The organism is Pandoraea horticolens, from assembly GCF_902459555.1.
GTDB classification, from domain to species: Bacteria; Pseudomonadota; Gammaproteobacteria; order Burkholderiales; family Burkholderiaceae; genus Pandoraea; species Pandoraea horticolens.
In genome coordinates this window covers 1-56,508 of the sequence record NZ_CABPSM010000023.1, presented here as the reverse complement: position 1 = coordinate 56,508, position 56,508 = coordinate 1, and the positions used below count along the sequence as shown (strand labels likewise).

The 56,508-nt window shown below is 60.0% G+C and carries 53 protein-coding genes, 5 pseudogenes and 1 other annotated feature (1 of these 59 only partly in view); of the genes and pseudogenes, 29 read left to right on the top strand and 29 right to left on the bottom strand.

The window, feature by feature from the left end; genetic code table 11:
• The 3 genes from PHO31112_RS24630 to PHO31112_RS24620 all read right to left on the bottom strand — a co-directional run.
• Positions 1 to 87: the 5' end (the start) of an alpha/beta fold hydrolase gene (locus PHO31112_RS24630; RefSeq protein ID WP_150624010.1), read on the bottom strand. The gene continues 696 nt to the left of window position 1, outside the view; 87 of the gene's 783 nt are visible here — the first part of the coding sequence; its start codon is at positions 85 to 87; its stop codon lies off the left edge, out of view.
• Positions 88 to 262: 175 nt separating this feature from the next.
• Entirely contained in the window at positions 263 to 1,630 is a 1,368-nt protein-coding gene (locus tag PHO31112_RS24625) for an MFS transporter (protein ID WP_150624008.1), read from the bottom strand.
• A 99-nt stretch (positions 1,631 to 1,729) separates the two neighbouring features.
• Positions 1,730 to 2,611, bottom strand: coding sequence for an isocitrate lyase/PEP mutase family protein (locus PHO31112_RS24620; protein WP_150624006.1), 882 nt, complete (start codon positions 2,609 to 2,611; stop codon positions 1,730 to 1,732).
• A 238-nt stretch (positions 2,612 to 2,849) separates the two neighbouring features.
• Here PHO31112_RS24620 and prpR point away from each other — a divergent pair, with 238 nt between their 5' ends.
• From prpR to PHO31112_RS24600, 4 genes are all read left to right on the top strand, one after another.
• Entirely contained in the window at positions 2,850 to 4,850 is a 2,001-nt protein-coding gene (gene prpR / locus PHO31112_RS24615) for a propionate catabolism operon regulatory protein PrpR (RefSeq protein ID WP_150624004.1), read from the top strand.
• Positions 4,851 to 5,128: 278 nt separating this feature from the next.
• On the top strand, positions 5,129 to 5,602 hold the full coding sequence (locus PHO31112_RS24610; RefSeq protein WP_174995874.1) for a type III secretion system chaperone: 474 nt from the start codon (positions 5,129 to 5,131) through the stop codon (positions 5,600 to 5,602).
• A 193-nt stretch (positions 5,603 to 5,795) separates the two neighbouring features.
• Positions 5,796 to 7,112: a hypothetical protein gene (locus tag PHO31112_RS24605; protein ID WP_150624000.1), complete on the top strand. Its 1,317-nt coding sequence runs from the start codon at positions 5,796 to 5,798 to the stop codon at positions 7,110 to 7,112.
• 351 nt (positions 7,113 to 7,463) lie between these two features.
• Positions 7,464 to 9,584, top strand: a complete 2,121-nt coding sequence (locus tag PHO31112_RS24600) for a pentapeptide repeat-containing protein (protein WP_174995873.1) — start codon at positions 7,464 to 7,466, stop codon at positions 9,582 to 9,584.
• Between the two features lie 38 nt (positions 9,585 to 9,622).
• On the opposite strand, the gene PHO31112_RS24595 is transcribed toward PHO31112_RS24600, so the two are convergent.
• A complete protein-coding gene (locus PHO31112_RS24595) occupies positions 9,623 to 10,423 on the bottom strand; it encodes a class I SAM-dependent methyltransferase (protein WP_150623996.1) in 801 nt (266 codons plus the stop codon).
• 345 nt (positions 10,424 to 10,768) lie between these two features.
• Positions 10,769 to 12,112 (bottom strand): NADP-specific glutamate dehydrogenase, encoded by a 1,344-nt coding sequence (gene gdhA / locus PHO31112_RS24590; RefSeq protein ID WP_150623994.1) that lies wholly within the window; start codon positions 12,110 to 12,112, stop codon positions 10,769 to 10,771.
• A 381-nt stretch (positions 12,113 to 12,493) separates the two neighbouring features.
• On the opposite strand from gdhA, the gene PHO31112_RS24585 reads away from it, so the two are divergent.
• The 4 genes from PHO31112_RS24585 to PHO31112_RS24570 all read left to right on the top strand — a co-directional run bounded on the left by PHO31112_RS24585 (position 12,494) and on the right by PHO31112_RS24570 (position 16,404).
• Positions 12,494 to 13,789 (top strand): MFS transporter, encoded by a 1,296-nt coding sequence (locus PHO31112_RS24585; protein ID WP_150623992.1) that lies wholly within the window; start codon positions 12,494 to 12,496, stop codon positions 13,787 to 13,789.
• 200 nt (positions 13,790 to 13,989) lie between these two features.
• Positions 13,990 to 14,598, top strand: a complete 609-nt coding sequence (locus tag PHO31112_RS24580; protein WP_174995872.1) for a helix-turn-helix domain-containing protein — start codon at positions 13,990 to 13,992, stop codon at positions 14,596 to 14,598.
• 60 nt (positions 14,599 to 14,658) lie between these two features.
• Positions 14,659 to 15,930, top strand: a complete 1,272-nt coding sequence (locus PHO31112_RS24575) for an NAD(P)/FAD-dependent oxidoreductase (protein ID WP_150623988.1) — start codon at positions 14,659 to 14,661, stop codon at positions 15,928 to 15,930.
• 102 nt (positions 15,931 to 16,032) lie between these two features.
• The gene (locus tag PHO31112_RS24570; protein WP_150623986.1) at positions 16,033 to 16,404 is read left to right on the top strand and encodes a cupin domain-containing protein; all 372 of its coding nucleotides are present in this window, start codon (positions 16,033 to 16,035) and stop codon (positions 16,402 to 16,404) included.
• Between the two features lie 15 nt (positions 16,405 to 16,419).
• On the opposite strand, the gene PHO31112_RS24565 is transcribed toward PHO31112_RS24570, so the two are convergent.
• Positions 16,420 to 17,976 (bottom strand): amino acid permease, encoded by a 1,557-nt coding sequence (locus PHO31112_RS24565; RefSeq protein WP_281355118.1) that lies wholly within the window; start codon positions 17,974 to 17,976, stop codon positions 16,420 to 16,422.
• A gap of 260 nt (positions 17,977 to 18,236) precedes the next feature.
• On the opposite strand from PHO31112_RS24565, the gene PHO31112_RS24560 reads away from it, so the two are divergent.
• Positions 18,237 to 19,034, top strand: a complete 798-nt coding sequence (locus tag PHO31112_RS24560) for a response regulator transcription factor (protein ID WP_343042798.1) — start codon at positions 18,237 to 18,239, stop codon at positions 19,032 to 19,034.
• A 77-nt stretch (positions 19,035 to 19,111) separates the two neighbouring features.
• Here PHO31112_RS24560 and PHO31112_RS24555 read toward each other — a convergent pair whose 3' ends face one another.
• The 6 genes from PHO31112_RS24555 to PHO31112_RS24530 all read right to left on the bottom strand — a co-directional run bounded on the left by PHO31112_RS24555 (position 19,112) and on the right by PHO31112_RS24530 (position 25,441).
• A complete protein-coding gene (locus tag PHO31112_RS24555) occupies positions 19,112 to 20,530 on the bottom strand; it encodes a purine-cytosine permease family protein (RefSeq protein WP_174995871.1) in 1,419 nt (472 codons plus the stop codon).
• Positions 20,531 to 20,607: 77 nt separating this feature from the next.
• Positions 20,608 to 21,681, bottom strand: coding sequence for a porin (locus PHO31112_RS24550; RefSeq protein ID WP_246178541.1), 1,074 nt, complete (start codon positions 21,679 to 21,681; stop codon positions 20,608 to 20,610).
• 231 nt (positions 21,682 to 21,912) lie between these two features.
• The gene (locus PHO31112_RS24545; protein ID WP_174995870.1) at positions 21,913 to 22,413 is read right to left on the bottom strand and encodes a nuclear transport factor 2 family protein; all 501 of its coding nucleotides are present in this window, start codon (positions 22,411 to 22,413) and stop codon (positions 21,913 to 21,915) included.
• Between the two features lie 70 nt (positions 22,414 to 22,483).
• Positions 22,484 to 22,825: a hypothetical protein gene (locus PHO31112_RS24540; protein ID WP_150623982.1), complete on the bottom strand. Its 342-nt coding sequence runs from the start codon at positions 22,823 to 22,825 to the stop codon at positions 22,484 to 22,486.
• A gap of 14 nt (positions 22,826 to 22,839) precedes the next feature.
• Positions 22,840 to 24,042: an aromatic ring-hydroxylating oxygenase subunit alpha gene (locus tag PHO31112_RS24535; protein WP_150623980.1), complete on the bottom strand. Its 1,203-nt coding sequence runs from the start codon at positions 24,040 to 24,042 to the stop codon at positions 22,840 to 22,842.
• A 58-nt stretch (positions 24,043 to 24,100) separates the two neighbouring features.
• Positions 24,101 to 25,441, bottom strand: coding sequence for an acetamidase/formamidase family protein (locus tag PHO31112_RS24530; protein WP_150623978.1), 1,341 nt, complete (start codon positions 25,439 to 25,441; stop codon positions 24,101 to 24,103).
• Between the two features lie 218 nt (positions 25,442 to 25,659).
• Here PHO31112_RS24530 and PHO31112_RS24525 point away from each other — a divergent pair, with 218 nt between their 5' ends.
• From PHO31112_RS24525 to PHO31112_RS24500, 6 genes are all read left to right on the top strand, one after another.
• Positions 25,660 to 27,216, top strand: coding sequence for a PAS domain S-box protein (locus tag PHO31112_RS24525; protein ID WP_150623975.1), 1,557 nt, complete (start codon positions 25,660 to 25,662; stop codon positions 27,214 to 27,216).
• Positions 27,217 to 27,383: 167 nt separating this feature from the next.
• Positions 27,384 to 27,713 (top strand): non-heme iron oxygenase ferredoxin subunit, encoded by a 330-nt coding sequence (locus PHO31112_RS24520; protein WP_150623973.1) that lies wholly within the window; start codon positions 27,384 to 27,386, stop codon positions 27,711 to 27,713.
• Between the two features lie 13 nt (positions 27,714 to 27,726).
• Positions 27,727 to 28,743, top strand: coding sequence for a 2Fe-2S iron-sulfur cluster-binding protein (locus tag PHO31112_RS24515; protein ID WP_246178540.1), 1,017 nt, complete (start codon positions 27,727 to 27,729; stop codon positions 28,741 to 28,743).
• 32 nt (positions 28,744 to 28,775) lie between these two features.
• Positions 28,776 to 29,039 carry a SemiSWEET transporter gene (locus PHO31112_RS24510; protein ID WP_150623969.1) on the top strand — a complete coding sequence of 88 codons (264 nt, stop codon included), beginning with the start codon at positions 28,776 to 28,778 and terminating at the stop codon, positions 29,037 to 29,039.
• Between the two features lie 74 nt (positions 29,040 to 29,113).
• Positions 29,114 to 29,455: a 2Fe-2S iron-sulfur cluster binding domain-containing protein gene (locus tag PHO31112_RS24505; protein ID WP_150623967.1), complete on the top strand. Its 342-nt coding sequence runs from the start codon at positions 29,114 to 29,116 to the stop codon at positions 29,453 to 29,455.
• A 20-nt stretch (positions 29,456 to 29,475) separates the two neighbouring features.
• Positions 29,476 to 30,408 carry a catechol 2,3-dioxygenase gene (locus PHO31112_RS24500; RefSeq protein WP_150624035.1) on the top strand — a complete coding sequence of 311 codons (933 nt, stop codon included), beginning with the start codon at positions 29,476 to 29,478 and terminating at the stop codon, positions 30,406 to 30,408.
• Between the two features lie 100 nt (positions 30,409 to 30,508).
• Here PHO31112_RS24500 and PHO31112_RS24495 read toward each other — a convergent pair whose 3' ends face one another.
• The 4 genes from PHO31112_RS24495 to PHO31112_RS24480 form a co-directional block, all read right to left on the bottom strand.
• Entirely contained in the window at positions 30,509 to 31,327 is an 819-nt protein-coding gene (locus tag PHO31112_RS24495; RefSeq protein ID WP_150623964.1) for an SDR family oxidoreductase, read from the bottom strand.
• Positions 31,324 to 31,872: a flavin reductase family protein gene (locus tag PHO31112_RS24490; protein ID WP_150623962.1), complete on the bottom strand. Its 549-nt coding sequence runs from the start codon at positions 31,870 to 31,872 to the stop codon at positions 31,324 to 31,326. Before PHO31112_RS24490 ends, PHO31112_RS24495 begins: the two co-directional genes overlap by 4 nt.
• Entirely contained in the window at positions 31,862 to 33,127 is a 1,266-nt protein-coding gene (locus PHO31112_RS24485) for a styrene monooxygenase/indole monooxygenase family protein (RefSeq protein WP_150623958.1), read from the bottom strand. The genes PHO31112_RS24490 and PHO31112_RS24485 overlap by 11 nt, the downstream gene beginning before the upstream one ends.
• A gap of 137 nt (positions 33,128 to 33,264) precedes the next feature.
• On the bottom strand, positions 33,265 to 33,981 hold the full coding sequence (locus tag PHO31112_RS24480; RefSeq protein WP_150624033.1) for an SDR family oxidoreductase: 717 nt from the start codon (positions 33,979 to 33,981) through the stop codon (positions 33,265 to 33,267).
• 124 nt (positions 33,982 to 34,105) lie between these two features.
• On the opposite strand from PHO31112_RS24480, the gene PHO31112_RS24475 reads away from it, so the two are divergent.
• Positions 34,106 to 35,044, top strand: coding sequence for a LysR family transcriptional regulator (locus tag PHO31112_RS24475; RefSeq protein ID WP_150623956.1), 939 nt, complete (start codon positions 34,106 to 34,108; stop codon positions 35,042 to 35,044).
• A gap of 66 nt (positions 35,045 to 35,110) precedes the next feature.
• Here PHO31112_RS24475 and PHO31112_RS24470 read toward each other — a convergent pair whose 3' ends face one another.
• Entirely contained in the window at positions 35,111 to 35,992 is an 882-nt protein-coding gene (locus PHO31112_RS24470) for an aldo/keto reductase family oxidoreductase (protein ID WP_150623954.1), read from the bottom strand.
• Between the two features lie 108 nt (positions 35,993 to 36,100).
• On the opposite strand from PHO31112_RS24470, the gene PHO31112_RS24465 reads away from it, so the two are divergent.
• Positions 36,101 to 37,009, top strand: a complete 909-nt coding sequence (locus tag PHO31112_RS24465) for a LysR family transcriptional regulator (protein ID WP_150623952.1) — start codon at positions 36,101 to 36,103, stop codon at positions 37,007 to 37,009.
• A 318-nt stretch (positions 37,010 to 37,327) separates the two neighbouring features.
• Positions 37,328 to 37,822 carry a TetR/AcrR family transcriptional regulator gene (locus tag PHO31112_RS24460; RefSeq protein WP_150623950.1) on the top strand — a complete coding sequence of 165 codons (495 nt, stop codon included), beginning with the start codon at positions 37,328 to 37,330 and terminating at the stop codon, positions 37,820 to 37,822.
• A 127-nt stretch (positions 37,823 to 37,949) separates the two neighbouring features.
• Here PHO31112_RS24460 and PHO31112_RS24455 read toward each other — a convergent pair whose 3' ends face one another.
• The 5 genes from PHO31112_RS24455 to PHO31112_RS24435 all read right to left on the bottom strand — a co-directional run bounded on the left by PHO31112_RS24455 (position 37,950) and on the right by PHO31112_RS24435 (position 41,635).
• Positions 37,950 to 38,282 (bottom strand): ribbon-helix-helix domain-containing protein, encoded by a 333-nt coding sequence (locus PHO31112_RS24455; protein WP_010806829.1) that lies wholly within the window; start codon positions 38,280 to 38,282, stop codon positions 37,950 to 37,952.
• 104 nt (positions 38,283 to 38,386) lie between these two features.
• Entirely contained in the window at positions 38,387 to 39,973 is a 1,587-nt protein-coding gene (locus tag PHO31112_RS24450; protein WP_425495231.1) for a GMC family oxidoreductase, read from the bottom strand.
• A gap of 14 nt (positions 39,974 to 39,987) precedes the next feature.
• Entirely contained in the window at positions 39,988 to 40,599 is a 612-nt protein-coding gene (locus tag PHO31112_RS24445) for a tat (twin-arginine translocation) pathway signal sequence (protein ID WP_150623945.1), read from the bottom strand.
• A gap of 46 nt (positions 40,600 to 40,645) precedes the next feature.
• Complete coding sequence (locus PHO31112_RS24440; RefSeq protein WP_150623943.1) at positions 40,646 to 41,044, bottom strand: VOC family protein; 399 nt, start codon at positions 41,042 to 41,044, stop codon at positions 40,646 to 40,648.
• Between the two features lie 12 nt (positions 41,045 to 41,056).
• On the bottom strand, positions 41,057 to 41,635 hold the full coding sequence (locus PHO31112_RS24435; protein ID WP_150623941.1) for a DJ-1/PfpI family protein: 579 nt from the start codon (positions 41,633 to 41,635) through the stop codon (positions 41,057 to 41,059).
• A 297-nt stretch (positions 41,636 to 41,932) separates the two neighbouring features.
• Here PHO31112_RS24435 and PHO31112_RS24430 point away from each other — a divergent pair, with 297 nt between their 5' ends.
• Both PHO31112_RS24430 and PHO31112_RS24425 read left to right on the top strand, forming a co-directional pair.
• Entirely contained in the window at positions 41,933 to 42,067 is a 135-nt protein-coding gene (locus PHO31112_RS24430; RefSeq protein ID WP_150623939.1) for a transposase, read from the top strand.
• Between the two features lie 58 nt (positions 42,068 to 42,125).
• Complete coding sequence (locus tag PHO31112_RS24425) at positions 42,126 to 42,668, top strand: IS3 family transposase (RefSeq protein WP_150623937.1); 543 nt, start codon at positions 42,126 to 42,128, stop codon at positions 42,666 to 42,668.
• Between the two features lie 391 nt (positions 42,669 to 43,059).
• Here PHO31112_RS24425 and PHO31112_RS24420 read toward each other — a convergent pair whose 3' ends face one another.
• A complete protein-coding gene (locus tag PHO31112_RS24420; protein ID WP_150623935.1) occupies positions 43,060 to 43,395 on the bottom strand; it encodes a hypothetical protein in 336 nt (111 codons plus the stop codon).
• A gap of 600 nt (positions 43,396 to 43,995) precedes the next feature.
• On the opposite strand from PHO31112_RS24420, the gene PHO31112_RS27450 reads away from it, so the two are divergent.
• Positions 43,996 to 44,163 (top strand): hypothetical protein, encoded by a 168-nt coding sequence (locus tag PHO31112_RS27450; RefSeq protein WP_217427074.1) that lies wholly within the window; start codon positions 43,996 to 43,998, stop codon positions 44,161 to 44,163.
• Positions 44,164 to 44,271: 108 nt separating this feature from the next.
• Here PHO31112_RS27450 and PHO31112_RS24415 read toward each other — a convergent pair whose 3' ends face one another.
• The 3 genes and pseudogenes from PHO31112_RS24415 to PHO31112_RS24410 form a co-directional block, all read right to left on the bottom strand.
• Positions 44,272 to 45,390 carry a hypothetical protein gene (locus PHO31112_RS24415; protein ID WP_150623933.1) on the bottom strand — a complete coding sequence of 373 codons (1,119 nt, stop codon included), beginning with the start codon at positions 45,388 to 45,390 and terminating at the stop codon, positions 44,272 to 44,274.
• Positions 45,391 to 45,633: 243 nt separating this feature from the next.
• Positions 45,634 to 45,737, bottom strand: a pseudogene (locus PHO31112_RS28290) (DUF1153 domain-containing protein); the annotation flags it as partial.
• 42 nt (positions 45,738 to 45,779) lie between these two features.
• A pseudogene (locus PHO31112_RS24410) lies at positions 45,780 to 45,890 on the bottom strand (transposase); the annotation flags it as partial.
• Between the two features lie 294 nt (positions 45,891 to 46,184).
• Here PHO31112_RS24410 and PHO31112_RS27445 point away from each other — a divergent pair.
• The 3 genes and pseudogenes from PHO31112_RS27445 to PHO31112_RS24395 all read left to right on the top strand — a co-directional run bounded on the left by PHO31112_RS27445 (position 46,185) and on the right by PHO31112_RS24395 (position 50,142).
• Positions 46,185 to 47,267, top strand: coding sequence for a hypothetical protein (locus PHO31112_RS27445; protein ID WP_217427072.1), 1,083 nt, complete (start codon positions 46,185 to 46,187; stop codon positions 47,265 to 47,267).
• 191 nt (positions 47,268 to 47,458) lie between these two features.
• Positions 47,459 to 47,560: pseudogene (locus PHO31112_RS24400) on the top strand (transposase); the annotation flags it as partial.
• Between the two features lie 1,058 nt (positions 47,561 to 48,618).
• On the top strand, positions 48,619 to 50,142 hold the full coding sequence (locus PHO31112_RS24395) for a hypothetical protein (RefSeq protein WP_150623931.1): 1,524 nt from the start codon (positions 48,619 to 48,621) through the stop codon (positions 50,140 to 50,142).
• Positions 50,143 to 51,123: 981 nt separating this feature from the next.
• Here PHO31112_RS24395 and PHO31112_RS24390 read toward each other — a convergent pair.
• A complete protein-coding gene (locus PHO31112_RS24390) occupies positions 51,124 to 51,765 on the bottom strand; it encodes an alanyl-tRNA editing protein (protein ID WP_150623929.1) in 642 nt (213 codons plus the stop codon).
• 215 nt (positions 51,766 to 51,980) lie between these two features.
• Positions 51,981 to 52,403 (bottom strand): annotated as a pseudogene (locus PHO31112_RS24385) (IS3 family transposase); the annotation flags it as partial.
• Positions 52,011 to 52,127 (bottom strand) — a sequence feature (AL1L pseudoknot). It overlaps the preceding pseudogene by 117 nt.
• 421 nt (positions 52,404 to 52,824) lie before the next feature.
• On the opposite strand from PHO31112_RS24385, the gene PHO31112_RS24380 reads away from it, so the two are divergent.
• The 4 genes from PHO31112_RS24380 (at position 52,825) to tnpB (ending at position 55,140) form a co-directional block, all read left to right on the top strand.
• On the top strand, positions 52,825 to 54,099 hold the full coding sequence (locus PHO31112_RS24380) for an argininosuccinate synthase-related protein (protein ID WP_150623927.1): 1,275 nt from the start codon (positions 52,825 to 52,827) through the stop codon (positions 54,097 to 54,099).
• The gene (locus tag PHO31112_RS27975) at positions 54,096 to 54,542 is read left to right on the top strand and encodes a 2OG-Fe dioxygenase family protein (RefSeq protein WP_150623925.1); all 447 of its coding nucleotides are present in this window, start codon (positions 54,096 to 54,098) and stop codon (positions 54,540 to 54,542) included. The genes PHO31112_RS24380 and PHO31112_RS27975 overlap by 4 nt, the downstream gene beginning before the upstream one ends.
• 7 nt (positions 54,543 to 54,549) lie before the next feature.
• Positions 54,550 to 54,723: a 2OG-Fe dioxygenase family protein gene (locus PHO31112_RS27970; RefSeq protein ID WP_174995869.1), complete on the top strand. Its 174-nt coding sequence runs from the start codon at positions 54,550 to 54,552 to the stop codon at positions 54,721 to 54,723.
• Positions 54,724 to 54,969: 246 nt separating this feature from the next.
• Positions 54,970 to 55,140 (top strand): IS66 family insertion sequence element accessory protein TnpB, encoded by a 171-nt coding sequence (gene tnpB / locus PHO31112_RS24365; protein WP_343042796.1) that lies wholly within the window; start codon positions 54,970 to 54,972, stop codon positions 55,138 to 55,140.
• A gap of 168 nt (positions 55,141 to 55,308) precedes the next feature.
• Here the strand turns inward: tnpB and PHO31112_RS24355 are convergent.
• Positions 55,309 to 55,434, bottom strand: a pseudogene (locus tag PHO31112_RS24355) (recombinase family protein); the annotation flags it as partial.
• Positions 55,435 to 55,819: 385 nt separating this feature from the next.
• Between PHO31112_RS24355 and PHO31112_RS24350 the strand changes: the two are divergent.
• Positions 55,820 to 56,374 carry a carbonic anhydrase gene (locus tag PHO31112_RS24350; protein WP_246178539.1) on the top strand — a complete coding sequence of 185 codons (555 nt, stop codon included), beginning with the start codon at positions 55,820 to 55,822 and terminating at the stop codon, positions 56,372 to 56,374.
• Positions 56,375 to 56,508 lie beyond the last annotated feature (134 nt).

The following is a 56,508-nucleotide window of genomic DNA, read 5'->3' as shown; positions in this document are numbered from 1 at the left end:
GAGCCAGTCGTGCAACACGAGGACCGGTTCAGGCCCGGTGCCGAATACCGAGAAGCCGAGTGTCGCGGGAATGGATGAAGCCGTCATTTTGATTCGTTCCTTTCTGGTGAATGAGATCCGGATCACGATGTCCGGAAACCAAAAAGAAACGCCCCCCCGGCGGATCGGGGGGGCGTTCGAATTAGGACTTGATCGTATCGTCCCGTCCACGCTAAGTCAACGCAATTTGCGGCGGGTTTTTTAGGCGTGTTTCAGTCGACACTCAGTCGAAGCGTCGGCCGCGCGTCTCCGGCATCTTCAGATAAACGACGAGCGAGATGGCCGCGCAGATCGTCACATACCAGTAGAAGTACGATTCATGACCGCTCGCCTTGAAGCGCAACGCGACGAACTCCGTCGTGCCGCCGAGGATGGCAGTGGTCAGCGCATACGGGCAACCGACTGCCAACGCACGGATGCGTGGCGGGAACAGCTCTGTCTTCGCCAGCATGTGCACCGACGTGAATCCCGAGAGCATCACCAGTCCGGCGAACGACAGGGCAAACGCCACCACGGGATCTTTCGTGTGACTGAGCGCCGTGAAGAGCGGCACGGAGAACAGCGTCGTACTCACACCGAAAATTATCAACACCTTGCGACGGCCGATCACATCCGAGAGCAGACCGAACAGCGGTTGCAGCGGCATGTAGAGCAACAGCGCCAGTGTGGAGACGAACGTCGACGACTCTTTCGACAGTCCGACAGAATTCACCAGGAACTTCTGCATGTAGACGGTGAACGTGTAAAACGCCACCGTGCCGCCGATGGTGATGCCGATGGCCAGCAGAATCTGACGCCAATGCCCCAGCACTTCGCGGGTAATCGATGTCTCGCGCTTTTTCGCGCTATCGACAAACGCCTCGCTCTCCGTCACGTTGCGACGCATATACAACGCGAAGAGCGCCAGCACACCACCCAGCACGAACGGGATGCGCCACCCCCACTGCTCGATCTGCTCCGAGGTGAGCAATACGCGCTGCATCAGCAGCATCAGGCCGAGCGCCACGAGTTGCCCGGCAACCACGCTCACTTGCAGGAAGCCGAGGTAAAAGCCTTTGCGATGCTCCGGCGCGATTTCGCTCAGATAGGTCGCGCTCGTGCCGTACTCGCCGCCCATCGACAGACCTTGCAGCAGACGCGCCGCAATCAGCACCATCGGCGCGAAGATGCCAATGCTTGCGTAGCCGGGCGTGAGCGCAATCATCATCGAGCCGACACTCATCGCGAGCACCGATCCCGTGAGGGCTGCCTTGCGGCCGCGCCGGTCGGCATACAGCCCGATGAGCCAACTGCCCAGCGGACGCGCCACATAACCGACCGCCGCAATCGCGGCCGTATTCATCAGTTGGACGGTCGGGTTATCGCCGGGAAAGAACGCCTTGGCGAAATAGATCGAGAAGATGCTGTACGCGAGAAAGTCGTACCACTCGATCAGGTTGCCCGCGAGGCCTCCGACAATGGAGCCGATCTTGACCGGTGCACGCGTGCCAGGGGTCGCATGTGAAGTGTGTGAAGTGTTCGAAGGGCGGGCGGCAAGGGAATCCGAGGGGGGCGTCACAGTCTGTCTCCAATACTTGTTGTCTACTGCCATCGTGCAGCGATGCCCTGCTGCTGGAAAAGCGAGCGACGCCAAGAACGGCCGGCGTCGCTGTCATGCGTATTCAGGGGGATGGGCGCGAGCGCCTCGCGCTCAACTAGCGGCGTACTTCTTGTCGAGCGCGTCGTAGAACGGCTTGTTGACCAGACGCTGGCGCTCGGCAAAGGGCACCACGAGCGCCGGGTCTTCGTCCAGACGGCCGGTATCGCGCAGCGTACCCAGCGCCTTTTGCATGCCGAGCACGGCGCTCTGCAGCGCGGCGTTCGCATAGAGCACGATGCCGTAGCCCAGTTCGGCCAGACGCGGCTGCGATTGCGTCGGCGTCTTCCCGCCGATGACGATGTTGATCAACTGCGGGCGATCGAACAGCGCCGGCAGACGTTCGATATCAGCCAGCGTCTCTGTCGCTTCGATGAACAGAATGTCGGCACCGGCCTCGATGAAACGGCGGCCGCGCTCGATAGCGGCTTCGATGCCTTCGACGGCAGCCGCGTCGGTACGGGCGATGATTTGCAGATTGGCGTCTTCGCGTGCGTCGGCGGCAGCGCGGATCTTGCCGACCATCTCGTCGGCACCGATCACGGCCTTGCCGTTGAAGTGACCGCACTTTTTGGGCAACACCTGATCTTCGAACTGGATGGCGTCGGCGCCGCTGCGCTCTAGCACACGCACCGTATGACGCACATTGAGCGCATTGCCGAAGCCCGTGTCGGCGTCGACGATGATCGGCAGCGAGACGGCGTCGCGCACGCGGGCGGTGTGCTCAGCCATCTCGGCAAGCCCCACGAACGCGAGGTCGGGCAGGCCAAGCGACATGTTGGTCACGCCCGCACCGGTGAGGTACAGCGCTTCGAAACCGGCGTCTTCGATGACGCGGGCCGAAAGGGCGTTGAAGGCGCCGGGCACGAGCAGCCCCTGGCGGGCCTCGACCTTGCGGCGGAATTCGGCGCGGCGTTGCGCGGTTGCGGTGGTCATGGCGTATGTCTCCCTATCGGTAAATGGGTCTACCGTTCGCAATCTGCGTGCCAGTCGCCGCATCACTTGAGAACGCCGAGCAAATCGACATCAAATCATGGACTTGCGCTGGTCAGCCCGTTTTCTGCGGATGTGGCAGAATCGGCAAACCGAAAACGAAACGTTTCATGAAACGCTTGCGAAACGCCGATGAAACGGTGAGCCATGCGTTTCGTCAGTGCCGTACGGAGACATCGCCATGCCCCCCAGCCTTTCCGGTACCGTGCCGCCGCGCGCAGCCGCGTCCGCACCGTCCGATCCCCGCGCCCGCCGTCCGGGCATCGCCCTCGTGAGCATCAGCCGGTTGCAGACCCTTTGCGAGACCGTCGCGCCGCGCTACACCGACCGGGCGCGCTTCTATTCCGTGCGCGAAGGCTACGGCGCGGCCGTTGCGGCGTTGCAATCGTATGTCGACTCGGGGGCCGTCGACGTCGTGCTCGCAGCGGGATCAAACGGTGCGTACCTGCGCGAAAACCTGTCGGTGCCGGTCGTGACGGTCAAGGTCAATGGCTTCGACGTCCTCAGCGCGATCACGCGCGCGACCACAACGTGGCCGGATCAGCCGCTGGGCCTGGTGCTTCACGAGACGGTGTCGCGCGAGTTGGACGATCTCGGTCAGTTGCTGAAGATTCAGCTTCGCCAACGCGCCTATCGTTCCGTCGACGAGGTGCAGGTGGCGGTCGACACGCTGGCGGCACAGGGTTGCAAGGTCATCATCGGCCCGGGCATGGCGTGCGATCTCGCGCAAGAAGCCGGGCTCGAACACGTCTTCCTCTACTCGCTTGGCGCGGTAGAAGAAGCCTTCGAGCGATCGGTCGAACTGGCGCGGGTAAGCCGCGAGAAGGAATCGAAGCGCATGCGTCTGAACACCATCGTGGCGCACATACGCGACGGGGTCGCGGCCTTCGACGAGAACGGGCAACTCGAAGCCGTGAATCCTGCGATGTTCGCGTTGCTGGATGTGGACGCCGAGCGAGTCGCAACGCAGGGCGCGCAGCAATTCGAATTGACGCGAAAGCTCGGACCGATGCTGCGGGAGTTGTCGGACAGCGGCGTCGCCATCGAGGAGCGTCTCGTGCCTATCGACGCACGCGCCTTCATCGTGAGTTGCGTACCCATCTATGAGCACGGTATGCGCTCAGGCGCGGTCGTCACGGTGCAGGACGCCCAGATGGCACAGCGCATCGACCGCTCGTTGCGCACGACGCAACGGCCCAGGCATCTTGTCGCGAAGCATGAACTGACCGAGTTGGTCGGCGATTCGCGACAGATCGAGAAGGTGAGGCGGTTGGCACGCGCAGGCGCCTCGCACGACGCAACGGTGCTGCTGACCGGCGAAAGCGGGACGGGTAAGGAACTGGTCGCGCAGGGTATTCACAACGCGAGTGTGCGGCGCGGCAACCCGTTCGTCGCCTTCAACTGCGCTGCATTGCCGGAGGGACTCATCGAGAGCGAGTTGTTCGGTCACGACGAGGGCGCCTTCACCGGCGCGCGGCGAGGCGGCAAGGCGGGTCTGTTCGAAATCGCGCACACGGGCACCATCTTCCTCGACGAGATCGGCGAGATGCCTGCCGCCTTGCAGAGCCGGTTGCTGCGCGTGTTGCAGGAGCGTGAGGTGATGCGGCTGGGATCGGGGCGCCCCGTGCCTATCGATGTTCGCGTGATTGCCGCGACGCATCGCGATCTCAATACGCTGGTCGCGCAAGGGCGCTTCCGCGCGGATCTGTATTTCCGCCTGAACCTGTTGCAGGTGACACTACCCGCGTTGCGCGAGCGCCGCGAGGATATTCGTCTGCTCGCACAGACGTTGTTGTCGAGAATCGCTGCACAGTACGGACTGGATGCCCGCTCGTCGAAACCGATTCTCAAAGTGCTCTCGCCGCTGTTCGATCGTTACGACTGGCCGGGCAATGTGCGCGAACTGGAGAACCTGTTGACGCGCGCGGCGATTTATCTCGATAACGATGTGGCGCGTCATGCGCAAACGTTGCACGAAGTATTTCCGGAGTTACTGCGGTTGTCACCCGGTAAGCGGTATCTCCCGCACGGCCACGCCGACGAGATCGCGACGCCCGCGCCAGTCACGCGCGCGGCCGCGCTCGCCGCGTTGCATGCCTCAGGCGGAAATCGCGCGGCGGCCAGCCGGGCGTTGGGCATCAGCCGTACCACGTTCTGGCGATTGATGAAATCTGTCGACTGACGGCCCGCCGTCGTGGTGTCGCGATGCCATCGCGACGGCGACGGATGTCGTGGATACCGAAGTTCCTCACATCGACGCCACGAATCGGCAAATGCGTCGTGAGCCGCCGATCCTCATAGGGAATGGATCAAACGTCAGCGCATCGGGACCCAATTCACGAGCCTTCCATCTCAGATCCACAAATCCTTCATATAGACGTGCTGCGGATACGCTCCAGCGCTGGCCATGGCTCGGCTGCAACCCGTCGGCATGACAACCCGATACCTGAAAGGAGCAATGTGTCTGAGAAATTTCAAGGCCAGATTCTGCGTGAGTTTGGGGAGTTGATTGGTATTCCTTCGCTGGCATTCGACGAGCATGGCACATGTTGCTTTGTGGTCGACGAGGATTTCGAGCTGGCCATCTTGCGCACCGACGATCGGTTGTCACTGACGCTGCCGATAGACCTTCCCGAGGCCGCCATGCAAATACCGGCCCGGCATCTGCTCTCGCTTTTCCCTCCCATGACGGTCGACACGTTGCGCGGCGAGAGTCCCGTGATCGCATGGCATCCGCAGTCTTCGCGTGCGGTGGCGATGGCCGCGTTGTCGCGGCATCTGTCGAGCGCCGAGCAACTGGCCGCCTGCACGGTCGAATTCCTCGAATGGTGCACTCACTGGCGCGACGTGATCCGGCGTGACGTGCCGGCCTCTCTTCACGCGAACCCCGTCGTTCAGCGCAACGCCCCCGCGCACTGGCTCGCACTGCGCTGAACCATCGGAGAAATCAGAGAACAACGACGCGCCGCGCCGACGGCGTCGCCTATCAGGGTGGACGACAGCAAGCCGGGCACGATGATCGACGTCCTGTCTGGAACATTCAACATCAGCGATCTACAGAGTATCTATGCCCTTAGGAAATAGCATTTCGCAACAAACTCCCCACGCAATGTCGCCGGATATCGCGATGAACGCGCCAGATCAGGCGGGCGCCGCAACAGGCACGCTCAGCCGCAGGGGAAATTCGCATGCACTGAAGAAGGCGTCGGCCGAGAGGTTTCTCGACTTCAACAATCGGCCCGCCACCGGCCCCGACATGAACGTGCTACGGGCCAAACTCGGCAACGCGCAAGTCATGTCCGCGCTGAGCGCGCGCTCATTCGTGGGACCCAGTTCCTACTTCCTGAACACGGCTCAGGTCAGCGCGATTCCCCGCTTGGAAATTCCCGTTCCGGAGCGGAAGCTTTACGTCGGATACAACCGGGTCTCGCAACAGCTTTCCCATATCGCGACCACGCTCTACCACGTGATGACCCACGAGACATTCCTGGACAAGTGGAACGAAGGCGAACGCGGCGCGATCAACCCCATCGAAATTCAGTTGGCGGTGATCGGCGACAAGCTGCACGTCTCCTCGAACTTCCACAGCGATAAACTCACTAGGGCATTGCACATCGCCCTCAGCACGGGAGCGCCCAACCATTCCAAGGCGCTTGAGCGCACGTCGAACGTGGACAAGCATGCCGTTCGCGCTGCCACCTGCCTGCGTCATTTCCGAAAATTCCACGCCCTCGCCGGCGCGAGTGCCAATCAGTTGAAGGATGCCCAGACGCGGCTCAAGACGGAGATCGATCGGGGCATGGGGGTACCGTCGCGGACGGAAGGCGTCTCGCCGGAAATTATCGGCAAGCAGGGCGTTAAAGCCCTCGAAACGATTTCGCGGGTGTTGACCGAAGAAGCGGGCAAGGGTTTCCCCAGCCTCGTCGTGCACGCGCCCCCGACGTTCGAGCGAGGTCCGGAAAACGCGCTGCCGCCGGGCGTGACTGAGACGCGTCACGCCGAGCAGAACATCGAAGATGACCTGGCGCGCAACGCCGAAGCGCATTTTGCGCAAGCGATCGCCGAGTTGGGATTGTCGAAATCCGACGCCGTCATCGTGCCGATGGCGGGCAAGTTTGTCGCTTGTGCTGTATGCGCCGAGGCCGAGAAAGCCATGCAGGCAGAGGGCGAGGGCGGCGTGTTTGCGCAGGACAGCGAGGCCTATCGTTTCAACCTGCATCGCTCGGGTGAGCGTATCGGCCATGCATATGCGAACGAAGTCCAACAGTTGGCGGCCCACGCGCTGCACCCGGACCAGAAGCGCGGCATCGAAAAAGCAACGACGATCCGCGACAACTTCGTGTCGGCGCCGAGCAAGACCATGGCGTGGAAAGCACCCGTCGCCGCGGCCATGATCCCCAACCGGACCGACAGCGAAAGCGAAGCCTTCACTGACCCTCAGTAAGTCCGATCGCAGTCACCGCCATCCGGTTGCCTGCGAGCGCGTCGACGGCATGCCCCGTCGACGCGGAGATTCTTGCATTCTCCTAATCCGGCCTCGCGATATCCAAATTGCGTCGATCCAGACATACGATGGCGGTCTTTTGCCATCGCCGACTGCGGCATGCCAATCGCGGCAGGTTGACTCAATCGGACGATGCCTGTCATCTCATTGTCGAGATATCCCGAGGAATCCAACGTGTACCTAGCTGGCAAATCCGGTTCTGCCAATTCGTCGAACTTCCATTGGGCAAATGGCCCTCGACGCCCACAGCGGCCCCCCTCGGGGGACTTCTCAAAACCCGGCGTCAGTACGATGGTGGCGATCGCGCATCTGGAAGTCTCGACAGTCGCGCGAATCGGGGCTATCGGCTTTGCGTATGCGTGCACGGGTCAAGAGGCGTTCATGCAATGCGGCGACATCCGGCTGGTGTTCTTTCGAGACAACCGGCGACGCGACGTGCTCGCGGCGCGCCTGTGGCAGGAACTCGAAGCGAGTTCGCAAATCAGGGCCGACATGATTCCGGCCTATGTGGAGCAATTGGTCACCTCTTTCGACGGCGCGTCCGCAGACGCCTGGCAGGCGTTGGGATTTTCGATGGACAACGTCGGTGAGTTCGCCCAGTTGCCGCGGTCATTGCAACGCAACCTGCTGACATTCACCGACACAAGCGTTTCCGACCTCCGCTCCCTTGAGCTGAGCGACATCGATCTCCGGCACGTCGACTTTCGCTGCGCAGACCTCAGCGGCGCGCATTGGTGCGAAGTCGATGCCAGCGACGCGGATTTCGGCGGCGTCAATCTCTCGCGCGCCTACTTGCAGGGTGTCGCTTTCGTAAACACGTCGCTGAGGGGGGCACAGTTCGAGGCCCTGCGCCGCCTGAATGTCGACTTCAGCGGTGCAGATCTCACCGATGTCGTCCTGACACTGGATACCGATTGGCTGATCGGCACGCCACAGACGGCCCATCAGGCGATGGCGCGTGTCGGCAGCCTGCTGAGTGAAGACAACGGCTGGGAATTCCTCGCCACCATCGCGTCGATCGACAATCAGCATGGCGATCTGAAGCGCGCACTGATGTGTCAGTTAATCGAGTCGCTGGAGACGCTTTCGGTTTCGGAGACAACCGTATGGAATTTCATCTCGTCCTGGGTATCGGTACTCTCCGACCCAGTGTTCTGGGAGAGTCCGTTGATCTCTGCGTTCATCCGGGCGTATCTGCCCGTGGGCATTCAGGCGACATGGAACCGCGAACCGGTGCCACAGGATCTTTCCGTCGACCGGTTACGTTTTCACATTGAGTACCTGCTCGAGATGTCGGCGCATCCGCAGTGGCCGATTCTCCATCAGGGAGCAATCCACCAGTTGGTGCTCCGAGCCCGCGCAACGTCGCAACTCGACGCATTGGCCGATGATTTGCTCGATCACTTTCATCGTCACCCCATCATCGCGTCGGCGGCGCGTGCCCTGGAGAACGTGTTGCCCGATACGTCGCGCGACACATGCATCTTCCTGTCGGAAGACTCGCTGAACGCCGTTGCGTGCACGCCCGGTCTGCTGGAAGCGGTCATCGACAATGAGGCCGATATCCCCTGGCATTCGTTTTATGTCCTCGGAAGGGCGACGCCTAAGGCCAGCTACGTCATCGAGCCAGCCGTTTCGCCTGAGATCGCACTCCGCCCGATTCCGCTCCTGCATGCGCGGTACCAAACCGCATCGGGCGTCGAAAATCGCCGTTTCGCCAAGCTGCTGAATGCCTATTGGGAGACCGGTGCGACGGGCATCGCTTCGGCGACACCGGGCGAGCCCGGTGAGGCCACGGAAGATGGCGCGAACGACACGTTACAACTGTCGGATCGCGAGGCCTACCGGCGGCTCGCGCTCGATATGACGACCCGAATCTCATCCAGTCATCCGTCACATAAGCTGACGACGATCTCGTGGCAGATGCTTCTGCAGCGTGTATTTGCGCACACCATCGTGACCCCCGGTTCGCTTCATGAACGGCCGGGCGATGACCACGCCGCGATGCGCTTACGGCCCGAGGCGAAAGCCGCGCTCTGGCGTGCTTGCCTTTCCGAGGTACCGGGCCTTGACGACACCCCGCAGAATCGCGCGGCGTTCGAAGTGATTGAAGCGATCAAGCAGACGAGACTGGCATCGAGTCTGCTGTTCGGCACCGAGACGGAATCTCCGGTCGTGCTTCGTTACCTTGCATGCGCCTTGCTCAACGAGGTGTCCGCCGACGATCCGGACAGGGTTCCGCGCGAAACGCTGGCGGATTGGTGCGCACGTCTTGTCGGGGACAGCAAGGAAATGGCGACGTGTACCGCGACGCTCTCCGACGAAATGATGGCCTTCGTGTCGGCGACGCCGTCAAACTCGCGGTTGCGCGAGATTTACGACGCCGTTCTGCCTCACGCCTGGCGCCGATAGATAGTGGTTGCGATGAGACAAGCGCAGTCGGTGGGACATCAGGGTTTCAGGGCATACGTCGCAAGAAACGTGGGCAGAAAGCGATCGATCACGAATCGTGGATTCGGTTGTTCGTCTTCATAGAAGCCCTTGAGCACGAACCCTGCTTCGAGTTGCCCGCCGATCTGTTCGCCGAGGCTATGGCCGAAAACCAACGCTTCGCCGCTCGATTGCTTCCTGGCGAGTTCGACGGATGTCAGATCGCGCACGTCGGAGTACGGCACCTTGAAGCGCGGGCGGATGATGCCTTGTGTCGCGTACGCCGGGTCGCGATCTTCCACGAAGACCACCGGGTTGTAGAAGCTGCTGAGCAGACTTCCACCGGCGCGCAGTACCCGAAAGCATGCTTGCCATACGGGGCGAATATCCGGCACGTACAGATTGGAAATCGGGTGGAAGATGCAATCGAACGAGGCGTCGGCGAATGTCGAGAGATCACGCATATCGCCCTGGATCGTCGTAAGCGTGAGGCCCTCGCGACGCGCGACCATTTCATCCTGCGCCAGTTGTGCGGCAGAGGCGTCCAGCACAGTGACGTGCGCGCCTGCGGCGCTCAGCACGGGTGCCTGCTGACCGCCCCCCGAGGCGAGACAAAGGATGCGTCGACCTCGAACGTCGGGCAACCACCCCTCGGGCAGCGCGCACGGCGTAAGATGCACCGCCCAGTCGCCAAGACGTGCCGACGCAATCACTTGCGCACTGACAGGACGTGACCACTCGCACTTCGTCGCGGCTTGACGATCCCACGCGGCGCGGTTGTGTTCGAGAACGTCGGGGTGAGAAATTTGGGAATCGGACATGGTGTTTTCCTGACGTGAATGGGGAAAACTGCCCTTAGAGACACGAAACGCACATCGAGGCAGACACGCGACAGCCCGTGGTGCCGGGGTGTTGGGGTGTTGGTTAGGCTCGATCATCAAAACGAAAAGCAATGCGCGCTCGCGCAGCAGGCAGCGAGGGGACGAGATGCGGAAGCATCAGGCATTACTTGTTCATTCCGATGGGCTCCAGTGGAAGGGAAGAGACGTGCGATATGGTACGCCACCTTCCGTTGAACGCAAAAGGCGCTGCCTCGAAGAACAGCGCCTTGTGTGCGGTTTCAGCTCGTCACCTGCATCCAATCGCCTCAGGCCCCAGCCTTTGGCTTAGATCACACCCTGCGCAAGCATGGCGTCGGCGACCTTCACGAAACCACCGACGTTAGCACCGTTCACGTAGCTGACCGAGCCATCGGCACGGCGGCCGTGTTGCAGACAAACGTCGTGGATACTGCGCATGATGTCGTGCAGACGCGCATCGACTTCTTCACGTGGCCACGAGATGCGCATCGCGTTCTGGCTCATTTCCAGGCCCGAGGTCGCAACGCCGCCAGCGTTGCTCGCCTTGCCGGGCGCGTACAGAACGCCGTGGCTTTCCAAGCGCTTTGCGGCCTCGTTGGTCGACGGCATATTGGCTCCTTCCGCGACGCAAATTACACCGTTCCTGATGAGCGTTGCGGCATCGTCGGCATTCAGTTCGTTATGTGTGGCGCACGGCAACGCGACGTCGACGGGGATGTGCCAGGGACGCTTGCCCGGCAGGAATTCAAGACCGGTGCGTTTCGCGTAATCGCTCACCCGGCCGTAGTGATGGTTTTTGACGTCCATCAACTCGGCGAGCTTTTCGGTAGTGAAGCCCGCCTCATCGACGACCGTACCGCTGGAGTCGGACACGGTGACGACCTTGGCGCCGAGCGCCATCGCCTTTTCCACCGCGTATTGTGCGACGTTGCCCGAGCCCGACACGCTCACACGCAAGCCGTCGAAGCTGCGGCCCGTCTGCTTGAGCATTTCCTCGGCGAAGTACACCGTGCCGTAGCCGGTGGCTTCCGGACGAATCAGCGACCCGCCGAACGACAGCCCCTTGCCGGTGAACACGCAATCGGCACGGTTCGAGAGCTTCTTCATCATGCCGGCCATGAAGCCGACTTCGCGTCCGCCCACGCCGATGTCGCCGGCAGGCACATCCGTGTCGCTGCCGACATGGCGGAACAGCTCGCTCACGAACGCCTGACAGAAGCGCATGACTTCACCGGGACTCTTGCCCTTCGGATCGAAGTCGGAGCCGCCTTTGCCCCCCCCCATGGGTAGCGTCGTCAGCGCGTTCTTAAACGTCTGCTCGAAGGCGAGGAACTTGAGGATCGAAAGATCGACCGACGGATGAAAGCGCAGACCGCCCTTGTAAGGGCCGATGGCGGAACTATGTTGGATGCGATAGCCGCGATTGACCTGAACGTCGCCGTGATCGTTGACCCACGACACCCGGAACATCACGATGCGCTCGGGCTCGAGCAGACGGTCGAGCAAACCATGCTCGGCATATTTCCGATGCTGCGATATGAATGGCCACAGGCTTTCCATCACCTCCGTGACAGCTTGCAGGAATTCCGGTTGGCCGGGATTGCGCTCGGCGATGGAGCGCAGAAAATCGTCAAGTGATTGATATTTCATCTCGAATGCCCATCAATGGTGCTCATTCTTGTGAAGAAAGAGCATTTTGCACCATTTAGGATCACGAGATAATCAAAAAAAAGAAATGCAAGCCGTCAGTGCGGCATTCCCTTGCCGATCACATGTCGTGGAACGCCCCCCCTCGTCAGGCCTCGAGCCCTCCAGTTAAGAATCCGGCGCAACGATCGCCAGCACACACCATAGCGTGGTCCCATGCCGTCGCCTTGGCGCCTGATTTCAAAATAATTTCAATTAGAGAGAAATTTCATCGAAATTCACGCGAAAATTTCACATAGGTGAAATCTCTAATATCGACATGCAATTCGGCTGCTCAGAATGCAGGCTCAGGTCAATGTGACGTCTCGCTCTGGAAGGTCGTATATGGACACCACCAAAATCGGCAGTTTCCCGGCATCGAAGGCCCGTAAGGGCGGCCGGACCCGCGACGTGATCGCGGCAAACTTCGGCACGTTTTTTGAGTGGTTCGATCTTCTGGTGTACGCGATGTTCGCGATCACCATCTCCAAACTGTTCTTCCCACAAGGCGATCCTCAGTCGGCCTTGCTGTTCAGCCTGATGACGTTCGCGAGTTCGTTCCTGATCCGGCCGGTCGGGGCAGTGGTGCTGGGCATCATGGCCGACAAGGTGGGGCGTCGCGCCACGCTGAGCTTCGCGGCGATGCTGATGCTGGCCGGCACGGTACTGATCGCCGTGTCGCCGACCTACGATTCAATCGGCGTCTGGGCGCCGGTGATCCTCGTCACGGGCCGTCTGCTGCAAGGTTTCTCGGTGGGCGGGGAGTTCGGCACGGCGAACTCATACCTCACCGAGCAGAGCGCGTCGCGAAAGGCGTTTTTCGCGAGCTTGCAGTTCTCGGCGTCGGGCCTCGCGGTGCTGGCGGCGTCGCTGTTTGCGTACTTTTGCAACCATTCGCTCACGCAAGACCAGATCAACGCGTGGGGGTGGCGCCTGCCGTTCCTGTTCGGTTGTCTGATCGGGCCGGTCGGTCTGTATATCCGTTCGAAGATCGACGAGACGGCCGACTTCGAGAAGGTCAAGCATGCGGGAGCAACGGTGCAGAACCCGCTCGCCGAGACGTTCCGATCGCACAAACGATTCGTGCTGATCGGCGCTGTGGTGACGGCCGCGGGTGTCGTCGCGAGCTTCCTGAACCTCTATATGCCGACGTTTGCGATCAACAATCTCGGCCTGACCAAGGACGACGCGTTCATCGCGTCGATCTGCAGCGGTGTGGTGTGCACGCTGGTGCCGGTGCTCGGTGGCATCACGGCCGACCGTCTCGGCACCATCAAGGTCATGCGCACGGCATTGATCATCGGCGTGATTCTGGTCTTCCCGCTGTTCCAGATGCTCACGCGCTCGCCCTCGCTGCTGACGCTGGCGATCTTCCAATGCACGTTGTCGTTCATGTTTTACAGCTTCTATTTCTCGCCGATCGGTTCGCTGCTCTCTCAACTGTTTCCGACGTCGTGCCGCACGACGGGCGTGTCGATCGCCTATGTGATCGCGCAGACGTTCTTTGGCGGTATTACCCCGCTGGTGGTCGGCTTTATGGTCAAGACCACAGGCAGCGTGATGGCGCCGGCTTACTACATCGTGATCATCGCTGTGTTCGCGTTGATCGGGCTGCAGGCCAGCCGCAAACATGTGAAGTGAAGGGCCTTGGCGGGCGCTCCCGAATTGACGCTATATCGAAAGCACTCTAGACTTTTTGAAGTGATATTGAAATTCGTCGAGCGTACGTTTCACGCGCCCCGCCCCCGTTGCGTCCCCGATTCCTTTTCGCCATGCCATCGAAGCCGAAAGCTGTCACCGTCCAGACCCCACTCCCAGAACAGAAACCCGGCGCCGTAGATTTGGCCGACGATCCTACCGCACAGGCCAGCGACAAGGAGCTGGGCATGCGCCTGCGCGCCATGCGCACCGAGCGCAAATTCACGCTGAAGGATTTGGCGGCGCGCACGAATATGTCGATCGGCATGTTGAGCCAGATCGAGCGCGGCGTGAGTTCGCCCTCGATGCGCTCGCTTCGCCAGTTGTGTCATGCGCTGGGGGTAGATGGCGCGGCATTGTTCACGTCGGCCCCGGTGCCGGCGGAAGACGCGCCAAGCACCACCGAACCCAGTGAATTCGTGGTGTGGGCAAACCAGCGAAAACCGCTGCGGCTGGCCGGTTCGGGAGTCACCAAGTCGCGCATCACGCCGTTGAACTGCGCCTCGCTCGAGGCATTCATGATGGAGCTTGAACCGGGCGCCGCGTCTGATTCGAATCTGCTGGTGCAGTCCGGCGACAAGGTGGGGTACGTGCTCACCGGCAAATTGCGCGTGTTCATCGACGACACCACGCTGGTGCTCGGTCCGGGCGACACCTATGGCTTCACGGGCAACCGGCCATACCGCTGGGAGAACGCATGGGACGAGCCCACCGTGTTCATGGTCGTGAACAGCAACCACTTCTACGTGTGAATGCAGCCACGGCTGCACGCATTTCCCCGCTTACGTTTTCCTATTGTCGATTGGTGATTTATGGCTAGCGTTCTCCCCAGGCAGGTCGATGTCGCGATCATCGGCGCAGGCATCGTCGGAATGAGTACCGCATGGGCGTTGGCGAAAGCCGGTTTGCGCGTGGCGGTGTTCGAGAAGGGCGTGATTGGCGGTGAGCAATCGTCACGCAACTGGGGCTGGATTCGCACGGTCGGGCGCGATCACAAGGAACTGCCGCTGGCAATGCAGGCGATCGACCTGTGGAAAGAAATTCAGGCACAGCATGATGTCGGCTATCGTCAGACTGGCATAGCGTATCTGGCCGAATCCGAGGCCGACATGACAGGCTATCGCAAGTGGCTCGACAAAGCCTTGCCGTTGGGGGTGCCGGCACAATTGCTGAGCCGCGAACAACTACCTGACTTGTTCAATACGCAGTCGGCGCGCGCCTGGATCGGTGCCCTTCATTGTCCGGTGGACGGTGTGGCCGAACCCGAGCGTGCCACCCGAGCGATTGCGATGCTGGCCGTTGCCGCGGGTGCGCAAGTGTTCGAGCAGACCGCCGTGCGTTGTCTCGATCGGCAGGTTGGGCTGGCGAAGGGCATCGTGACCGAGCGGGGTCGAGTGGCCGCCGATGCCGTCGTGTTGGCCGGTGGCGCGTGGTCGCGCCTGTTCTGCGGCAACACGGGCGTGAACTTCCCGCAGTTGAAGGTGCATGCTTCGGTGCTGCGAACCACGCCGATGGATGCCGGACTGGATCTCGCCGTCAACGGCAGGGATTTCACATGCCGCAAACGAGCGGACGGCGGCTATTCGGTGTCGCAGTTAGGTGCGTCGGTGGCCGATCTCACGCCGGACAGCATTCGCCTGTGCCGCCAGTTCTTCCCGGCCTGGCTTTCGGAAAAGAAGTATCTGAAGCTGCGCGTCGGTAAGCGCTTTCTCGACGAACTAATGATGCCCACGCGCTTTGGTGCGGAAGGGCCGACACCGTTCGAAGCGCATCGCACGCTCGATCCGGCACCAGGGATGAAATCGATTGGCGTCGCCCTCGATAAGCTCAAGCAAGCGTTCCCGGCGTTTGCGTCGGCGCAAATTGCGCACGCGTGGGCCGGCTTCATCGACGTGACGCCCGATGCCATTCCTGTGATTTCAGGCGTCGACGAGGTGCCTGGTTTTTTCCTGGCGTCCGGCTTCTCGGGTCATGGCTTCGGCATCGGCCCGGCTGCGGGTGCGCTGATGGCAGATCTCGTGCAGGGCAACACGCCGAGGGTGGACCCCTATGCCTTCCGGCTCTCGAAGTACGCCGGGCATTGAATCCGGCGCTGCGGGGTGGGACCGGTCGGCTCGCATGTGCCGCTGCCCGCTCGTATTGCGCCTTCTTTTCGCAATCCGTTCTCACCGATATAGAGGTAAGTTGTGGTCGACAGTCATTCGCATCTGGTGCGCTTTAGCGCGGGACCCTTGCAAAATCCGGAGATCGGCAAGCCGCGCCGTCCGATGGAAGGGGATACGGTGTTTCGCAGCATGACGGGTTTCGAGGGCAACGGCGGCCGCGCGTCGTCGGGCATCTGGGAAAGCACGGCGGGCAAGTTCCGGGCGGACACCACCGGGTACATCGAGTTCGGATACATCCTGGAAGGCGATTGCCGCATAGTCGACCCGGACGGCACCGTGCACGCCCTGCAAGCCGGCGACCCGTTTGTGATGCCCGAAGGCTATAAGGGGCACTGGGAGGTCGACGCCTTTGTGAAGAAGGTCTGGTTTGTCTCGCTGACAGGCAATCAATGATCTGACGGAAGTGTCTCAGCGCGTGCTCTGCGCGATCTCGGCAGCCGTTGCGGGAGTCGCAAAATCTGCCGGGATGCGCTTCTGCGCAACCGGGAACCGCATGTCACGATAGCGCACGAAGCGCGACCCGCGCACAAGTTTGTAGCCCGCCCAGATGAGCAGGAAAAGCGGGATGCCAATGTAAGTCGCGACCACGCCGCCCCAATCGATCTTGTGCTGCAGGAAGGCCTGATAGTTCTGACCCAGGGTGATGATCAGGCACAGCACGAAGGCAAAGATCGGACCAAATGGGAAGTACGGCGACACATAGGGCAGGTCGGCCAGATTGCGGCCTCGCTTGAGATAACCCCGGCGGAACCGGTAGTGACTGATCGCGATGCCCAGCCACGCAATGAAACCGGTCATCCCCGAGGTGTTGAGCAACCAGATGTAGACCGCATTGGGGCTGAACACGAAGGTGAAAAAGCACAGGGCCGCGACGGCGGCCGTCGCCAATAGTGCCCGTAGCGGTACACCATTGCGCGAGACGCGGTCGAAGGCCCGGGGTGCCTTGCCATCGCGCGCCAGACTGTAGAGCATGCGTGTCGCCGCGTACATGCCCGAGTTGCCTGCGGAGAGCACGGAGGTCAGCACCACCGCGTTCATGATCGATGCTGCGCCCAGCAACCCGGCACGCTCGAAGATCAGGGCGAACGGGCTGACGCTGACGTCGGCCACGTCGTTGCGCAGCAGATGCGGATCGGTGTACGGAATCAGCAGGCCGATCACCAGAATCGCCATGACGTAGAAGAGCAGGATGCGCCAGAATACCTGACGTACGGCGCGCGGCAGGTTGCGTGCAGGGTCCTTGGATTCGCCTGCGGCGATGCCGATGAGTTCGGTGCCCTGGAACGAAAAGCCCACGACCATCGCCACGCCGATCAGCGCCGCGAAGCCACCGGCGAACGGCGCGTCGCCCACCGTCCAGTTGACCCCGCCCCCGCCTTCGCCGCCTCGGATGATACCCAACAGCATCATCACGCCCATCGCCACGAAGGCCAGCACCGCCAACACCTTGATCAGCGCGAACCAGAATTCGGCCTCGCCGAAACCGCGTGCGGACAACGCATTGAGCCCGAAGGTGATGGCAAGGAACAATGCGCTCCAGTAGACGCCCGGTACGTCCGGGAACCAGTACGCCATGACCAGTTGCGCCGCCACCAGATCCACCGCTACGGTGACGGCCCAGTTGTACCAGTAGTTCCAGCCCAGCGCGAAGCCGAAGCCCTCGTCGACGTAACGCGCGCCGTAGGTCGAGAACGAGCCCGATACCGGCATGGCGGCAGCCAACTCGCCCAGACTGGTCATCAGGAAATAGACCATGACACCGATCAACACATAACCCAGCAACGCGCCGCCGGGCCCCGCCTGCGCTATGGTGGCGCCTGAGGCCACGAACAGCCCGGTCCCGATAGATCCGCCCACCGCGATCATCGTCAGGTGGCGCGCCGACAGAGTGCGACGCAATTCGGCCGGGGCCGATACCTCCGACTTGCCGCCTTCGCGGTGCGGGTCGTGTTCCGATAGAGCCAACGTGGTGCTCCTCAAGTCAAAAATATGCGGAGAAGAAAAAAAGAAAAGGCCCAAGATGAAGGCCTTTTTGCGCTTTCCGTCACGCTTCGGTGTTGCTGCTTTGATTCAACGGTAGGCCATTCGCACTGACTCTGGCGCCCGACGCCTACCGCAAAGCTCCGCACAGTCTAACAGCATCCCCAAAGAATCAATGACTTGCGTAAGGGCACACCAAAGCGGCTCACCGGGCGCGGCCAATTTGGTGCAACGCTTGCTTCCCGATGAGATCTCCACCTTCCCGTTCCGGCGCAAACAGATCAACGAGTGCGGAGTTTCCCGGCTACCTGAATGCGCTCGAAACCGATAAGCTTTTCTCCTTCCCGGTCCACTCCGCGAAAGCCCTCCAGCAAGCAAAAAGGAAACCGATGGACAGCCCCCGTACGCCAAATGCCAGCCCCGCTGCGCCGGAGCCGGTCGTCTACATCGTTGACGACGACGAGGCGGTGCGGGTCTCCATGCGCTGGCTGCTTGAATCGGTTGGGCACAAAGTGCAGATGTTCGCCAATGGCCGTGAATTCCTCGCGGGCGCCGATCCGCGAGGCCCCGGCTGCGTGCTGCTCGATATCCGAATGCCGTACATGGGCGGCTTCGAACTTCAGGACAGTCTGCATGCTGCGGGCTTCCGCCTGCCGATCATCTTTCTCACAGCCCACGGCGATATTCCCATGACCGTGCGCGCAATGAAAGGCGGGGCCTACGACTTCCTGGAAAAACCTTTCAACGACCAGGAACTGCTCGATAAGGTTGGCGGTGCGCTACAGGTCGGCCTGCGCGAACACGCTCAGGCACAGGCAAGCAGTCAGAGGCGCGACCTGCTGAAGCTGTTGTCGGCGCGCGAGCGCGAAGTCTTCGACCTGCTCATCGAAGGCAAAGCGTCCAAGGTCATCGCGGCAGAACTGAACATCAGCTACAAAACCGTGGAAGTGCACCGCGCCCACATCCGCGATAAGCTCGGCGCCACATCCGTCGCAGAACTCGTGCGACTCGGCATGAGCGAGAGCGGAAAACGCCCCGACTGACGTCCGCCCCAAAATAAAAAAACGCCCCTGGGGCGGGGCGTAAGGAGATACTCGGGAATTCAGCGATACCGGGCTAGCTAACTACGCGCGGTCTTTACACGGCGCAGCGCACCGAGTCGCAGCACCGGATACAGCACGAAAGACACCACCAGCGACGTGAAGAATTCAATCGGCACCCGTCGATTGAGTACGTAGTGTGCGAGAACGAACCCCGTCACTACCGTGATCACGCCCGCCCAATTCACATCCTCTTCTCCACCGAGTGAACCACCGGCACTGCGCTTGACGACGAAGTAGTCCGCGATGATGATCCCCGCGAAGCAAGTGGTCAGGATGCCGAGCACGGTGATGAACGAATTGAACCATTCGAGAATCGAGCCGATCAGCATCAGACAAGCGATCACGTTAGCCAGCACCACGAACACGAAACGCCCCGGCCGCCATCCGAACACGGCATCCGCCAAGTTGGTCAGCGACAGCGACGCGCTGTAGGTGTTGAGCACCTGAGCCTTCGACTGGGCGAACACCATCAATAGCGTGCCCAGCACCCCGCCGAACACGATGAACGCTGCCGCCACACTGTCCGGGCTTTGCAGCGCCAGTGCACGCGCCGCCGCTTCCGTCATGCCACCGACCTTCACGTGATGAGCCACCAGTTGATCCATGCCGGCATACATCACAATACCGCCCACGGCGACCATCACCACGTCCATGAAGATGTTACCGATGACCGCCGCAATGGCGATGTCGCGCGATGATTTTGCGTATCGACCCAGGTCGGCATCGATCAGCGCGAGCGCGCCCGCCGACCCGATGAGTACGTTCACACAGAAGCTGAACTTGCCCCAGTCAGTGTTCGCCCCCATCGCCGTGAGCGCCTCGGGCGGCATCTGTGCGCCGAACTGCATGACCGACGACCAGCTCTGACCCGAGGTCGCGATCACGTCGATCATCATGTAGAGCAGCACAGCAAGGAATGCCACCAGCGTCAATGACGAAACGCGTGAAACGAGAGAGAAACCGAATGCCGTGAGGAAGATCCACGCGATCGTTAGCGTCCCGTAGACGGCGACCCGCATGCCCAACGTATCGGGCTGATTGAGGTAGAACAGGAATCCCTTGTAGAGCAGTACGTTCTCAAGCGCGATGAAACCGGTGATCATGAAGCCGAACACCAGCGCCAGCAGCGCAGAGCCGCGCTGCCCCAGCCCGTGCTCACGCGACAGTACCGTGCTCGCCAGTCCTGTACGAAAGGCGATGTGCCCCGCCCCCCAGCCAAGCAGCGCACCGACGATTGCCACGAACACACCGGCAAGCAGGCCGATTCGGATGCCGGCAACGAAGGTGACGAGCGCGCCGACGAACAACTGGATCAGCGTCGTCACGATGCCTGCCGTGCTCCACGACAACTGCAGCCAGTTCTGACGCTCTCCGTCAGGCACGGCTTCGAGCGCGTGGTCATCGCTACGCGTTGAGATTTGAGATTCGCTATGCATGTTTGTCTCCAGTATGCGAGAGAGCGGTTTGGCTGATGCGGCAGCGCGGGCGGTCACGCCGGCGCTCCGCGTACCGGTCAGAAGAAGTGGCGCAGGCCGAGCCGGATGGCCGTCTGATTCGAACCGTTCGCAGGTCCGGGCAGCCCCGAGATCCAGGCCGTGGCAGAGGCGTTGCCAGTGGCGCGCTGGTAAATGAGGTTGGTGTAGACGTCCGTGCGCTTCGAGAACGCGTAGTCGAGCGTGAGACCGAACTGTTGGGCCTTGTTGTCGCCAAGCTGCGCGTTCCCCTTCATGAACTGGTAATCGCCACGCAGCGTGGTCGCCAAGCCGATCGAGTAGTTGACGCCGACCTGATAGACATCGACGTGCCCGCCGCTGAACGTGTTGCGGGTGTTGGTGTAGATCGCGTCAAACTGCCATTTGTCGAGCCGGTAGCGTCCGCCCACCCCCCAGTTGCGGATGCCGTCGTTACCGTTGTTGATCGTCGGGTCCTTCGCGTACGTGTACGCGGCATTCAGGTTCAGTGGCCCGTACGCATAGTTGATGCCCGCGCTGGTCGTGCTGCGCTGGCCGAAGGACCCCGGTACGCCGCCAAGGCCGTACATCACGCCGGCGTTCAGGCCCCGATAGTCGGGCGTCATGTACTTCACCGCGTTGGCGACACGGAACGCGCCGCCAACGCGATTGAAGTCGAGGCCGCCGAAGGGCGTGCCCAAGCCCTGAAAAGGCCCCTGCTGAAGGTTGTAGAGACTGACGTAGGCAAGCGACGGGCCAAGGCGCTGAGCCGATAGCGACTCGAACATGAACTCGTATTGATTGCCCAGCGTCACCGTGCCCCACGGCCCCGCCAGACCCAGATAGCTCTGCCGCGCGAACGTTCCGCCGCCGATGGACGCGCCATTCTCCAGCGCAAACTGACCTTCCAGCTTGAACACGGCCTTGAGTCCGCCGCCCAGATCCTCCGAGCCTTGCAGGCCGAACAGGTTCGGCGTTTGCATGCCGGTGGCCAACACCGTATTGCGCCCGCCCTGCTGGTTCGTCACGTAAGTCACGCCGGCGTCGATCACGCCGTACAGGTTCACATTGCTTTGCGCCGAGGCCAGCGCAGGCATGCCCAACGCAGCCATACAAATCCATCCAGTTCGCTTCACAGCACGTCTCCTTGAATTGTCGTGTCCCCGATTGATGGCGAACGGAACCGGCTTCGCGCCAGCCCGGCCACCATGAAACGGAGCTTATGAAGACGAAAATCGCGCTGACATTGGGTCGTTCATATAAGCGAATAGATGAGATTACTTATGCGTGCGATGGCAGTGCGTCCCGAAATAAAAAACGCCGCTCATGTGGCGGCGCCTCAAGCACTTTCCCAGCCGTCGATTCCGCTATTGCGCGACGAGCCCGATCGGCCTCCAATCGGCGTCGTGCCGATGCATCAACTGCAGATCGAGCAACACGTGCGCGAAACGCCATTGCCCGTCCTCGAACACGACCTGGCTCTCATACCAACCGCCGATCCAGTGCGCCGCAGGGGGCGCGTTCCTGGCGTCGCCCTGCCGTACTTGCGCCAGCTCCCACAGGTACCAGCGGCAAGTACCGGTGCATAAATCGTCATTGATCTCCACGAGAGGTGCGACCATGTAGTGCAAGGTCCAGACGATCTGCTCCGCCCCTATGCGGGCGAGTTCCTTCGCGATAACGTCCCTTCCCTGATAACTTCCAAAGCCGCGCGCTTCCCATGTGGCGTCGCGGCTGAACAGCGGCGCCATGATCGCTGGATCGTTACGGCGATCTGCACCACGGGCGTAGTGCCCAACCAGTTGCGTCACGGCGAGCGCGGCTTCGAGCCGGGCGATGCGCCGCGAAAGTGTCGATGACGATGCCATCCTGCTCCCCCTGGCAACCCGTCCGGTGACGCCGCTCCCCCAAGCGACGCCACCGGCCATGGTGCATGCGTCAGTTGACGAGATTGCCGTGCTCGGCCACGAAGCGCGACTCGTCGAAGCTGTACGGCACTTTCGGATCTCCACCATAGAGTTCGATGTGCGGTGCGACCTCAGCGAGCGACAACGCGAGTGAGAACAACCGTGCGGCCTCTCCTGGCAATTCGCCCAGCGGATACCGGTCGAGGTGCGCGAGGATCATCGAAAGATGCGGCAGCATGTTGTCGTAGAAGTTGCGCAGCTCGCCACGCGACGAGGTGATGCGGCGTTGCTGACGCTCGTTCTGCGTCGTCAGCGCCCAGCGGGCGACAAGCGGTTCGAGCATCTCGAAACCCTTGGGGAGTGTTTGTTCCATGACGTTCGTCTCCTTCATTGTTCCATGTACTTTTCAAGCACCTTGTACCCGTGGCGCAGGAGAATCTCTTCGTCCTGCAGGAACATGTGCTGCTTGGCGCCGGACTCGAGCGCGGCGTGGGTATCTTCCATCGTCGCGGTGTCCTCCAGCCAGGCGTTGCGCTGAAGCACTTGCGCGAATTCGATAGCCCAGCGCTCGCTGTTGGTCTTCGGCGGCTTCACGTAATACTTGCCTTCCCACATCGTCTTGTTGTGCGCGACCGGCCAGAACTGGTGCGTGAACCAGATGCCTTCCGAGATGTGGATCAGGATGTTCGGGAACACCACGCTCAGTTCGAACGAGAAGTCGTCGCGACGACCCGGGTTGACCCCGGTCGGCAGCATCGACGAACTGCGCTGGGACACGAGCGATGCCCCCGAGATACCGTTGGCTACGCCGGCCACCGGCGTGGGCGTGGCGTTGAGCGTGAGGCAGATACCCGTCGTACGATGCTCGCCGAACAGCGCGACGTCGGACAGTCCGGTCGAGAACACGTTCGGGAACGACCCCGCGTGAATCGTCGAGACGTGATAAGCCTCCGAAAATGCATCGAGCGCAATCTTCCAGTTGCAGTCCAGCATGGTGTTGTAGCTGAAGCACTGCGACATTTCCTGGTACGGGTAGCCGCCCAGATGCTGGCCGATGCCGCCAAGGTAGTCTTGCAGCGTGCGATCCGGCTGCGCTGCGAGGTTGATGAAGATGAAGCCCTCCCACACGTCCGTGTGCACCGGTGTCAGACCGCCGGAGGACTTTTCGAAACAGGGCGGGAAGCGCTCCTCTTCGGGCACCTGCACCAGTTGGCCCTGCCCGTCGTACACCCAGCCGTGAAAGCGGCATGTCACGACGGCGGCCTTGTTGCGGCCGTAGGTCTCCTCGCCGTGTTCGACGATCACCTTGTTGCCGCGATGCGAGCACGTGTTGTGAAATCCTCGGACCTTGCCATCCTTGCCGTGGATCAGGATCACCGACGTCTTTGCGAAGTGAAGCTTCTTGACCTTGTAGTCACCGACGTTCGGAATCTCTTCGATGCGCCCTACCTTGAGCCACGTGTTCATGAACACACGCGCCTTCTCGCGCTCGAAGAACGCCGGAGAAACGCAGGGCTCGACCGGAATCGGCTCGGTGCCAAGCTCGGGGTACTTCGCCGCCCAGCGCAGCGTATTGTCTGTTGTATCCATTACCGCTCCTCCTGAAAAATGATTGACTCGTAGTCGTAGTAATTCCGCGCAATCCGGCTCATGCGCCTGCCACGCCGTCCTCGTCGAGTCCGTACTGCGCGCGCGCGAGATGCGCAATGCCGAGGCGCTCGAGAATCGGCATCGGGCAAAGGAACGTGACCCGCACCACGCCGGGCAGGCGGCTGATTTCGATAGAGCCGGCGATGGTCGCGCGATTGAGGATTTCGTCGTAGGGCAGGCCCGTGACGCGCGCCGCGCGCTCGAGGCCAACCTTGGTCGCTTCGTTGAGCGTGGGCGCCGAGCCGATGAAGGTAATCGGCGCGTTCGCCTCGATCGTCGCCTGGCCGTAGCGCGCGCCGAGTGCACGCACGTGGGCATGTTGCGCGGCGGTCATCGGGCGGGCCATCGGTGGCAGGTCGTCCGGGCGCTGGAAGAGAATCGGCCCGTCGATCGCCAGCCCCTTGATGACTTCCACCTGCAACTCGACCTCGCCGGCAACATCGGTCGCATGTCCTGCGACCTCGCCATTGCCCTGCTGAGCGTGCATGTCGCCCATGTACACACCCGCACCCGGCACCTTCACCGGACAAATGACGATGGCCCCTTCGCGCACGCTGTTGGTGTCCATGTGGCCATCCGTTTTGTGGGCCTCCAGCGCCTCGCGCGACAGGCCGAACGCGTGCGGTGCATCGACAAGGAACGCACCGAAGTCACCGGCGTTGTGCGAATCCGGAATGTCCTGCGACGGCATCGTGCCGATGTTGCCCAGGAATGGCTGCATATGGGCCGCCACACCGCTCATATCTGCGCGGGCGAGCGACAGGATCGAGTGCTGCTCGGACAGTTCGGGCAATCGCGCGAGCTGGCTTGGCGCGCGAGCGATCTTCTGTGCCGCCTCCGCGTCGACGGTGAGCGAGACTCGGTTCTCGCGGTCGAGGACGATCACGTAACCGTGGCTGAAGCGAAAGGCGTTGACCTCGGCGCCGCAAACGTCGCAACGGATGGCCTCGTCCCCGGTGCCCGTCACATGGCTCGAAGGGCTTGGCGTGCCACATGCGGAGCAGAGCTTCGCCACGAACGGGTCGCCGATGTAGCGGCCCTCGACAAACTCCATGACGCCAGACGACGTGGCCAGCGACGTGACCTCGCAGCGCAGAATCTTCAGCGCGACGGCATCGCCGATCTCCGCCCCTTCGACGGCGACCGGCTGCGTGACCTCGTGTCCCCCCTGGAAGATCGGCGTGATCATCGGCCCCCAGCAGCCGGGCGGCGTGCCGGTGACGATGCGCCCGCCGTCCCGGACCGGGCCAAGCATGGCTTCGCGCGGACCGATCACGCCGCGGGTGTACGAATTGACGGATACGACTTCCTGGGGCGCTGTCGGCTGTTCGTGACTCATGGGGGTGTCCTCTATCCTCGTTTGTGGCGCCAACCGGAAAGCTAATTCCAGTAGCGAAGTGCGCATTGATGTTGGATTCAAGCGTACGGAAATCGCCCTGATGCGGTTATCCGGTCGGATATTTACCGAGTTAGGGGATAACACTTATCGATGCGCGCCACGCGGTTGGAAGGCGGGGGTGGGTGCTATGCTCAATCCGACATCGCGAGGCCACGACCATGAAATTCGTCAACTACTTGAGCCGGACCAACTACCAGGAGGTCTTCCTCTACGCGAACGACATCATGGTGATCCACGACAAGGACACCGGCGAAATACTCGAGGCGAACCTCAGCGCATGTCAGATGTACGGCCATACGGTCGAGGAATTGCGTGGCATGTCGATCGGCGAACTCACGCGCAATCATTTCCCCTATGACACCGAAGCGGGTCTGCGCCGTGTGTGGGAAGCGCGCGACTCGAAAGGCAGCGTGATCTTCGAATGGGTCATCCGCAATGCCCAGGGACACGAGACGCCGGTCGAAGTCAGCCTCAAGCTCATTACGCTCAATGGCGTGGAGCGCGTGATCGCGATGGCCCGGGACATTACCGAGCGCCGGCAGGCTGAGGTTGCACTCAGGCAGAAGGAACGCTATTACCGCAAGCTGATCGAGAGTTCGTCCGACGGTGTCGCTATCCTGTCGGAGAGCGGCATCATCCGCTTCCTCGGGCCATCCATTCGTACACTGCTTGGCGTGTCCGAGCGTCAGCTCACCGGGCGCTCGGTGTACTCGTTCATCGCGCAAGACGAAGCGGAGTCCATTCGGCAAGCGCTGTCCTCGCTTGCAGCGGGCGCCAGCACCAACCTCAGCTATCGTCTTCAGCACCGCAATGGCGCATGGCGCATTTATGAAGCACGCTGCCGCAACCTGCTGGCAGATCCGTCGGTGCAGGGCATCCTCGTGAACTTCCGCGACATCACCGAGCGCGTGAAGGTGGAGGAGATGGCCAGAGCACGGGAGTATCAACTGAGCCGTATCGCGCGCATCTCGACGACGGGCGAGATGGCAACAGCGCTCGCACATGAGTTGAATCAGCCGTTCTTCGCGATCGTCAATTTCGTCGCGGGATGCCGCCGGCGCATTCAGGCCGGGCAATATTCCAGCGCGGACTTGCTGCAAATTCTCGAACTGACCCAGCACGAAGCCGAACGCGCGGGAAAGATCATCAACAAGGTGCGCGAATTCACGTGCAACCGGACCTATCAGCGTCAAGTCATCGACCTGCGTGACCTCGTGCATGATCTTGCGGACCTGATCGCGCTCAAAGCGCAGCAGAACGACGTAATGGTGCATTACCACATGGACGATGCGCCGTGCCTGGTCGAGTGCGACGACGTGCTGATCCAACAAGTCGTGATCAACCTCGCGGTCAATGGCATCGACGCCATGACAAGCGTTCCACCGGACTCGCGTGAGCTGCGCATTTCGGTAAGCCAACGTCCGAATCAGTGCATGCAGATCACGGTGGCCGACAGCGGTCCGGGTTTGCCTCGCATCAGTCCTGACCAGATTTTCGCGTCGTTCTTCTCCACCAAGAATGACGGCCTTGGCATCGGCCTTTCGCTGTGCAGGTCGATCGTCGACACGCACGGCGGGCATCTGTGGGTCACGAGTTCGGTAACACCGAAGCAGACGCGCGTTCATGTCATGCTGCCGTGCACACGCCCCAACAGCGATATCGCCTCGCCGACTCATGGTTTGGCCAGTGTGCCCGCGAGTGCTTCCCCAGAATAAGCGAAAACACTTATTCGCTAAGCAGTCGATCCAATTTGCCGCTCCTCCGCGCAACGCTACCCTGATTCCACGATTCAAATGGTCGCGCGCAAACGCAGGCGCTCCGTGCATCATCGATGCGCGTAGGCCTGCGTCATGCGCGTGCGCGGGCATCAGGAGACGCCATCATGACGGTAGCCGACCAAGTCATTCATTTTCTCTGCAAGACCTCCGACGTACCGGAAGGGGGCGCCAAACGCATCGAGCTGGTTGGTAGAAGGCCGCTCGCCGTCTTCAATCTCGAAGGAAGCTTCCATGTGACGGACGACACCTGTACGCATGGCGAAGCGTCGCTTTGCGACGGTGAGATCGACGGCGATGTGGTCGAATGCCCGTTCCATCAGGGTGCATTCGACATCCGCACGGGTAAACCGGCCGGCGCGCCGTGCACGATTCCGCTCAGGACGTATACGGTTGTCGTCGAGCGCGACGACGTGAGTATTCGTATCGACGACTGACAGGGGAATGGAGATGCGTGGAATCACTGTCGAGGGGACGTCGTATCAATTTTCGTGCGACAGCGGCGATACGGTGCTCGGTAGCGGCCTGCGCGCCGGGCTTGGCATGCCTTACGAATGCGCGGTGGGTGCGTGCGGAACGTGCAAGTTCGAACTGCTCGAAGGCGAGATCGAAGAGGTGTGGAGCACAGCACCGGGATTGTCGGAGCGCGACCGCGTCAAGGGACGCAAGCTCGCGTGCCAGTGCAGGCCGAAGGGCGACTGCCGTATCAAGATCCGGCTCGACGACGCATGCCGGCCGATCATCGTGCCATGCAAGTTCGATGCCGTTCTCGTGGCGAGCCAGGACGTGACGCACGACATCCGTGAGTTCCGCTTTCGCGGCACATCGCCAGCGGCGTTCCTGCCTGGGCAGTTTGCCTTGCTTCACATCCCTGGCGTGCCCGGCGTTCGGGCGTACTCCATGGCGAACCTGGCCAACGGTGAAGGGGATTGGCACTTTCAGGTGCGGCGCGTCGAAGGCGGCGCCGGTTCGTCGGCATTGTTCGACCGGCTCTCGCATGGCGCACGAATTCAGATCGACGGTCCCTACGGCGCGGCCCATCTTCGCACCAACGCAGCACGCGATGTCGTGTGCGTGGCGGGAGGTTCCGGACTCGCGCCGATGCTTTCTATCGCTCGTGGCATGTCGCAATCCGGCATGCTCGACACGCAGCGCCTGCACTTCTTTTATGGAGGGCGGGAGGCGCGCGACGTTTGCGGCGAAGCGCAATTGCGCAGCCTGCAAGGCTACGGAGACCGTATCCGTTTCTATCCCGTCGTGTCGACACCCAACGAGGGGAATAGCACGACATGGGAGGGGCGCACGGGCTTCGTCCATCAGCATGTCGAGGAAGTGATCGGCGCGCAAATGCAGGCGTGCGAGTTCTATATGGCGGGGCCACCGCGAATGATCCACGCGATGCAGGACATGCTGCACGTGCGCCACGCGGTGCCGCCAGCGCAAGTTCACTTCGACCGCTTCTTCTGAGCCGCGCCCCTGTCGCGCACGGAATCACTCTTATGGAAACGACCGACGCCGTTGGCCTGCTGGCGGGACTCCTCACCACCGTTTCGTTCATACCGCAGGTCGTCAAGATCTGGCGCTCGCGTTCCGCGCGCGATATCTCGTATGGCATGTACGCATGCTTCATCGCGGGCGTGAGCCTGTGGATGTATTACGGCATCGCCATCGGCGCCCGCCCGATCGCCCTCAACAACGCCGTGGTTCTGCTGCTGGCCATCGTCATCGTCGTGCTGAAGCTGCGCTTCGAACGCGTACGGTGACAACGGGCGCGCGCGAAATGCGGGGGCGCGGCGTCCATACGTCAAGACAGGGCGGAAAGTCCGGGAGACACGAGATGTTCGAAGTGGAGATCGACGACATTGGCCTGCGCTACCTATGCGACGCGCAGCAAAGCCTGCTGCGCGGCATGGAGCAGCTTGGCAAGCGAGGCATTCCGGTCGGCTGCCGCAGTGGAGGCTGCGGCGTGTGCAAGGTGAGGGTGATCGCGGGCACCTGCCGGCTCGGCAAGATGAGTCGAGCCTGTGTCAGCGAGCAGGAGGCGCAGGAAGGTGTGGTGCTCGCTTGCCGCACCTATCCCGAAAGCCATGTGCGCGTAGCACTGGCCGAGAAGATGCAACGTTGCCTGAACCGGGGTGCCGACGGCAGGCGCAACGGTGGCGGCGAAGAACAACAGTGAATTACTCAAGGAGACAAATGATGGCATTGACTGGCGTATTGCGCCCCGGACACGTGGCGCTTCGAGTACTCGACATGGACGCGGCGCTCAAGCACTACACCGAGGTGATCGGCTTGATCGAGACCGGCCGCGACGAGCAGGGCCGCGTATTCCTCAAGGGGTGGGACGAGCACGATCACCACAGCGTGATCCTGCGCGAGACGGATCGCGCCGGCATGGATTTCATGGGCTTTCGCGTCGACTCCGATGCCACGCTCGAGCGCCTGGCCGGCGAGCTGGCGCAGTGCGGTCTGGCAACCGATCTGACCTGGCTGCCCGCAGGCGATCTGCGCCACACCGGACGCCGCTTGCGCTTCACGGTACCGACCGGGCATTCGATCGAGATCTATGCGCACAAGGACCAGATCGGCTGCGCCACCGGCGACGTCAATCCCGATCCGTGGCCGGATGGGCTTCGCGGCATGGCGCCGGGCCGCTTCGATCACTGCCTGCTCTACGGCGACGACCTCGACGGCACCGTCAAGCTGTTCCGCGAGGTGCTCGGCTTCACGCTGGCCGAGCAGATCGTCGCCGGCCCCGAAAACATGCTGATCGGCGCCTTCCTGACCTGCTCGAACAAAGCGCACGACGTCGCCTTCATCCGTCACCCGGAGAAGAACAAATTCCACCACGCCTCGTTCAGTCTGGACAACTGGGGCGAGGTGCTGCGCGCGGCCGATATCATCTCCAAGCGCGATGTGTCGCTCGATATCGGCCCGACGCGCCACGGCATCACGCGCGGCGAGACGATCTATTTCTTCGACCCGTCCGGCAATCGCAACGAAGTGTTCTCGGGCGGCTACACGCACTACCCGGATAAGCCCACCATCACCTGGACCGAAGCGGAAATCGGCAAGGCGATCTTCTATCACGACCGCAAGCTCAACGAGGCGTTCCTGTCAGTGCTGACTTGAGACCTTAGATGCAGGAAAAAGCGCCCCGATCAGCATGATTCCGATCGGGGCGTTTTTTGGGGCGCCGGTTCGCGCCGGCACGTTGGGGGGATTACACGGATTACGCGGACGTGGGCAGTAGCTCTGCAATAGGCGAGAGGGTCTGCTCCGGCCCCATGGCGGCATACCCCCCGTCGACGGCCAGGTTCGCCCCGGTGACAAACGACGCCTTGTCCGACACAAGGAACAGTACGGCGTCGGCGACTTCCTCCGGCTCACCGATGCGACCGAGCATGTGGAACTTCGACGCGACGGCATTTGTTTTGGCTTTGTCGCCGCCCGAGACGGCATCGAGCACACCCGACCACGTCCAGCCCGGCGAGACGGCATTCACGCGAATGCCGTCCTTGGCCAGATCCAGCGCCTGGCTGCGCGTCAGTTGCAGGATGGCGGCCTTGCTGGCGGGATACAGCCATCGGCCGGCTTGCGCTGCGGATGCGCTGGTGGAACCGAAATTCACCACCGCACCGCCACCGGCTTCGAGCAGGAACGGATACGCCTCTTGCAACAGCATGCATCCGCCCACCACATTGACGTCCAGCGCCGCATGCCACTGCGCGCGAGTGGAAGCTTGGCCGTTATCAACGTAAGCGCAAGCAACGTTGACCAGAATGTCGATGCGCCCGTAGTGCGAGTGGGCCGTCTGCACGCAATGGCGAATCGCTTCGTCGCTCGCGAGGTCAGTCTCGACGAACAACGCTTGCGGCCCGATTTCGTCAGCCAATGCGCCGGCTCGTGGCACGTCGATATCGGCGATGACGACATTGGCCTGCGCCGCGCACAATGCCCGCACCACGGCAGCGCCGATCAGCGTGGCGCCGCCGGTCACGATGGCAGTCTTGCCTTCGATGCCCCAGATCGTTGCGGAATTCCGGCTCATGCTTCCTGCTCCTGAAGTGCGGTGTCAAAGGAGCGCAGCACGCCCTTGCAAAACACCAGTGGCGCGGCGTCGTGCCAGCGGAAGCGTTGAACGCGTCCGACGAGAATAAAGTGATCGCCGCCCGGATGTATGGCTTCGACGTCGCATTCGAGATGCGCGGCGGCACCGGCGATGAGGGGCACGTCGTGCGCGCCGGCGGTGATGTCCACCGTTGCGAACTTGTCCGCAGCGGGCTGTGCGAAACGCGTGCAGATGGCGTCCTGGTCTCCCGCGAGGATGTTGATCGCGAAGTGCCGGCAGTCGGCAAACGCGCGCGCGTTCGGCGAGCTGCGAGCCAGGCTCCACAGGATCAATGGCGGATCCATCGACACCGACGAGAACGAATTAGCCGTGATGCCGATGCGCCGGCCATCGTGGTCGACCATCGTCACGACGGTCACGCCCGTGGCGAAGCAACCGAGCGCACGCCGAAAATCGACGCGGGCGGCGGGCAGTTCATGGGCATGCCGCCAGTCCGACGGCGTGCGGGATGCGTCAGGCAGCATCGCTTCCCCCTCGGGCCTCGACGAAGCGCCGCGCGGCGGGCAGGTCGGCGATCCACGGCCAGAAATTACGCGGCGTCTCGAAGCAGGCAACGAAGTCGTCGGCGACGGCGCGGTGATTCGCGCCTGCACCCAATACGTGCATGATCGCTTCGCCCGGCGGCTCGAGCAGAGCATTCGTGAATGCGGTGGTGTAGCTTGCGGAGGCATCCCAGAATGCGTCGAACGTCTCCTGCATCCATTGGGCGGTGTACGGTGACGTGCCGTTGGTCACGATCGCATCGATAAGATGCTCGGCCATGCGCGACGCGTTGTTCGCACCTTGCCCCGCGATGGGGTCGTTCAGGCACACGGCGTCACCGACACCCATGACGACCCGGCCCGACGGGAGGTGTCCGACGGGGTGCCGCACCGTTGGCGTGAAAGCGCCCTTGAGCCACGCGTTGGGATCGGTCAGTTGCGCGTCGTCGAGGAGGCTGGCGTCTTCAGGCGCGAAGTCGCGTATCACGTCTTTGGCGATCTTGAGCATTTCGTTGCCGTCGGTGGCAGCCTGAAACCGGTCCATGGCGCTGCCAGGACGGGCCTCGAACAGGAAACTGCGGCACTCGCCGGCAGAGTGGGTGAAGAAGGGCAGCGAGAAGAACTCGCCGACGCCGAAGATGAAATTGAAGCGCAACGGCCGGAAGTCGGCCTTCGACCAAGGACGGTCACCAACGATTTGCGGGCCCTTGAGCAGTAAGGCGGCGAGATTGCGCGGCGGCGTGGCGTGGACGCTGCGAGAGGCGTCACGGGCGAAGAGGGCGTTGATTGCGCCTTTGCCGGAAGCGACGAGCGTGAGGTCGCATTCGGCGGCGATGCTGTCGAGTTCTTCCAGGGAGACCGTTTGCAGGATGAGACGCCCGCCTCGCCGCTCGAACTCCTGCGTCCAGCGGGCGAATTTTGTACGCTGATCGATGGCTTGGCCCGACTTGTCAAACAGGCGGCCTTTCAGGGTGAGCAGCGTCTTACCCGACGGCTCACGGAAATCGACGAGCATGCCTTCGCCCACAGGGGCGACGTCTTCCCAGAAATTCAGGCCAAGGCGCCGCTCCATGTCGAGCGTCTGGTTGAACAGGAACGCCGTGCTCGGAATTCTGCCGCCCAACAACTGGTCGGGGGTACGGTCGGTGTACAACGTGACATCGCATCCGCGATCGAGCAAGCCGAAGGCCAGATGAAAGCCACCTTGGCCCCCTCCGATGATTGCAATCTTCTTCATGTCAGCCATCCTCTCGTTGAGATTTTCCAACGTAGGGTAGGAGGATGGGCGTTCGCGGTAAATGGGATCGGACACCTATGAGGGTAAAGGGAAATACCTAGGGCTTAACCTGCCCGGCTTTTTTGAATTCATACGTTTCACCAAGGAACCGTTCGCCCCATGCGATCCAGGTACTCCAGGCCGGGTTGTCCTCGTTTTGAGAGCAGCACGTTCACGATGTCAGGGATAGTTTCCTCAAGGCTGAACGGTGCCTCCGGCCCGCCGAGCGCAGTGCGAATCCAGCCCGGTGCGAGCAATAGCAGCGCACGGGAATCTCGCTCATGCCGAGCTGCGTAGCTGCGCATGTATTGGTTGAGGGCGGACTTACTGCCGCGATAGACCTCGTGTCCGCCTTTCTCGTTGCTGGAGATGCTGCCTTGCCCGGAAGACATGACGCCGATCAAACCATTGGCGACGACCAAGTCCTGAAACACCTCTACGACGCGCATCGGCGCCAGTGCGTTTGTGACCATGACGCGCACGAATTCTTCCGTGGACACGTCGGCGATCGTTTCATTCTGGTTGGCGTTCGCAGTTCCAGCATTCACGAACAGAATGTCGAACGTGCGATCGGAGAGTCGATTGCGCATTGCGGAAATTTGCGCCTCTTCGGTGACGTCGAGTTGCTCAATCTCGATACGGCCTTCGTTGTCGTCAGCCAAGTCATGAATCTCGGTTCTGGAATTTCCGCGCACGGTGCCAACCACGTTCCATCCTCTTTTCAAGAACTCCGCCGACATGGCAGCCCCGATGCCACGCGAGGCACCGATGAGCAGAATACTGGGGCGAGGTTCGTGGCTAGTTGAGTCACTCATGGCTGCAATGCCTTTATGTGCTTGGATAACCATGATTCTGGAGAGAGAATCTGGTTTGCACCAGACGCGTGAGATGCAATAATCGATTGCACTGGATGCACAGAAAATTCAAGGGCTGTCTGTGATGCAAAACGTGGACTTGAACCTTCTCACATCGCTGGACGTGCTGCTCACCGAGCGCAGCGTGACAAAAGCGGCGCGACGACTGGGCTTAAGTCCCTCCGCGATGAGCAGAGCGCTCTCCAGGCTTCGCGTAGCCACAGGGGACCCATTGCTTGTGCAGGCCGGCAGGTCGCTTGTCCCAACCGCTTACGCAGAACAACTCACCGAGCATGTGCATGAACTTGCACGCAATGCCCGGGCCGTGTTGCAGCCCGTGAACAACACCCTTGATGTTTCGACCTTGGAACGGACGTTTACGATCCGGGCCAATGATGGGTTTGTCGATCTCGTCGGTGCCTCGCTGATGGCCGCGATCGCGCAGGCGGCGCCCCATGTTCGAATTTGTTTTGTCCCGAAGCGCGATAAGGAGGTGCAGCCGCTACGGGAGGGCATGATCGACCTGGAGGTTGGGGTGATTGGAACCAAGGCGCCGGAATTGAAAACCCGGCTTCTGTTTCAAGACCGATTTGTCGGAATTTGTCGAACAGGCCATCCTCTCCTGAGCAAGCCGGGCGTGACTGTCGAACGCTATGCCAGTTGCCTTCACGTGGTCGTATCGCGCAAGCGCGAATTTTCTGGCCCCGTGGACGATGCTTTGGATCAGTTGGGGCTGCGCAGAACCGTTGTTTTGGTCGTACCCGCGTACACCAATGCGATGCAGATCGTTCGCCATTCGGATCTCATCGGGCTCGTTCCGCGTTCATGCCTTGGCATTGAGGCGCTGAACGACACCTCCGTCAGCACCGCCATTCAGCACTTCGACCTGCCAGTGCAAACCCATCCCATCAAGGTGTCCGCTATTTGGCACCCAAGACTTCACGCAGATCCCGCTCATCGCTGGCTCCGAGAAACGATCCTGACGGTTTGCAAGAATGCACGGGGGACTCGGACGGCGCTTTGAGGCGGCATTCGACGCGCGTTAATTTGAATTGGCGACTGCCCCCTATCGCGTTCAGATCGCCCGGCATCACAGCGACGCAGGGTTGGCGGTCACCGTCTCCAGCTTGTCGATCGCCTCGCTCGGCAATCTCAGTTCGGATGCAGCCAGGTTCTGCCGCAGGTGCTCGACCGAGGAGGTGCCGGGAATGAGCAGCATATTGGGGGAGCGCTGCAACAGCCAGGCCAGCGCCACCTGCATGGGCGTTGCATCCAGTTCTGCCGCCACCGCCGACAGAGCATTCACCTGCAGTGGAGAGAAGCCTCCGAGCGGGAAGAAAGGCACGTAGGCGATGCCATCGATCGCCAGTTGCTGAACCAGCGCATCGTCACCACGGTGCACCAGGTTGTAGTGGTTCTGCACGCAGGCAATATCGCAGATCCTGCGCCCATCCTCGACCTGCCGGGCCGTCACGTTGCTCAACCCGATATGGCGAATCAACCCCTGTTGCTGCAGTTCGGCCAAGGCTGACAGCGGCGCTTCGAGCGAGCCTTCTGCGGGGCCGTGAACGCTCAGCATGCTGCGCAGGTTCACCACCTCCAGCACGTCGAGGCCAAGATGGCGCAGGTTATCGTGAATGGCCTGGCGCAGCGCAGCGCGCGACATTGCCGGTATCCACGAGGCATCCGAGCCGCGCCGGGCACCCACCTTAGTGACGATCACCAGATCGTCAGAGTAGGGGTGCAACGCCTCGCGAATGATCTGGTTGGTGATGTGCGGGCCGTAGAAGTCACTGGTGTCGATGTGATTGACGCCACTTTCCACCGCTGTGCGAAGCACGGCCACTGAAGCCGCCCTGTCTCTGGGTGGACCAAAGACGCCGGGCCCGGCCAGTTGCATGGCGCCGTAGCCCATCCGTCCGACATCACGACTGCCGAGACGGAATTTGCCGACCTGATTGATGGCTTTCATCGAGATTTCCTTTCAAGAAATACACAATGTATTCAACTAGATCTCGTGCGATAAGTAGGTGCACTTGGTACAGTCTGTGCACTTTGGCGAACAATGGAGTGAATTTCAATGGCAGAACAACTCAGCGACCTGGCGGCATTCATGGCCGTCGCCCGGGCCGGTGGCTTTCGTGAAGCGGCCCGGGCCGGCGGTGTCAGTGCGTCAAGCCTGAGCGAGGCCCTGCGACGGCTGGAGGCGCGGCTGGGTGTACGCCTGCTCCACCGCAGTACGCGCAGCGTGTCGCCGACCGAGGCCGGCGCGCGATTGCTGGAACGGCTCGGCCCGGCGCTCGGTGAGATCGAGGCCGCGCTCGACGTCGTCAACGGCTTTCGGGATCGTCCGGTCGGGACACTGCGGCTCAATGTACCAGCCAGCGCGGCGCGGCTGGTATTGCCTAGCCTGGTGCCGCCCTTCTTGGCCGCCTACCCGGACATCCTTCTGGACGTGGTGGTCGAGGAGGGGTTTGTCGACATCCTCTCTGCGGGATGTGACGCCGGCATCCGTTACGAGGAGCGCCTGGCCCAGGACATGATCGCCATCCCCATCGGTCCGCGCCGGCAGCGCATGGCGACGGCGGCCGCTCCCGCCTATCTCGCAGCGCGCGGATGCCCGCACCATCCGCGCGACCTGCTGAACCACGCCTGCCTGCGTGGCCGTTTTGCCAGCGGCGCCATGCCGGCTTGGGAATTCCAGCGCAAGGCCGAGGTGGTGACCGTGGAGCCCGGCGGGCCCTTGATTGTTCGGATAAGCGGCGGGGTGGATCTGGCGGTCGATGCAGCCGTCGCGGGGTGTGGCGTCATCCACCTTTTCGAAGACTGGTTGAGACCTCACCTCGATAGTGGCGCCCTGGTGCCGGTGCTGGAGACGTGGTGGCGGCCCTTCACCGGCCCCTTCCTGTACTATCCGGGCCGGCGCCATCTGCCGGCGCCGCTTCGGGCCTTCGTGGATTTTGTTCAGGCGCAGCGGGTCGGTGCTTGAGGTCCAATGCCAGCATCAGGCTCGCCACGACTCCAGCCCCCTGCGATTCACACATTCGTGAACCAAGATCACGCAGAGGCTTCTTGCTCACAGATCGCGGAACATCATACCCATGCGCTGACGCGTCAGTGCCCTTGCGGGCAAACAGAAAGGGGCCCGACGACCTTGTGGCAGGCCTTGTTCTTCCTATGGAGCAACGCCGCAACAATGGCCATGTAAAGCGCTGTCCCCCAATGCATGAAAATGGGTGGCGCGAAGCCGAGATGGCTCAGAATGACAAAACCATCACCAATCGCGATGAAAACCGCGATGGTGTAGATGGTTGCGATCGAGTACAGTCCGGCGCTCATCTACGAGTACTTTAAAAACAAGGATGAAATCCTGCTTGCCCTAATGCGGCAGGGATTCGGACGCCTTCATGAAGCGCTCGTGAAAGCTGCCGGCGCAGCGCAGACACCGGCGGCTGCCGTCGAAGGACTCGGACTCGCTTACTGGGCGTTTGCCCTTAAGAGCCCCACGCTGTATCAATTGATGCACGGTTTGCGCGGCGTTCCTTTCGGCACAAATCAAACACCTCCGGAAGCGCGTGCTTGCTTTGAAGATTTGCACGTGCCGATAGAACGCTTGATGGTCGCGGCAGGCACGCATGAATCAAGGGACAGTGAAGCGCAAGCGGACTTGTATTGGGCGTCTTTGCACGGACTCGTGTCGTTGTGCATGAATCAACGCATTAAAGGCGGGACGAAACGCGCATCAACTTTGGTTCACCGATTGGCGCGCGACTTCATTCAAAGCTGCGCTACCTCACCGTAAGCGTCTGCTGACTGAGGTTGCACTTGAATTTCGGAGTCCATAGCGCCATAGCCTGGGGAATGGATCAGGGATCCGACGCTGGAGCGCTTGGTGTCATCATTGAAAGCGTCCCATCGTGGACGCTGGATTAGGCCCCGACCACCATCGGTCTGAAGCCACGGTCCATGATACGGTCCACGCCGGGCTTTTCGCCTACCGAATTCAGTGAAAGGTAGCGTAGGCAGCAGACGCGTAAGAACGATGCGAAATTGACCGGCGGCTCACCCCGCAAGACCGTCAGCTCGTCATAGAGTTTGGCCGCAAACTGGCTGGTCGTCGAATGTTCGCGTACTGCGATTTCTTGCAGAACATCCCAGAAGAGATTTTCCAGGCGAACCGTCGTGACGACACCGTGAATGCGAAGAGAACGAGTGCGGGATTCGTAGACGATTGGGTCGGCAGTGATATAGACGTTACACATGAGTCATCCCCTTCATCGCAAAAAAACAAAGATGCGACTGGATGTATAGCTAGCCATCCAGCCGCGCTTTAAGCGTCGCTACCCGTCTCCAATGCTACAAGGTTTCAGATGTGACGTTTGCCCATCTGATCCGCGATGTAATCGGCTTGCCGAATGGCCAGGGTAACGATCGTGAGCGTGGGATTCTCACCGGCACCCGTGGTGAATTGACTGCCGTCGGAAATGAACAGATTCGGAATGTCATGCGTTTGCCCAAATCCGTTGCAGACCCCATCCTGGGCACGCGCACTCATACGTGCCGTGCCCAGATTGTGCGTCGACGGGAAGGGGGGAGAACGGAACGTCGACTTCGCACCAACCGCCTCGTACACGGCCTGCCCCTGCTTGTACGCGTGATTGCGCATGGCGGTATCGTTGTCGTGATCGTCAAAATGGACGTTCGCCACCGGCAGACCGTACTGATCCTTGACGTCCTTGTTCAGCGTCACGCGGTTTGTCGCTCGGGGCATATCCTCGCCGACGATCCACATCGATGCAGTGTGAGCGTATTCATCCATGGCTTGCGTGAACTTTGCGCCCCAGGTACCTGGATCGTAAAACGCGGCGAAGAAGGGCAGCCCGACCGAAAGTGTCTCCAGATGATAGCCACCTGCGAAACCTCGCTTCGGGTCGTGGTGTGCCTCATCTTCGATGATTCCGGCCATGGTAGTGCCTTTAAACATCTCCACGGGCTTGTCAAAGACCCCGTACACGGTGCCGGTAGTGTGACGCATGTAATTGCGCCCCACCTGGTCGGAGGAATTGGCCAGGCCGTTAGAGAATTTGCCCGACGCCGAATTCAGGAGCAAGCGCGGCGTTTCGATGGAATTGCCCGCAACTGCGACGATGCGAGCCTTCTGGCGCTGAAGTTTGCCTTTGACGTCGTGGTACAGCACCGCGGTAACCTTGCCTTCGGCATTGTGCTCGATGCTCACCACATGCGATTGCGGGCGAAGCTCCATATGGCCTGTGGCTTGCGCCTTGGGAATCTCGGTGTAAAGCGTGGACCATTTGGCGCCGAAGCGGCAACCCTGGAAGCAAAAGCCGCGCTGATAGCAGTGGCTACGGCCATCGCGATTGACGCTGTTGATGGCCATGTGACCGGTATTACACTCCTTGTATCCGACCTTCTTGGCACCGGCTGACATGACCTTGAAGTTGTTGTTCCCAGGCAAACCGGGAAGACCATTCGTGCGGGTCACACCCATCTTCTTTTCTGCCAGATCATAGTACGGCGCTAGATCCTGGAGAGTGACTGGCCAGTCAAGCAGGCTGGTGCCGTCGATCGCACCATATGTGGTGCGCGCTTTGAATTCGTGCGCTTGGAAGCGCAAGCTGGCACCGGCCCAGTGGGTAGTCGTGCCACCGACAGTCTTGCAAATCCACGCGGGCAAGTTCGGAAAGTCCTTTGCCACACGCCACGTACCCGACGTCGTTCGCTTGTCGAGCCAGGACAATAGCTGAAAGGAATCCCACTCCTCCGTCTTGAAGTCCGCTTGCGTATGCAGCGCGCCCGCCTCGAGCACCACCACATCGATCCCCTTTTGAGCGAGTTCGTTAGCCAGGGTGCCACCGCCCGCGCCGGAACCGATGATCACAACGACGCTGTCGTCATTCAGGGAGAAGACCTTACCCTCATCTTTCTTAGCCAATTTGGTTCTCCTCATCACTGTGCGGGGATCGGACCACTGTCTTGCTCAGGGGGATTCGGCAGCCAAGCCAAGTCGTTGAACCCGCTGAACAGATAGCCGCCATCACCTTCGCTGGCGCGATAACCAAAATGCTTGTACGCGAGTGCGTTGCTGTAGAGAGACACGATGCCAGTACTGCGGACGGTCTCAAAGAATGGAGACTTCGAGATGGCTTCTACGTCTTGAATCTGGGCTTGCGCCGGCTGCTTGGTCCAATCCGAGCCGGGAGCTCGCCGATCCAGTTCTCGAATACCATCCACCAGGTGTGTGCGCACGGCGGCATCTTTCTGGGCCTTGCCGTCCAGCGCTTTGACGAGGAGCGCGTAGACAGCATCGTCGAGGTTTTTGTGGGGGAAGATTTGCTTGCTTAGGGCGAGAAGGACTGCCCCTTGATGTGTGCTCAGGCGCTGTAGTTCAGCAGCCCAGACTCGGCTGGGAGTCACCATCGCCAGCGTGGACGACAGCGCAAGCGTACCGATCAGGATGCCCGTTCCTCTTAGCATCTCACGGCGTGTTAGCTCGACCTGTATGCCGCTTTCGATGGCTCCGCCTTCCTGGCGCGCAATCGTGATTGTTTTGCCTACCATTTTTGTCTCCTTTGTGGGTTCCGGGCTCTTTGGCCCGATACATCCGCTACTGGTAGTGCCCGTGCTTCTCGAGCACCTCGATCTTGTAGCCATCCGGGTCTTCAATGAAGAAGTAGCGCGCTAGCAAGTCGCCGGATGCATCGTTGAATTCCCGGACTTCCTTCGGTTGAAGTCCCAGGGCTATCAGACGCTCACGCTCGGCGTGAACATCATCGACAACCACGGCAACGTGACCGTACCCATCTCCATGCGAGTACGGCGTTTCTCGCCCTTTGTTCCACGTAAGTTCAATCTCCGCCTCGGTTTCGGCATTGCGGAGATACACAAGAGAGAATTCGTCGAAGTCCAGACGGTGGCTGAGCGTGAGTCCCAACGCGTCCTCATAGAAGCGCAGCGAACGATCCAGGTCGACGACACGAATCATGGTGTGAATGAGTTTTGCCACAGCGTTGTCTTCTTAGTGCGTAATTCGGGTGCCAAGGAGCGTCAGAAACTGAGCCAGCCAGTTGGCATGCGACGTCCATGCGGGTGCGGTCACGAAATTGCCGTCGGTGATGGCGTCGGGCCAGTCGAGAGATTGATAGACGCCACCCGCGAGGGTGACCTCCGGCGCGCATGCCGGATACGCCGAGATGCGCTTGCCTTCAATGACGTCGGCAGCGGCCAGCAACTGAGCGCCGTGGCATACCGCAGCGATTGGCTTCTTTGCCTCCGCGAAATGACGCACAGCGCTGATGACTCGCTCGTTCAGACGCAGGTACTCGGGCGCTCGGCCGCCGGGAATCAGAAGCGCGTCATAGGCGCTCGGCTCCATGGTGGCGAAGTCGGCATTCAACGTGAAATTGTGGCCACGCTTTTCGGTGTAGGTCTGATCGCCTTCGAAATCGTGAATGGCCGTGCGGATCGCTTCACCCGCGCGTTTGTCGGGCGCTACCACATGAACTGTGTGCCCCACTGCGGACAAAGCCTGGAATGGCACCATCAACTCGTAGTCTTCGACGAAATCGCCGGCGATGATCAGAATTCGCTTTCCCATTGTTGCGACCTCCTATATTAGGTGAAGAAGCGATGCGGGAATGAGGCTTGGGTACTACCGAGGGTTTGAGATTGAAATGAAAGCCCTCGAGTGCTTTAGTCGTGACGACAGGTGGCCACGATCACCAATCCGTCACAAACGCGGTCAACTTTTGATCGAGTATATGAAGCCCACGATCGGGCGGGTAATAGAGGGCTAAATGGGGAGAAATCTGGGTGACCTCCCCCCCGAAAAACCGTAGCATCCAAAGCGGTAGATTTCTGGCAAATTTGAAGCCCTGACGGGCAGGAGATTTGTATGAAGAAATCGAAGTTCACCGATGAGCGGATAGCTTCCGCGCTGAAGCAAGCCGAAGTGGGTACCACGGTGGCAGAAGTGTGCCGGAAGACGGGTATTTCCGAAGCCACGTTCTACATATATGGACTGTCCTAGATAGCAAGTTGATGTTTTGACGAGCACGGGAGTCGATTGCGTACATATATCCGGCGTCATGGGTAAGCACGAGCTGGTTAATTTTTTGATTCAAGCGTATCGGGCGAGCATCCGGCGGGCAACAGCGGTATTGCAGCTACGCCGGGCCACGTACTTCTCTGTGCCGAGCCCACGTGATGACCGTGCCGAGCGTCGGCGCATCCGGGAGATTGTCGAAACTCGGGTACGTTATGGCGTAGAGCGCATTCACGTTCTACTGCGACGCGAAGGCTGGTTGATCAATCACAAGAAGACCTACCGAATCGACTGCGAAGAGGGACTGAATCTGCGGCGCAAGCGGCCTCGTCGTCGTGTCGCTGCCGCGCTCCGCATGGAGCGTCCGGAAGTCTCTACCGTGAACGCCTGCTGGGGCATGGATTTCGTGGCCGATCAGCTATTCAACGGACAGAAAATCCGGGCCTTGACTGTAGTCGATGGTTTTAGTCGGGAGAGCTTGGCGTTTACCGTCGATTACGCCTTGAAGGCGGGGGATGAATGCCTGAACGCGCACTGGTTCTTGTCATTGAGCGATGCGCGCGACAAGATCCAGATTCGGGAATAACTCTCTCGATCCGTGGCGCTTACTCATTCGGGGGCACTACGGAACACACAATGTCGTGAGCCTGCGCGATCACCCACCCGCGGACGCCCGCCTTTCGCTACGGCTACACAACCGGCAGCAGCGGTTGCAGAACCCTCCACAGCTCATCGTCATAGAGGGCCTCTCTCGAAGTCAAGATTGATAGATGTAAAGAGCAACGCCCAAAGACGCTGCGTAACTGCTTCCCCGTCCTCGTCATGGGCCAGTGTCCATACGTCGTCCGAGAATAAGGAAGGGGACGCATCGAAAAATCCCGTTACGGATAGGTGGGGAAACATACCCTCGTTTGTATTCCAGCCGACCGTGTACCATTTGGCACTGTGATCGAGAATGTCGGCATCCGAAAGCAGCTTTACGTCCTTATAGCCCTTGTAACCATAAAAAATATGCTAGCAAGATTGCCTCTGACCGGCACTTTGTCGAAATAAACTTGCGTTATCAGATCTTTGCGTTCTGGAGGCACCATTATCGCTTGACCATATTGGGCCCCGTTCGATGAACCGAGATAATAGCCATCCTTCTGACTGACCAGGTAATACGGATCGCCTGGGACGACGTTCGTCGGGAGGATTGCAGGCTGCGACGCGAGCGACGGCTTGTTCAGCGTCGATGGAGCATTCAGGTTCACGGATTCCAGTGACCCGGCGGGCAGGACATTTGCTGATGATTCCGGTTGGGACTTTTCCATTCGCTTTCTCCCCGGATTCGGCCACCCGACGGTGGGGCGGTCACACAAATTCCCTTTGGGGGCACTTCTTCGTGCTCCCCGCCTACCGCCGTACACCAGATCCGGGATTAGCGTACGTCATGTGCCAGACCGCGTGATCGGTACCGAATGTTTGATGTGCCAGGTGCACCACCCCGTTGAAAACGGCCATCGCGGGATAATCATTAACGGACTGAGAGAGTGTGGGGCTCGGGTGATCCGGGTCTTCATTCCCATAAGCGACTTGAAGTTGCTTATTGCCGGAGCGGTTCGCGTATGCCAGGATGTGCCATTTTGGAACATACGAAACAGCGGCATAAATCGGGTCTACGGATGATGCAATGTGTCCATTGTTGGGCATAACGCAGTCCTCACGTTCCGCTTCCCATTTCGCACAACAAATCACTATTCGACCACGCCCGACGAGACGAGGCTCCTGCATCCGCGTTCCGGCAAGTGGCACAAGCCCGAACGGCCGTATCAGGGTGTGGCCGCGCTTAGTGCAGTCGCGCAACGTCGTGGTACGTCGGCGACCCGAGTGGCGAGGAGGCGACTGATCCAGTTAATGTCTAATCCGAATTGATGTCAAGTTTAGTGCGCGAGCTGGACGTGCTTGATCGCGGCTACGCGCTCATTTTTCGCGGTCGTGAAGCAACCTACCTTGGCGCGATTTTCAGCCAGCATTATCCGCAACTGACGAGCTTCAGTGCGGGGAGGGGCGAGGGCTTCTCAAGCCATTGCTTCGAATGACGGTGCCCAGTCGTCACCGACAAACCAGGCTGGCGCGTCACGCTCCTTCACCCCATGCCGCCACGCCCCAGGAAGGTCGCGGCGGGTTCAAACGCTAAACGCTGGCAATCACACTGCGGTCCTGCGAATTTCAGTCAACGCTTGCTCTGCCCACGTATCGAGCGTGCCGCCGAGAAGCGCTTTCACCCCATCGTCCTCCCACTTGGGGTTCTGCGTCTGCCACGTCGTCACGCGCTGGTCGCCGAGATGGTCGTAGTCGAGGTGGCCCATCCAGTAGTGGTGAAACACCTTGATGGGCACTATGCCCGCGACGCGGCGTGCATTGCCCGGATACCGTTCGGCGAACACCGCATAGACAGAGTTCGCTTCGCGCAGCTGGCCGACTTTGATCCGCTCGGTGAGCGTTTGAAGTATGGCGTCGGCGCGCGCGCTGGATTCACGCACGAAACGAATGGCTGCCCGTGTACTTTCGAGCAGCGCCGGATCAAGCGCGACGTCACTATGGGACATCGACGGGTCCGGCACACGCTTGCTATTAGTAGCAAAGATCGACAGGCTCTCTGCATTCCGAGCCGCCCGTACAGTGGTGTCCTCGTCTTCCGTCATTTGAGAGACCATGCGCTCAACGGTCAGGCTCATGTCACGAGCGAAATCGCCTTTGACATCGTTTTGATCCAGGCCAATGAGCTTTACGGCGCGGAGCAGGTTGGGGTTTAGGCTCAAGAACCTTTCCTGGGCCGCGCGCACCGCGTCAGGGGTCCTTTCCGTGAACGCTAAGGATTGCGCTGCAAAATAGTGATACTCGGAGACAACATTCTGGCCATCGTAGTGCATCGAACAAAGCAGGCGGGCTCTGTCATCGAGATCGAAAGGGGGGAGGTTCGCCATGGTGTTTTCCGTAACAGCGTGGCACAGGATTTCAAAATCCCCTATTTGGAAAACGGGAGGGTCATTGTCGGAGATCTGCCACGTCAACAAGTCTTGCCGTGCAGGCGCCACATACCGTTTAAGTTCAGAAAACGAGGTCAGTTGTTGTGCCAGCGTGTCCGCGTGAGCGAGGCGAAAAAGAGCGACCTTGGCAGCCTCGACTTTTGTGCCAAGAAACCAGTCGGCGATTTTTCCCCATAGACTGACCACATCTTTCTCGCGCTGAGCGGTTACGCTTGCACGAATATCATTTTCGTTGATCGATCGAGAGTACAAAAATCCACTAAGACGAATATCCATACGTTCGGGTAGCGACGACGAATCGCTTCTCGTTCTGAGTAATTAGTGAGAGTCCGCTTATGCCGGTCGATTACCTCAGTCCGGCGACTCAATAATGGCCTGTTGTTGAACATACGGCTTTCAGAAAACGATCGTAAGCGCTCAGACAGGGACGCCCTAGCGTTGTAGCCATTGGATTGGCAAGCTTGCGGACGCAAACATGGATGAAGTCAACGAAATCGATTGTTTCCCGCTTCGGGTTCTGCGGGTACGATCCAATACCGTCGTTTTGCCTTGGATGATGTCCACAGCGCCCTCTTGCGCTTCGCCGTCCACTGTTTGATGTCTTCTTCCATTCTTGTGCTCATCGTCGATTACGACGTGAGCAGGTTTTCACTGGGTCATTACAACGTCGCGTCCGATATGCTGTGCTTGCGGCACAGGTCCGCGACCTTCATGCCTGCATCGGCCTCCTTCAGCACTCCAATAATTTGTTCTTCGCTAAATCGCGACTTCTTCATGACAAGGTTTCTCCTGCGGCCTTGCCACTAACTTTACAGTGGGATACTTCGGAGGGGAAAGGTCAACTGAGGCTCTTTTACGCCTTCGTTCTTATCGCTTTTCTTAATTGCAGCTTTGCCAACGTCTCGATGGCTTGATGCTGGCAGTCGGCAAATTGAATTGTTCAGGGCTGACTACCTAACGCCCAACGAGTTCAAGCAGCGATATTGTTCAACTGAAACAATCGAGGCCATTCTCAAAAATTGAAACTGATCCGAAGAAACTAGGCAAGTGAGAAACATGAGGAGAAAAATATGAGGGCAGTAATCTGCAAACTCGCCTTTTTGACACTGATCTTTGGTCCCTATGTAGCGGAGGGACGTGAATTAAAGCAGGATGGTTTTCGCACTCTTATTATTACCAAGGGTGGCGGTGGTGATGCTGCGGGTGCCGTAGTCATACGCAATCGTTGGCACCGGGGTATGCCTGACTTGGTCAATCTGTCCCAAATGCCTTTAGATGAACTCGAGCTAGGCAAATACAATTGCGTACTTGTTATCGGACAGGGCGCCGCAAACGATGTCGTCCAGTCAGACACCATCAGTGCAAAGCTCTCCGGGAAGAGAGTCGGACTTTATGCTCATCTTATCGACCAGAATACGCTCGAACTGCTTCAGAAATTGGGGGAGCGCACGGTGCTCAATCTGTTTTTCACCCGGTCGCAGTTGACCTTGCTCAAACTGAGGAGCATTTCGGGGTATCGCCTCCTTGATTCTCAGCGAAACCAAGTCTGGAGGAAAGCCTCGCAGATCATCGCAACTGTTTCGGCTGCCAAGCTTGCCGCTAGCGATGTCAAGGGCTCTCCGCTTACTGCAGCGGATGATGTCATCTGGCTTGGCGGCAGTTATACAACCTCCTCCGGCAATCGGCGTTTATTCACCGAAGCTGAAATTGTCGGGGCTCTGAAACCCCTGCGAGGAGGAGTTGTACCTGGTTCGTCTGTCGCCATTATGCTGGCCCCGCGTGTTTTCGAGGGGGTAATTGGCGCGGAAGAGAAGGGCAAACTGCTTGTAGCGATCCGTGATGTCTTCAGCCAGAACGAAGTCACCTTCTACGGCAATGAGACACTAATTTCGGATATTGGAAACGCAGGCGTTTCCCTCAGAACCGCTCCCTCTTATGAAGAGCTTATGCGGTTGCCATGGTCTGCTCGTACGAGACATTACGCCTCCGTGGATCAATATAACCTATTCGCAGACATGAAACCTAAAATGGAACCCTTCCTGCTCGACCCGAACGATGCCGATCAGGCCTTATATGCAGTTGATTACATAAGTGGGAACCGCGCTAATCTGACCTCGGCAATTCTAAAGCACGGGTGTGATAAAAATAACTGACCCTGCCACGTTTTCCGACCAGTCCCGCCGGGCCTGTCAGGAATTTCGTGTTCGAGGCATAACATGCTCCCAACAAGGAGAACGTATGCCACGCATGACCCTGACCCAAGAAATAGTCCGGTTCAAAAGTAGAGAAATTCGGCATGATGTGTCTGACCGGACACGAAGGCCATGCCATAAAGACGAGTTAATTTACGGAAGAGCAAATCGCATTTGCATTGAAGCAAGCCGAGCTGGGGACGAAGGTCGAAGAGATCTGCCGCAAGCTCGGAATATGCGAGGCGGCTTTCTACATATATGGACTGCCCTAGATAGCAAGTTGATGTTTTGATGAGCACGGGAGTCGATTGCGTACATATATCCGGCGTCATGGGTAAGCCCTGCGCCTAACTGGAAATCCCCGCACGAACAGGCCTCAACAACTGGAAGACCTCAAGGGCCGTCATAAAAATCAGGTTCCCTGTTCGCCGGATCGACCGGTGTGCCACTGTCAATCGTCAACGCATCGTCGGTGGAGGTACTCCAGTGAGCGATTCATGCAAGTGCCGATGGCGAGCTTATGTAACAGTGAGACTGCCCGCAATGGGCCATCTGGCGATGGCGGGCACATCGCGAACAAGAACTTCTATCAGGCAACGCCATGCTTCCCATTTCCGGCGCACAGGCTCAGTGCCTCCAGCCCTCAGTGGCTGCATCAACCTCAACACCACCCCGACAAAGCGCACAGCAGCCGCCGACGCTGACCGCCAGCGTGCGTGCGGTATATCAGGCCGGTGAGTCATCCGGCATGCCGTCGAGTCCGCTTCAACATCCCTCTCGCCCACCAACAGCAGCAGTACTTGACGCAGTGCTGGACATGCAAGGAATACCGGCGTTGCATACCGGTGCGTTCTTTGGCATGCCGTCGAGTCCGCTTCAACATCCCTCTCGTCCACCAACAGCAGCAGTACTTGACGCAGTGCTGGACATGCAAGGAATACCGGCGTTGCATACCGGCGCGTTCTTTGGCATGCCGTCGAGTCCGCTTCAACATCCCTCTCGTCCACCAACAGCAGCAATACTTGACGCAGTACTGGACATGCAAGGGGTACCGGCGTTGTATACCGGTGCGTTCTCTGGCATGTCGTCGAGTCCGCTTCAACACCCATCTCGCCCCCCAACAGCAGCAATACTTGACGCAGTGCTGGACATGCAAGGGGTACCGGCGTCGCATGCCGATGCGTTCTCTGGCGTGACGTCGACCTCGGTCCAACGATCGCTGCCCCCCGAAACTCAGGAGACGCATGCCAGCGGCAGCGATCGAAAGCGCGTAGCGCCACAGGACGCAGGCAGCGGGAAAGGTGCTGATTTAATGCCTCCACCGGCCCAGATCCTCCGCAAAGAAACTGGCACGGGGCGCGGCAGAGCGATGGTCACCATCGAGATGTTGCGGGAGTGGCAGCGTCTCGGCAAGCAGAGGATTGATGAGGCGGGGGGACTTGACGGCGTGGCCAGGCAGTACGGCGTCGCGTCCGGCACGCTGAAGCATTACCTGCGTGTAGACGGCACGCTGACGAAGCCCGCCGAGGACCGGCTCAACCCGCCGGGCACGGACATCACCCTTGAGATGTTGCGGGCGTGGCAGCACCTCGGCAAGCAGGGGATTGGTAAAGCGGGCGGGCTTGACGGCGTGGCCAGGCGGTACGGCGTCGTGTCCGGCACACTGAAAAATTACCTTCGCGCAGACGGCACGTTGACGAAGCGCGCCGAGGATCGACTCAACCCGCCTGGCACGGACATCACCCTCGAGATGTTGCAGGAGTGGCAGCGCCTCGGCAAGCTGGGGGTTGACAAGGCGGGGGGACTTGACGGCGTGGCCAGGCAGTACGGCGTCGCGTCTGGTGCGCTGAAAAATTACCTGCGCGCAGACGGCACGCTGACGAAGCCCGCCGAGGATCGGCTCAATCCGCCGGGCACGGACATCACCCTCGACACGTTGTGGGCGTGGCAGCACCTCGGCAAGCAAGGGATCGATGAGGCGGGCGGGCTCGACGGCGTGGCCAGGCAGTACGGCGTTGCGTCTGCCGCACTGAGAATTTACCTGCGCGCGGACGGCACGCTGACGAAGCGCGCCGAGGACCGGCTCAACCCACCGGGCACGGACGTCACCCTCGAGATGTTGCGGGCGTGGCAGCGCTTCGGCGAGCAAGGGATTGATGAGGCGGGGGGACTTGACGGCGTGGCCAGGCAGTACGGCGTCGCGTCTGGCGCGCTGAAACATTATCTGCGTGCAGACGGCACGCTGACGAAGCTCGCCGAGGACCGGCTCAACCCGCCGGGCACGGACATCACCCTCGAGATGTTGCGGGAGTGGCAGCGCTTCGGCAAGCAGGGAATTGATGAGGCGGGCGGGCTTGACGGCGTGGCCAGGCGGTACGGCGTCGCGTCTGGTGCGCTGAAAATTTACCTGCGTGCAGACGGCACGCTGACGAAGCGCGCCGAGGACCGGCTCAACCCACCGGGCACGGACATCACCCTCGAGATGTTGCGGGCGTGGCAGCGCCTCGGCAAGCTGGGGATTGGTAAGGCGGGGGGGCTTGACGGCGTAGCCAGGCAGTACGGCGTCGCGTCCAGCACGCTGAAACATTATCTGCGTGCAGACGGCACGCTGACGAAGCCCGCCGAGGACCGGCTCAACCCGCCGGGCAAGGACATCCCCCTTGAGATGTTGCGGGCGTGGCAGCACCTCGGCAAGCAGGGGATTGGTAAAGCGGGGGGGCTTGACGGCGTGGCCGGGCAGTACGGCGTTGCGTCTGGCACGCTGAAAAATTACCTGCGCGCAGACGGCAAGTTGACGAAGCGCGCCGAGGACCGGCTCCGCAAGGATGGCGCATGATCGATGTGAACCGCAGGTTGTCCGCAGACTGTCTGGTCAGCAAGCGGGGCTGGTCGGAAAACAGTTAATGTGTCAGCCCCCTTCGTGGGGCTGAACTTTCGTTCTGAGCGGCGAGCCGTTGCCGTTCGAACAGAATCCTGACGAAGGAGATTCAGGATTAGTAGCGCCATCTGTCAGCCCCCAGCCGCGGTCTTCATCGGCTTTCCGACATACTTCTGCACCCGCCACAAAAGGGCGATTCCTTCGGTGGACTGCTGTGGGTTAGCTTGGGTGTTGGAATTGGTGGTTATGCTGCCGTAGGCACTGGATTTTTAGCCCGCATGGCCTACCGTAATGCCGCGCTCACGATGTGGACTCCAGCCGTCCATGCCACGCACGCGGCACCTTAACGACCGACCGACTCACGCCAGTCGAGGACCTTAGTCATTCCCACGGTGAATGTAGAAAAAGGTATCTGGCTTGCCGCACGTTTCGAACGTCACGGCGACAGAAGAACATCGAAGCGATAGATGAATGACGCAGATCCGGATAGACAAAATCCGGCTACACAGCGGTTACATGAGCAGCAGAAACGAAAAAGGGTTACAGGAAAATCACCTGTAACCCTTTGATTTTATTGACGGCGCGGATGAGAATCGAACTCGCGACCTTCGCACTGCGAACGCGATGGCACAGATCCACCAACTCCCTGGCGTCGGCCATTACTGTCTTGAAGACGCGCCGCAAGAAATTGTCGAACTGATCAGAACCTTCTTAAGGGCCACGGACACACGCCCGGACGACGGCTTTGCGCACTAGATCGGGTGTTGCCAGTTCGACAAGGCGCCACCATTCGCTTGAGCTTTGTCGACTGACCGCTCCTGGCGATACCCTCCGTTTGTGCGCCCGCCTCCGCCTCTCTCGTAAATTCATCTTATGCGGCGGCCCGTAGCCGCCCTGTGTTTTTGAAAAACAAGCACTCAACTGCGTGAAACCATGCGTCTATTCAGCAAGTGTGATCTCGATTCGCTCTTTCCCCTTGCCCCGATTTTTTCGTTTGAGTTTCACCGCACCGATTTCGCCCGTCGATCTTGGATGCGTCCCGCCGCACGCCATCGTCGCGAAGCCGTCGACCTTCCAGAACCTGCGCTGCGCTCGAACATCGCTGAAATCGGTCACGATCGGCAGATCGCGCTTCGTCAAATCTACCGCTGTCAATTCGATTTCCGCAAACAATGACAGGAGACTTACATCGCTGGCGAAATCGATCCGCGCCTTGTCTTGAGATATATGCGCGCCGATGCGTTCGATACCGGGTCGCAATCGATATACCAGTTGCAAAACCATTTCCGCGGCGAAGTGCAGGCGCATCAGCCTATACCGTCGAGCCCAGTCGATTTGCCATGTGGCCACGTCACCGACTCGCAGCGTATGACCATGCGGCAAGGTGTACGCGATGTCGAGTCCTCGCTTTTCCGCCTTGACCACCGGATAGCCGCCGAACGAGCCGGCGTCGCTTTCCTGTCCACCAGAAAAGGCAAAGAAAATCGTCGAATCCACCTGAATTAGATCACCGTTCACGCGGGTAACGACCGCATCCAAAGTCGTTCGATAAGGGTCATCCCAGAAGATCTTTCGCGTCATTGCCAATCCCATTTTCCTGAAGTCGCCCAACAGGATACTGAGAGCGAGTTCGACTTGGCTTGTACGATCTTGCGACTGGAATGCCGTGATTGCGTCGTTCGAAATGGACTCGATCGATGTGCTTTCGTCCTGCAATCGACGCTTGATTGTGCGATAACTGGCATTGAGCATGCGTATCCGGTACGAAGCCCGTGGTCATCGACGAACCGACCTGCCAGCCGACAAGCATGGCGCCGGTAGCCCGACGGGGCAATCCGCAAGACCTTGCAGATCGGCTCGACCCCGAAGGTGTCGCGATGTTGATCGATGTAGGCCTTCAGGATTTGAGACGACGGTCGAACTCCGCCTGGGCGAAAAACGCGCTGGAGGTCTTGAGAATCTCGTTGGCGCGCCGCAGTTCCTTGACCCCACGCTCCAGGGTCTTGATCCGTTCACGCTCATCCGTGGTCGTGCTGGCGCGCTCTCCATGGTCAATCTGGTCGCGCTTGACCCATCAGTGTCTGTGGCGTGCAGCCGATGAGCGGCGCAATCGCCTCGACCGCTGCCCACATTGACGGATGTTCGCCACGCTGCTCGCGCACTAGGCGCACTGCGCGCTCCCGGATCTCTGGGGAAAACTTGCGTGGCTTCTTGTTCATGGCTCCATTTATATGGACGCCTCCACAAAATCCGGTGCGGTTCAGTCTCCGATACTACTGACCTATGAGTAATGCCGAATCGATAACTACGTAATTCGCAAATGTTTCACTGTTATTTCACGACGGTTGATACAAAGGCGTTGTGGCATCACGTTACTGTGTGCAATGGCGACGTCGCGGATCCATTGTTTGGCTCAAGTGTTCGACACCCTGCCACAGCATGTTGGCGCATGCCAATTTGGGGCCCATCGTTCGACGTATCCACAGCCTGCTGCAAGCACAATGACAAGATGACGGAGTTCACGCGCGATGACCGGCTATGAATCGATCTATGTTTGCAGCGTCTGGTGCCGGTCTGAGCATGGGCAACACGAGCCTGTTACTCATGTGGTCATGAGTGAAATCATTTTCTGGAAATGCTATGAGAACCGAAAACCAAATACGAAGTCTGTCCGATCTGGAATACGTCGCTCAGCGCAGCAACCGAGTACTGACGCTTTTCAGCGGTGGTGTTGATAGCAGTTATGTATTGAGTGTGCTGTCGAAGCACAGGTCGTGCGAGACGATTGCGGTGACCGTCGATCTAGGCGATGGCATCGATAAAGCGGATCTCAATACGATCGCGTCGCACTTTGGGGTCCAATCGATTATATGCGATGGTCGCGAACGGTTTGCCCGGGAAGCGGTGCTGCCGGCATTGCGCTGTAACGCCAAGTACATGTCGCTATATCCGATCAGCGCCTCGCTCTCACGCCCGATCATTTGCAGCATCGCAATGGAACAGGCCGAGAAGTTTGGATGCGAGGTGATTGTACATACTGCTAATCAATCGCAAAATAGCCTGCGTCGACTGAACGGAGCACTAGATCAGCTGAATTTCGACGGGTTCTTCGGAAGCCCCTACGAATATTCCGCGCTAACACGCGAAGAGAAGATCGACGCATTGCGCCGCTGCGGATTGAGCAAATTTCAGGCGCGCGGAACAAGTGGCGACGCCAATCTGTGGTGCCGCGAGTTTGAGTCCGGTTCGCTTGATAATCCGGAATCATTCCTGGTTCCGGGTCATCTTTTTACATGGACGGCCAAGCGACCTGGCGCAAGCTATGCCGACACAATATCGATTGAATTCCACCAGGGAACTCCGGTTGCCATAAACGGAGACGGACTTTCGCTAGTGGAGCTGATTGCACGCCTTAATGAACACGTGGGAGCGTTCGGCGTTGGCCGGTACGCGGGGCTGGAGCATCTGGATCAAGGTGAAAAGGTGTTGGAAGTCCGGGAGGCGCCAGCAGCACACCTCCTCATGGATGCGTACCGGCATCTGGAAATGGCCACACTCGACACGGAATTGCTGCGAGAGAAGCTGGCATTGGAGCAGGTATGGGTGCGGGAAGCAGTTGAAGGCCGTTGGTTCGCCGGACTACGAGGTGCCATCGATCAATTCATGAACCACGTCGCGACGGCGGTGACGGGGTTAGTGCAATACAAACTCCGCGAAGGCGCGGCCGACGTCTGCTCGATTCGAGCGTCCAAACCGCGGTACCTGACCAATCGTGATGCCTGGGAGAAGCAAGTCGCGCGAGTGCGCGGTGCGAGAAGTCTTCTCGCGTTGCACGATGCCGATGCACGTCGCGAATCGAGCATCGGAATTTCTGCACTCGTGAATGGATCCGGTGAACTCGCCAATATGGAATGAGAGAATCTACGAGAGCTTCAGAATATTATTCCTACGGCAATGCGAATGCTTTGCTCGAACGGGCCTATCTTGCGGGAAACATCGCCAACCAGATCAATGAAAGTTCGGCGCACTCCGCTGCGTGGGAGCAGTTTCGCGCCAGATGGCACGAGGTCGAGACCGATCCTTACATGGCCGACGGTGGTCGCTACCGGCGTCGACGTTATTCAGAGTTTCTGGTCGATGTGAAGATGCAGGTTCTTGAACTCTTGCCGCATGTCCCTTATCGACAACCGAGATCGGTGAACTATCTGAACGGGGATATCGACCGGCACTACACGCCAATCACAGAAGCGACCATTGGCAACGTCGTTTTTCAACGGATCGTTTTGGGGGGCTCGAAACTCACAGGCGAAATCCATCCGGGAACGACTTGGCGCCAAGGAAAATATTATCGGCGGTGAAAGTTCTGTGTATGAGGCTAACGGAATCAATTCGCTTCATTCCGTGACGCTGCGAGAGCCGGGTGACTTTTTGTTCCTGGACGATAACCTGACGAAGCATGGTGTTACCCCCATCGCCTGCACCAAGTCGGAGTGCGAGGGCTATCGCGATGTTCTGGTTGCCATGTACTCGAAGGTTTGATCGGTCGACGCTCGACACGGTAATGGTGTGCCCCGACGACTGAACCGACTGCCCGCCGAGCGCGATGGCCGGCAGCGCTGCCGCGTCACCGGCGGTAGCGGCGGGACCGGGTAGGCCACGTCCAGCTACTCGCTGTCGCCGCCCGACTTCTGGTGCCAGTAGAAGGTCGACGTCACGGTTGAATGCCCGTTTCTCAGCCACAGATCATCGCAAGCATACAGGTGCGCCTGCCCAACGGCGTCCAGCTTGAATGGATTTTGGTTGTTGATGAAGCGACTCGAGGTCAATCGCTTTGTCTGGCCCGGTGCTGAGGAGATCGTCACGCTCAGCGTCGAACAACTGCATTGGCTACTCGACGGGATCGATCTGTCCGTGATCCAGAAACATCGCCAGCGTCATTACCTTCGCATCAGCTGAAAGTGGTGCAAAGCGCGGTACGCGGTCGTCTTCGAGGTATCGTACAGATCGGCGATGGCCGCAACCTGGGCCGCGCACTCCGGGCTTTTGTGCGGCAGCCGGTCGAGCCGCTGCCGCAACTGCATCAGCGAGTCAGGCGGGATTGACTTACGCCGCCCGCGGAGCATTGCGCTCCGCTTTCGCACCACTGGCGGTATCTTCGAACATGCGCTCGCAGCCCGCCGCCGCGAGCGCGTCGCGTTGCAGCTCGAGATGCTGATCGTCGGTCGACACCCGTGCGTAGCCGATCAACATACTCATTCGCGGTTGGCCGATGAAAATTCAGTGTAGTCGGACATTGAAATCAGAAAGCCAAAGCGGGACACTTTTTATGCGGCACCTGAAGAGGTTTCAATCATGGGTGGCAAGCATCCATCAAACCTACGTTTGATGGATGAGTGGGAAAGATATCGGGATGCGTCCCGTCTCATTTTTTGGAGAACGTTGAATGTGTGATTCGAAAACTTGCTCGGCGGTAGCCGTAGCGCCAGCCCGTCGAAAGTTCCTGCGCATGACTAGTGTCTCCGCATTCGTCGCAGCGATCGGTGGCATGTCAACCGATTTTGCGGTCGCTGCGAAGGCCAAGGTGTTGCCCAAACCTCAGAACACATTGTCACCTGACGACGCACTCAAGCGTCTGATGGAAGGGAATGCTAGGTATGTATCGGGACTCACTCGGCGCCACGATTTCGCTCATGAGCGAGAAGCGCTCAACGGTGGGCAAAATCCTTATGCTGCGGTATTAGGCTGCGCAGATTCACGAATTGCCCCCGAGTACGCGTTCGACAGCGCACGGGGTGATCTGTTCGTCACGCGTGTCGCAGGCAATTTCATCAACGACGACGTGCTGGGTAGCCTTGAATATGCAGTCGCGGAATTAAAGGTGCCCATAATCGTCGTGCTCGGACACGACAAGTGCGGCGCGGTGGATGCGGCGGTCAAGGTGGCGACGAAGGGTGCGACGTATCCAGGGAGAATCCAGTCGCTCGCAACGGCAATACTGCCGTCGGTGAACAAGATCAAAGGCGAAGCGACGGACCTACTGGGCGCTGCGATTGCGCAGAACGTCCGCGATAGCGTGGTCAATCTGCAAACGCAATCGGCGATCATTCAAGAGGCGGAGAAGGCGGGGAAGCTGAGAATCGTCGGCGGTGTTTATCGTCTCGGCACGGGAAAAATCGACCTCATCGACTGACAGACGCTATTCGTGGCAGCCCCCCGGGCTTGGCCGCGGCGGTCGGCCATGCCGCACTTGACCTGACGGATATTTTCGTACCACGGGTGTCTAGAGAATCACGGCCCCGGTGGTTGAACTACATTCGCTAACCC

Coding starts and splice junctions, on each gene's coding strand:
- PHO31112_RS24485 (WP_150623958.1), bottom strand. CDS start 33,127: ATGAAGAAGATTGCAATCATCGGAGGGGGCCAAGGTGGCTTTCATCTG.
- PHO31112_RS24540 (WP_150623982.1), bottom strand. CDS start 22,825: ATGGAACAAACACTCCCCAAGGGTTTCGAGATGCTCGAACCGCTTGTC.
- prpR (WP_150624004.1), top strand. CDS start 2,850: ATGCCCCCCAGCCTTTCCGGTACCGTGCCGCCGCGCGCAGCCGCGTCC.
- PHO31112_RS24465 (WP_150623952.1), top strand. CDS start 36,101: ATGGCAGAACAACTCAGCGACCTGGCGGCATTCATGGCCGTCGCCCGG.
- PHO31112_RS24560 (WP_343042798.1), top strand. CDS start 18,237: ATGAGATCTCCACCTTCCCGTTCCGGCGCAAACAGATCAACGAGTGCG.
- PHO31112_RS24380 (WP_150623927.1), top strand. CDS start 52,825: ATGAGAACCGAAAACCAAATACGAAGTCTGTCCGATCTGGAATACGTC.
- PHO31112_RS27975 (WP_150623925.1), top strand. CDS start 54,096: ATGAGAGAATCTACGAGAGCTTCAGAATATTATTCCTACGGCAATGCG.
- PHO31112_RS24530 (WP_150623978.1), bottom strand. CDS start 25,441: ATGAGTCACGAACAGCCGACAGCGCCCCAGGAAGTCGTATCCGTCAAT.
- PHO31112_RS24520 (WP_150623973.1), top strand. CDS start 27,384: ATGACGGTAGCCGACCAAGTCATTCATTTTCTCTGCAAGACCTCCGAC.
- PHO31112_RS24475 (WP_150623956.1), top strand. CDS start 34,106: ATGCAAAACGTGGACTTGAACCTTCTCACATCGCTGGACGTGCTGCTC.
- PHO31112_RS24470 (WP_150623954.1), bottom strand. CDS start 35,992: ATGAAAGCCATCAATCAGGTCGGCAAATTCCGTCTCGGCAGTCGTGAT.
- PHO31112_RS24625 (WP_150624008.1), bottom strand. CDS start 1,630: ATGGCAGTAGACAACAAGTATTGGAGACAGACTGTGACGCCCCCCTCG.
- PHO31112_RS24525 (WP_150623975.1), top strand. CDS start 25,660: ATGAAATTCGTCAACTACTTGAGCCGGACCAACTACCAGGAGGTCTTC.
- PHO31112_RS24495 (WP_150623964.1), bottom strand. CDS start 31,327: ATGAGCCGGAATTCCGCAACGATCTGGGGCATCGAAGGCAAGACTGCC.
- PHO31112_RS24415 (WP_150623933.1), bottom strand. CDS start 45,390: ATGGATATTCGTCTTAGTGGATTTTTGTACTCTCGATCGATCAACGAA.
- PHO31112_RS24490 (WP_150623962.1), bottom strand. CDS start 31,872: ATGCTGCCTGACGCATCCCGCACGCCGTCGGACTGGCGGCATGCCCAT.
- PHO31112_RS24430 (WP_150623939.1), top strand. CDS start 41,933: ATGAAGAAATCGAAGTTCACCGATGAGCGGATAGCTTCCGCGCTGAAG.
- PHO31112_RS24435 (WP_150623941.1), bottom strand. CDS start 41,635: ATGGGAAAGCGAATTCTGATCATCGCCGGCGATTTCGTCGAAGACTAC.
- PHO31112_RS24420 (WP_150623935.1), bottom strand. CDS start 43,395: ATGGAAAAGTCCCAACCGGAATCATCAGCAAATGTCCTGCCCGCCGGG.
- PHO31112_RS27450 (WP_217427074.1), top strand. CDS start 43,996: ATGTCAAGTTTAGTGCGCGAGCTGGACGTGCTTGATCGCGGCTACGCG.
- PHO31112_RS24460 (WP_150623950.1), top strand. CDS start 37,328: ATGGTTGCGATCGAGTACAGTCCGGCGCTCATCTACGAGTACTTTAAA.
- PHO31112_RS24605 (WP_150624000.1), top strand. CDS start 5,796: ATGAACGCGCCAGATCAGGCGGGCGCCGCAACAGGCACGCTCAGCCGC.
- PHO31112_RS24595 (WP_150623996.1), bottom strand. CDS start 10,423: ATGTCCGATTCCCAAATTTCTCACCCCGACGTTCTCGAACACAACCGC.
- PHO31112_RS24585 (WP_150623992.1), top strand. CDS start 12,494: ATGGACACCACCAAAATCGGCAGTTTCCCGGCATCGAAGGCCCGTAAG.
- PHO31112_RS24620 (WP_150624006.1), bottom strand. CDS start 2,611: ATGACCACCGCAACCGCGCAACGCCGCGCCGAATTCCGCCGCAAGGTC.
- gdhA (WP_150623994.1), bottom strand. CDS start 12,112: ATGAAATATCAATCACTTGACGATTTTCTGCGCTCCATCGCCGAGCGC.
- PHO31112_RS24555 (WP_174995871.1), bottom strand. CDS start 20,530: ATGCATAGCGAATCTCAAATCTCAACGCGTAGCGATGACCACGCGCTC.
- PHO31112_RS24515 (WP_246178540.1), top strand. CDS start 27,727: ATGCGTGGAATCACTGTCGAGGGGACGTCGTATCAATTTTCGTGCGAC.
- PHO31112_RS24480 (WP_150624033.1), bottom strand. CDS start 33,981: ATGAGTGACTCAACTAGCCACGAACCTCGCCCCAGTATTCTGCTCATC.
- PHO31112_RS24500 (WP_150624035.1), top strand. CDS start 29,476: ATGGCATTGACTGGCGTATTGCGCCCCGGACACGTGGCGCTTCGAGTA.
- PHO31112_RS24575 (WP_150623988.1), top strand. CDS start 14,659: ATGGCTAGCGTTCTCCCCAGGCAGGTCGATGTCGCGATCATCGGCGCA.
- PHO31112_RS24445 (WP_150623945.1), bottom strand. CDS start 40,599: ATGGTAGGCAAAACAATCACGATTGCGCGCCAGGAAGGCGGAGCCATC.
- PHO31112_RS24425 (WP_150623937.1), top strand. CDS start 42,126: ATGGGTAAGCACGAGCTGGTTAATTTTTTGATTCAAGCGTATCGGGCG.
- PHO31112_RS24600 (WP_174995873.1), top strand. CDS start 7,464: ATGGTGGCGATCGCGCATCTGGAAGTCTCGACAGTCGCGCGAATCGGG.
- PHO31112_RS24545 (WP_174995870.1), bottom strand. CDS start 22,413: ATGGCATCGTCATCGACACTTTCGCGGCGCATCGCCCGGCTCGAAGCC.
- PHO31112_RS24350 (WP_246178539.1), top strand. CDS start 55,820: ATGGAAGGGAATGCTAGGTATGTATCGGGACTCACTCGGCGCCACGAT.
- PHO31112_RS27445 (WP_217427072.1), top strand. CDS start 46,185: ATGAGGGCAGTAATCTGCAAACTCGCCTTTTTGACACTGATCTTTGGT.
- PHO31112_RS24510 (WP_150623969.1), top strand. CDS start 28,776: ATGGAAACGACCGACGCCGTTGGCCTGCTGGCGGGACTCCTCACCACC.
- PHO31112_RS24535 (WP_150623980.1), bottom strand. CDS start 24,042: ATGGATACAACAGACAATACGCTGCGCTGGGCGGCGAAGTACCCCGAG.
- PHO31112_RS24455 (WP_010806829.1), bottom strand. CDS start 38,282: ATGTGTAACGTCTATATCACTGCCGACCCAATCGTCTACGAATCCCGC.
- PHO31112_RS24505 (WP_150623967.1), top strand. CDS start 29,114: ATGTTCGAAGTGGAGATCGACGACATTGGCCTGCGCTACCTATGCGAC.
- PHO31112_RS24390 (WP_150623929.1), bottom strand. CDS start 51,765: ATGACGCGAAAGATCTTCTGGGATGACCCTTATCGAACGACTTTGGAT.
- PHO31112_RS24395 (WP_150623931.1), top strand. CDS start 48,619: ATGCCTCCACCGGCCCAGATCCTCCGCAAAGAAACTGGCACGGGGCGC.